General features: G+C 41.1%; 26 protein-coding genes and 2 riboswitches. Of the genes, 4 read left to right on the top strand and 22 right to left on the bottom strand.

Features of this window, described 5'->3' with window-relative positions; genetic code table 11:
• Positions 1-352: 352 nt before the first annotated feature.
• The 14 genes from ptsG to AC3WLU_RS24565 form a co-directional block, all read right to left on the bottom strand.
• Positions 353-2,422, bottom strand: coding sequence for a glucose-specific PTS transporter subunit IIBC (ptsG, locus tag AC3WLU_RS24630; protein WP_063574410.1), 2,070 nt, complete (start codon positions 2,420-2,422; stop codon positions 353-355).
• Between the two features lie 213 nt (positions 2,423-2,635).
• Positions 2,636-3,478 (bottom strand): glucose PTS transporter transcription antiterminator GlcT, encoded by an 843-nt coding sequence (gene glcT / locus AC3WLU_RS24625; RefSeq protein ID WP_034306152.1) that lies wholly within the window; start codon positions 3,476-3,478, stop codon positions 2,636-2,638.
• A gap of 153 nt (positions 3,479-3,631) precedes the next feature.
• Positions 3,632-4,963 carry an NCS2 family permease gene (locus AC3WLU_RS24620; protein ID WP_034306155.1) on the bottom strand — a complete coding sequence of 444 codons (1,332 nt, stop codon included), beginning with the start codon at positions 4,961-4,963 and terminating at the stop codon, positions 3,632-3,634.
• A 104-nt stretch (positions 4,964-5,067) separates the two neighbouring features.
• Positions 5,068-5,169, bottom strand: a riboswitch (purine riboswitch).
• 225 nt (positions 5,170-5,394) lie between these two features.
• Positions 5,395-6,951, bottom strand: coding sequence for a glutamine-hydrolyzing GMP synthase (gene guaA / locus AC3WLU_RS24615; protein ID WP_403189020.1), 1,557 nt, complete (start codon positions 6,949-6,951; stop codon positions 5,395-5,397).
• Between the two features lie 141 nt (positions 6,952-7,092).
• Positions 7,093-7,194, bottom strand: a riboswitch (purine riboswitch).
• Between the two features lie 36 nt (positions 7,195-7,230).
• Positions 7,231-9,432 carry a DUF4129 domain-containing transglutaminase family protein gene (locus tag AC3WLU_RS24610; RefSeq protein WP_492598084.1) on the bottom strand — a complete coding sequence of 734 codons (2,202 nt, stop codon included), beginning with the start codon at positions 9,430-9,432 and terminating at the stop codon, positions 7,231-7,233.
• On the bottom strand, positions 9,429-10,583 hold the full coding sequence (locus AC3WLU_RS24605; RefSeq protein ID WP_492598083.1) for a DUF58 domain-containing protein: 1,155 nt from the start codon (positions 10,581-10,583) through the stop codon (positions 9,429-9,431). The genes AC3WLU_RS24610 and AC3WLU_RS24605 overlap by 4 nt, the downstream gene beginning before the upstream one ends.
• 38 nt (positions 10,584-10,621) lie before the next feature.
• The gene (locus tag AC3WLU_RS24600; RefSeq protein WP_057276062.1) at positions 10,622-11,578 is read right to left on the bottom strand and encodes an AAA family ATPase; all 957 of its coding nucleotides are present in this window, start codon (positions 11,576-11,578) and stop codon (positions 10,622-10,624) included.
• Positions 11,579-12,395: 817 nt separating this feature from the next.
• The gene (gene essA, locus AC3WLU_RS24595; RefSeq protein WP_278089676.1) at positions 12,396-12,878 is read right to left on the bottom strand and encodes a type VII secretion protein EssA; all 483 of its coding nucleotides are present in this window, start codon (positions 12,876-12,878) and stop codon (positions 12,396-12,398) included.
• Positions 12,865-15,792 (bottom strand): type VII secretion protein EsaA, encoded by a 2,928-nt coding sequence (gene esaA / locus AC3WLU_RS24590; protein ID WP_492598082.1) that lies wholly within the window; start codon positions 15,790-15,792, stop codon positions 12,865-12,867. The genes essA and esaA overlap by 14 nt, the downstream gene beginning before the upstream one ends.
• Positions 15,785-20,266: a type VII secretion protein EssC gene (gene essC, locus AC3WLU_RS24585; protein ID WP_492598081.1), complete on the bottom strand. Its 4,482-nt coding sequence runs from the start codon at positions 20,264-20,266 to the stop codon at positions 15,785-15,787. The genes esaA and essC overlap by 8 nt, the downstream gene beginning before the upstream one ends.
• A gap of 30 nt (positions 20,267-20,296) precedes the next feature.
• Positions 20,297-21,640 (bottom strand): type VII secretion protein EssB, encoded by a 1,344-nt coding sequence (essB, locus tag AC3WLU_RS24580; protein ID WP_492598080.1) that lies wholly within the window; start codon positions 21,638-21,640, stop codon positions 20,297-20,299.
• Between the two features lie 70 nt (positions 21,641-21,710).
• Positions 21,711-21,950: an ESX secretion system protein YukD gene (yukD, locus tag AC3WLU_RS24575; protein WP_053537134.1), complete on the bottom strand. Its 240-nt coding sequence runs from the start codon at positions 21,948-21,950 to the stop codon at positions 21,711-21,713.
• A gap of 96 nt (positions 21,951-22,046) precedes the next feature.
• Complete coding sequence (locus tag AC3WLU_RS24570; protein ID WP_034306171.1) at positions 22,047-22,337, bottom strand: WXG100 family type VII secretion target; 291 nt, start codon at positions 22,335-22,337, stop codon at positions 22,047-22,049.
• A 541-nt stretch (positions 22,338-22,878) separates the two neighbouring features.
• Positions 22,879-23,793 (bottom strand): nucleoside hydrolase, encoded by a 915-nt coding sequence (locus AC3WLU_RS24565; protein WP_283930802.1) that lies wholly within the window; start codon positions 23,791-23,793, stop codon positions 22,879-22,881.
• Positions 23,794-24,104: 311 nt separating this feature from the next.
• Here AC3WLU_RS24565 and AC3WLU_RS24560 point away from each other — a divergent pair, with 311 nt between their 5' ends.
• Positions 24,105-24,287: a hypothetical protein gene (locus AC3WLU_RS24560; protein WP_034306173.1), complete on the top strand. Its 183-nt coding sequence runs from the start codon at positions 24,105-24,107 to the stop codon at positions 24,285-24,287.
• 78 nt (positions 24,288-24,365) lie between these two features.
• Here AC3WLU_RS24560 and AC3WLU_RS24555 read toward each other — a convergent pair whose 3' ends face one another.
• The 6 genes from AC3WLU_RS24555 to pbp4b all read right to left on the bottom strand — a co-directional run bounded on the left by AC3WLU_RS24555 (position 24,366) and on the right by pbp4b (position 33,940).
• The gene (locus tag AC3WLU_RS24555) at positions 24,366-26,096 is read right to left on the bottom strand and encodes a glycine betaine ABC transporter substrate-binding protein (RefSeq protein WP_034306175.1); all 1,731 of its coding nucleotides are present in this window, start codon (positions 26,094-26,096) and stop codon (positions 24,366-24,368) included.
• Positions 26,097-26,100: 4 nt separating this feature from the next.
• A complete protein-coding gene (locus AC3WLU_RS24550) occupies positions 26,101-27,306 on the bottom strand; it encodes a quaternary amine ABC transporter ATP-binding protein (protein ID WP_098185611.1) in 1,206 nt (401 codons plus the stop codon).
• A gap of 993 nt (positions 27,307-28,299) precedes the next feature.
• Positions 28,300-29,697 (bottom strand): amino acid permease, encoded by a 1,398-nt coding sequence (locus AC3WLU_RS24545; RefSeq protein ID WP_239861355.1) that lies wholly within the window; start codon positions 29,695-29,697, stop codon positions 28,300-28,302.
• A 325-nt stretch (positions 29,698-30,022) separates the two neighbouring features.
• Complete coding sequence (gene hutH / locus AC3WLU_RS24540) at positions 30,023-31,540, bottom strand: histidine ammonia-lyase (protein WP_492598079.1); 1,518 nt, start codon at positions 31,538-31,540, stop codon at positions 30,023-30,025.
• 114 nt (positions 31,541-31,654) lie between these two features.
• A complete protein-coding gene (hutP, locus tag AC3WLU_RS24535) occupies positions 31,655-32,104 on the bottom strand; it encodes a histidine utilization transcription antiterminator HutP (protein WP_054398152.1) in 450 nt (149 codons plus the stop codon).
• A 462-nt stretch (positions 32,105-32,566) separates the two neighbouring features.
• On the bottom strand, positions 32,567-33,940 hold the full coding sequence (gene pbp4b / locus AC3WLU_RS24530; protein WP_492598085.1) for a penicillin binding protein PBP4B: 1,374 nt from the start codon (positions 33,938-33,940) through the stop codon (positions 32,567-32,569).
• A gap of 682 nt (positions 33,941-34,622) precedes the next feature.
• Here pbp4b and AC3WLU_RS24525 point away from each other — a divergent pair.
• Genes AC3WLU_RS24525 through AC3WLU_RS24515 form a run of 3 tightly spaced genes read left to right on the top strand, consistent with a single transcriptional unit; the run spans position 34,623 to position 38,537 of the window.
• Positions 34,623-36,197 (top strand): spore germination protein, encoded by a 1,575-nt coding sequence (locus AC3WLU_RS24525; RefSeq protein WP_440440061.1) that lies wholly within the window; start codon positions 34,623-34,625, stop codon positions 36,195-36,197.
• 26 nt (positions 36,198-36,223) lie between these two features.
• A complete protein-coding gene (locus tag AC3WLU_RS24520; RefSeq protein WP_413010944.1) occupies positions 36,224-37,327 on the top strand; it encodes a spore germination protein in 1,104 nt (367 codons plus the stop codon).
• A complete protein-coding gene (locus AC3WLU_RS24515; RefSeq protein WP_268564960.1) occupies positions 37,311-38,537 on the top strand; it encodes a Ger(x)C family spore germination protein in 1,227 nt (408 codons plus the stop codon). Before AC3WLU_RS24520 ends, AC3WLU_RS24515 begins: the two co-directional genes overlap by 17 nt.
• A gap of 308 nt (positions 38,538-38,845) precedes the next feature.
• On the opposite strand, the gene AC3WLU_RS24510 is transcribed toward AC3WLU_RS24515, so the two are convergent.
• Together AC3WLU_RS24510 and AC3WLU_RS24505 are read right to left on the bottom strand one after the other, a co-directional pair.
• A complete protein-coding gene (locus tag AC3WLU_RS24510; protein ID WP_492598078.1) occupies positions 38,846-42,031 on the bottom strand; it encodes a biotin/lipoyl-containing protein in 3,186 nt (1,061 codons plus the stop codon).
• Between the two features lie 37 nt (positions 42,032-42,068).
• Positions 42,069-42,839, bottom strand: coding sequence for a coiled-coil domain-containing protein (locus tag AC3WLU_RS24505; RefSeq protein WP_413004508.1), 771 nt, complete (start codon positions 42,837-42,839; stop codon positions 42,069-42,071).
• Positions 42,840-43,452 lie beyond the last annotated feature (613 nt).

Below are 43,452 nucleotides of genomic sequence, written 5' to 3'. Positions count from 1 at the left end.
ATTTGCTTTTTTGATAGTGTGTGCTCACTTAAAATTTAACGTTGGCGCTTTGTTTTGTTCAGTTTTCAAAGAGCAATATTTTCCATCGCTTCGTTTAGCGACTTTATTAGTATAACACCCTCCAAACACAAAGTCAACAACAAGTTATCATTCACTTGTTTGTCTTGTTTGTCTCAAGCGGTGTATTTAATATATTAGCACTTGCATATAGATAAGTCAATTTAATCTTTTAAAATTAACTTCTTTTTTTCACTGAACCACTTTCTTTCTATAGAAGCCGGTCCATGCCAAAGAATCATCAAAAAACAGGAGGGCAGCTGATTATAGCCACCCTCCCGTTATTTATTAATGATTATTTATTGATGGAGATTACGTCCTCTTCTTCCCTATCTACATTTCCGGCCTTTTCAATCTTGACGCTTTCACCTTCGGAAAGGTTAGTAAAGACGATTGGCGTAATGATAGAGCTAGCATTGTTTTTGACATACTCTATATCAACTTTAAGCAATGGCTGCCCGCTTGTCACTTTATCTCCTTGAGCGACAAGTGCTTCGAAACCTTTGCCTTCCAACTTAACTGTATCGATCCCGACATGAATCAAGATTTCACGTCCAGCTTCGGAAACGATACCTATTGCATGTTTAGTCGGGAATAAATTAACGATCGTACCGTCCACAGGAGAAACAACCAACCCTTCCTCAGGTACAATTGCAAATCCATCGCCCATCATTTTTTCAGCAAAAACTGCATCAGGCACTTCCGTGATCGGTTTTAATTCCCCTTTAATAGGAGAAACAAAGCGCTCGGAAACTTCATCCGTCCGTAAAGGTTTCGGGACGACATCCTCGATTTGCTTTTCCACACCTACTTCAGGAGACGTTTCTACTTTACGAGGCCGTTTTCCATCAATGATATCTTTCATTTGCCCCTTGATCGTTTCTGAACGAGGTCCGAAGATAGCCTGGATGTTATTGCCCACTTCCAGAACTCCAGCGGCACCAAGTTTCTTCAGCCTATTTTTATCAACGTTACCGATGTCATTGACCGATACACGAAGACGGGTAATGCAAGCATCCAAGTGAGAAATATTTTCTTTTCCGCCCATGGCATCCAAAATATCCCCAGGAAGACTTCCAGCTGTACTTGCAGATCCTTCCGCTTCCTCATCCTCTTCCACTTCACGACCAGGAGTTTTAAGGTTAAACTTCCTTATCGCAAATCGGAATCCAAAGTAATAGATAACCGCAAGGACTAAACCAACCGGAATAACAATCCATGCATTGGTTTGCGGATTGATTAAACCAAACAGTACGTAATCGATCAAACCACCCGAGAACGTCATCCCGATTTTCACGTCCAGTAAATGCATGGTCATGAATGATAGACCGGCAAACAGACAGTGAATCCCGAATAGTATCGGTGCAACAAATAAGAATGCAAATTCAAGTGGCTCAGTAATCCCAGTCAAGAATGATGTAAGTGCTGCAGAAGCCATCAATCCCCCGACTATTTTCTTTCTTTCCGGTCTTGCTTCATGATAAATGGCCAAAGCTGCAGCTGGTAACCCGAACATCATGAATGGATATTTACCAGTCATGAAGGTACCGGCCGTTAAATTCTGTACGCCATCTTTAATTTGTGCCATGAAGATGGCCTGGTCTCCTCTGACTGGCGTTCCCCCTCCTTGAGGGATATAGCTGCCAAATTCGAACCAGAATGGAGAATAGAAGATATGGTGCAATCCAAAAGGAATCAGCGCACGTTCTACAACCCCAAACACGAAAGCTCCAAGTGTCAGGTTAGCACCCAACATATTTTCGGAAAATGAATTTAACCCCGATTGAATCGTCGGCCAAATCAAAATCATCAGCAACCCAAGAATAACTGCGCTTGCAGCTGTTACAATGGGTACAAAACGTTTACCTGCAAAGAATCCTAAATAAGAAGGCAGTTCAATTTCATAAAACTTATTATACATAACAGCAGCCATGACACCGACGATAATACCGCCGAACACACCTGTTCCCAACGTCGGGATTCCCAGAACATTGGTATACACCGCACTATTGTTCTCAATGTCGGCAGCGTCAATGCCAAGAACAGTTCCCATCGTTACATTCATAATCAAGAAACCGATAATCGCCGCAAGGCCGGCAACACCATCTCCACCAGCTAACCCAATTGCGACCCCCACAGCAAACAACAAGGGAAGATTCCCAAAAATAATATTTCCGGCATTCTCCATTACCGATGCGACCATTTCCACTCCGCCACTCGCAAGAAACGGGGCAATATCCAATAAAGTTTCGTTTTGCAATGCATTACCAAACGCAAGCAAAATTCCGGCCGCTGGTAAAATGGCTACAGGAAGCATCAAAGCTTTACCGATTTTTTGCAAAACGCCAAACAACTTCTTAAACATAGGTTTTCCTCCTCTTTACTGTTTTTCCATGCTAATAAAACGGTTACATTTACGATGGTATTCATCTTCCCACGCATCAGAATTCAAATACAAAAAAGGCATAAGCAAAGATAGGATTGAAATGAAAATTCAGGTATATAATACCCTCTTTCATAACAATCATCCTCCTCACTTATGCCTGATCGAATCAGTAACACGTAAGTTAATGTATGTTTATTTAATTTTCTTTTGTAATCGTTGGATATGCATCGTTAGATAGACAGCTTCCGCATCACAAACCGGTTTGCCTAATTTCTGCTGCATAATTTTTATTAGCTTCCAAGAGATATTGTAACACAAAGGATATTCTTCTTTCAATAGCATTGCTATTTTTTCAGGTTCCTCTACTTTTTCCCCAGCAAGCACCCTGTCTATCATGAATCTTAAATGACGGACCAAACGTGAATAGTCTATGCTATCCTTATTAATTTTCACATTGAGCTGTTCTTCAACAACTTGGATAAGGTGATAGATTAACTGCGAATGCTGATTGACTTCCGATAAGTCTTTATTTGATATTGCGCTATGAATATGAAGCGTAATAAAACCGATTTCCCCTTGGGGCAGGCCTATGCCTGTCTTATCTTGAATTAATTCTACTACATCGACAGCAATATCATGTTCAAAAGGATAAAGGGTTATCGTTTCTTTCAAGAATGGGTTTTTGATAGTCATTCCTTGTGAAACACGCTGAAGGGCGAACAATAAATGATCTGTTAAACCGACATGTATATGTTCATTTAACTTTCCAGTAACCCGGTCATTAATGAGATGAATGGATTCTATAATGGCTGCTTGAAGATTTTGATCGATTTGCGGCAACAGTTTTTTGTAACTTTCCTGTTCCTTAACATTTTTCAGGACAAACGTTTTCTCCGCTAGTTCCGGACTCAACTCTTCGCCTTTCTTTCGGTTGAAGCCTAAGCCCTTTCCAATAGTAACGACTTCTCCATACGACGGATGCGTGGCAATCACCACATTATTGTTCAAAACCTTTTCAACGATAAAACCATTCATTTTTCTCCCTCTTTTTTTCTCAAAGTCATCCCTATGCCCCATACAGGATAAAGTACTTAATACTTAGTACTTTTACTATACACGATATGAGCTTTCTCTTACAACATGAAAGAAGAGCCCCGAAATCAGGACTCTCCTTACTTACTTGCATTATTACTTCAAGAAAATGAAATATAGCAGGAAGACGACTCCAAGCCCCCACATGATCGGATGAACCTCTTTTGCTCTTCCTTTCATCGACATAGTGATTGGATAGAAGATGAATCCGCAAGCGATACCTGTCGCAATTGAATATGTCATAGGCATCATGATGACCGTAAAGAAGGCCGGAACCGCAATTTCGAACTTTTGCCAGTCAATATTTTTAAGTGATGATGCCATTAATACTCCGACTATAACCAATGCCGGCGCAGTCACAGCAGATGTCACCACTGATAGAAGCGGGAAGAAGAAAAGGGATAGGACAAACAGCAACCCTGTCACTACAGCCGCAAATCCGCTTCGGGCACCAGCAGCAACACCCGATGTGGACTCTACATAAGATGTCGTGGTGGATGTACCAAGAATTGCACCTGAAACGATGGATAATGAATCAGCAAGCAACCCTTTACCCACTCTAGGAAGAACATTATCCTTCATCAATCCAGCTTGTTGTGCGACAGCCACCAGCGTACCGGCTGTATCAAAGAATGCTACGAACAAGAAGGTCAGTATCACGATTAACATTTGACCAGTGAAGAGATCACCGGGATTTCCAAAGGCATCGAACGCAACCCCGAATGTAGGCGCTATGCTAGGAACGGCACCGATTATTTTGTCCGGCACCGGAACTTGTCCAAAGATCATTCCTGCAATGGCTGTAATGACCATTCCTATGAACACGCCGCTTTTGACGCCTCTCGTCATCAAAATGACGGTTACGACAATTCCAAACACAGCCAATAAAGTATTTCCTGATGTCAAATCGCCCAGTCCGACAAGAACGCTGTCATCATTCGTGATGATACCAGCATTCTGAAACCCTACAAAAGTAATGAATAAACCGATACCGGCTCCAACTGCGTATTTCAATTCGACTGGAATTGCATTAATGATTTTTTCACGTATTCCCGATAAGGAAAGTAAAACGAAGATAATACCTGAAATCAATACTCCTGTTAAAGCCGTCTGCCAAGGAATTCCAAAGCCAAGCACAACGGTAAAAGCGAAGAAAGCATTCAATCCCATACCCGGCGCGAGCGAGATTGGATATCTGGCTATGAGTCCCATTAATATCGAGCCGATTGCGGCTGACAATGCGGTTGCGGCAAAAACCGCACCGTAGTCCATTCTTAATTCATCCGGATAGTCCTCGATGCTTTGTAAAGTCAGCATTACAGGGTTTACAACCAGGATATATGCCATTGAAAGGAAAGTAGTTAGTCCACCAAGTATTTCACGGCGATAATTAGTTCCCAGCTCGTTAAACCGAAAATAATTTTTCATTATGAGTCTCCCCCATCATAAAATCGTGCCAACAGAAAATGCCCCATTCGTTTATGAACGGGGCTTGACTGCGGTCATGTAAAGAAGTGGCGGTTTATTTAAACACGCCAATCCTTCCACATCGTAGTCAAGCCGTTCACGGCAGCTTGGTAGAAACTTTTGGGCCATATCCCCAATATTATACGACAATTATGTTTTTTTATTATTATAGGTATAGTGTATCAGTCACTAAAATAATCGTCAATATACCAAACGAATATTTTTTATGTAATTTTAGGCAATGTTCGCGTTTCGCTATTTATTCCTTAATTATCATGGCTATATCTTCGCCAACATACGTAAAATGTAAGTAATCTACATAATCAAATACTATTTCAACAAAAAAAATCAGTGAAGGTTAATTCCTTCACTGATTGGATGGTTTCAATCTACTATTCCCACTCGATCGTTGCAGGCGGCTTAGACGTAATGTCATAAACGACGCGGTTTACATGGTTTACTTCATTAACGATTCTCGTTGAGATGATTTCAAGTACATCCCATGGGATTCTTGCCCAATCGGATGTCATTCCGTCAATGGACGTGACCGCACGGATTCCAATTGTATAGTCATACGTACGTGCATCGCCCATTACCCCTACGCTACGAATGTTAGGAAGCACCGTAAAGTACTGCCAAATTTCGCGTTCCAAACCATTTTTTCTAATTTCTTCACGTAAAATATGGTCAGACTCACGGACGATCTCAAGTTTTTCATCTGAAATTTCGCCTAATACACGAATACCTAAACCTGGACCAGGGAATGGTTGACGCCAAACGATTTCGTCCGGAATGCCCATTTCACTTCCAAGTGCACGCACTTCATCCTTGAATAGAGTGTTCAAAGGCTCAATCAATTTAAATTGCATATCTTCCGGCAGACCGCCAACATTGTGATGCGATTTAATTGTTTGTGCAGTGGCCGTACCACTTTCAATAATGTCTGTGTAAAGTGTACCCTGTGCAAGGAAATCAATTCCTTCGAGCTTCGTTGCTTCGTCATCGAATACGTAGATGAACTCGTTACCGATGATTTTCCGTTTTTGTTCCGGATCTGAGACGCCAGCAAGCTTCGATAGGAAACGTTCTTTTGCATCGACCTTGATTACGTTCATATTGAAACCTTCCCTGAATGTTTCCATTACACCTTCGGCTTCCCCTTTACGAAGTAATCCATGATCAACGAAAATACATGTCAGCTGATCGCCAATCGCTTTATGGATCAATACAGCAACAACGGATGAATCCACCCCGCCGCTCAATGCGCATAACACTTTTTTATCTCCGACCGTTTGGCGGATTTTCTCCATCTCGATTTCAATGAAGTTCTCCATTGACCAGTCACCTTTACAGCCACAAACGCCGAATACGAAATTTTTCAGAATGTCATTACCGTATACGGAATGACGGACTTCTGGATGGAATTGCACGGCATACAATTTACGTGACTCGTCACTCATAGCCGAAATTGGGCAAGACGGGTTCGTCCCGTCAATTTGGAAACCTTCAGGCGTTTCCACCACTAAATCACCATGGCTCATCCAGACGATTTGTTCTTTTGGCAGGTCGCTGAATAACTTCGACTCGTTTTGGATGGCAAGTGTCGCTTTTCCGTATTCACGGTTCTTCGCTGGTTCCACCTTACCGCCAAAATGTTTGGTCATAAGCTGCATGCCATAACAAATACCGAAAATCGGAAGACCCATTTCGAATATGCGTTCATCACAACCAAATGCATTTGCATCATAAACACTGTTCGGGCCCCCTGAGAAGATGATTCCCGTCGGGTTCATTTTCTCAATTTCTTCTACAGTAATTGTATGAGGATGAAGCTCACTGTACACACCAAATTCACGGATACGACGAGTGATCAATTGATTATATTGGCTTCCGAAATCAAGTACTACGATCATTTCCTGTTTTTTTTGCAATTCTGTTTTCCCCGGCACAAACGTCACCTCTATCAATGTAATTCACTCATAAAATCGAGTGATAATTCTTATAAAAAATATTATCATAAAAAAAGAAAAACTAAAAACCCACCCTCAAAAATACAGAAAAAGTACAGACGAAGGCAGATTTTCAGCTTTCCTGTTAAAATCCGCCTTCATAGTCAAATCATTTACGGTGATTCGGTAGAAACTTTCGATCCATATTATCGAGGATATATGAAGGATATATTAGTTTAAGTTAGTTTTTGTTATTGTATCAATATAATAAAAACCTGGTCAAGAGCTAGTTTTTCTCATTAAGCTTTCCCAACCCTTTTGAAAGTGTTTCCATTCCCCATCTTCCGCGTCTCCACGATATATCATTAACTCGTATCCAGCCGTCAATTCACTCATCTCATCTGTAGCGTACACTGCATCCACATAGGCGGCGTACTCCCTTAAGGTTTGCCCCTCTGGCCGAACTATACCAGCCCGTTTTAATTGTTTCAATAATATTAAATAAGCTGTCGAGAAATGAGCATCGGTTTTCTTTCTATAACGAAGAATCTGCAGAAGAGGAATCCACTTCCTTCTGAGGAAATAACCGATAGAAGCAAAAATCAATCCACCTGATAATGTGATTGCAGACCATTTTAAGAACTCTACCATGTTCCCAAAACCCGTTTTCACGGAGGATTGAGTTTCCCTATCTGGTGTATCCTGGCGTTCCCTGGCCTCTTTCTTTGTTTGCTCTTCATTAGTCGGGGTTTCTTCAGGTTTCTTGATTGCTTCCTGTTTCAATTCCGAATCGTAAAATTCAACTTCCCCATTGAAACCCTTTGTCGGCTCGAAGGGAATCCAGCCTATCCCTGAAAAATAAACCTCGACCCAGGAATGTGCATTATTATTGGTCACCTTATAAACGGATTCGCCATCAAGGATTGATTTTTCCCCTTCGGTATAGCCCTTTACCCATCTTGCAGGTATATTGGCGGCCCTTAGTAATACGACCATGGCAGTTGAAAAATTATCGCAATACCCTATCTGTGTCTCGAATAAAAATTGATCGACATAATCTTGATTGCTCTCTGGATACGGAATATCGTCCTTGGAATAAATGAATTCAGCTCCGTCAAAATAATCCTCAATGGCTTTTGCTTTATCGTACCAATTCGTTTCATTGCTTGTAAGCCGGGAGGCCAATTCAAATATCCGGTTTGGCAATCCCTCTGGAAGCTGAGTGTTTTTTTTCATTAATAAATCCATGGAATCGTCGGGTTCCGTCACCTTCCTTAACTCAGCTATATCAAAACTTGGCATATCATAAACCAGTTCATACTCTTTCATGGAAAGTCGTTCGCCATTACCCTGTTCGGAAATAAATTTGTCCATCTCCTGATGATATTTGAAATCCTGCCCGTTTTTGCCCTCGATCTTTTTTACATACCCGGACTGCGGATGAAGGATATGTGAATATGATTCCGTCATGGATACTTTTGCGGTCATTTCTTCAGTCCTCACCAATTCAGGAACGTCGTAAATATCTAACGTTGCCATATCCTGCCCATTGGAAAAAGTGTGAAATTCCGTTTCTGGTATGGAAACCCACCCTTTACCGGTATAAATATTCTTGTTCTCGACTTTCCAGTAATGTCCTGCAGGAGCATTATTATAAAAAACGATGGAACTATCCGGCTCTATCGAACCGCCAAGATCCGAATCGTCTTCATCATATCCGACACTTTTACGCTTCGAATCACCGTCTTCTTTCACAGCTTTATCAGAATAGGAAGTAATATAAGGCACCGGGTCCGGCCACTGCGGGGAAAGCTTTGGGGCGGCGAAACCGACAAGGACACTTACCAATATCATGCCGGTCAGCATCAAGATCCACTTATTGATGGAAGCCATCGGAAAATTAATCCTCTCCTGTATCGTTAGCCGCAGCAGGGAAAGCAAGCCGAGCATCAAAAACCCGATGATGATGATTCTTATCATTGCACTATCACCCGCATAAGGAGTGAATGTGTCGAGTACAGATATAAAAATCACCGTTAACATAAAAAAGAAAAAGATGCTTTGCCTCACCATCACCCAGTAATGGATCAAATATGTCACAAGCCAAAGAAGGATAAAAAATAGAAACGTTCGAAATGGATTTGTGATCAACTCCCAATTCCCATCATATATAAAACCAAGATTGCCCTTAAAATCAGCTAGAAACCCTTTCAGCCATGACAATTGGTATAAAGCCTCTTTTGAATGGAGGAACTGTAATGAAATCATTATATATCCACTAATGAGAATAAATCGGATTGACCAATGCATGCGGAAATAATGCAGCAGCAGGGAGTAGAGCAAAAATAAGATAAAAATGATGAGATTACCTGTATCGGTGAGTCTATCGACAGGCCTCAACCATTCAGTAATCAACAACAGACCAAATACATACATGAGGACGTGCATGAACTTTTCCAATTTTTCGGTAGTGACATTCATTTCGCCATCACCTCCGATCTGCCAAACTTTAGTTGGTGATGTTCAAAAAAGCTAACCTTTATCCCCCTCGAAACAGCAGCAGAGCTTGACAGCCTTTCTTCATCAGTAAGATCTGCCTGTTTCTTCACGCATAACATCAATCCCTGATTAGGCCGGAAAGCACTCAATATGTCCACCTTTTCTAAGGTTAAGTCTGAAACGATGAATATCACAGCAGCGTTTGCCGGAAGAATTCCCTTTCTGAAATTTTCGTTCAATGTGTTTACAACACCCGGCTTTTCTTTAGCAAGCCGGTAAAAAATCTTTCGTTTCTGTTTGTTGCCTGCTGTTGCCGGTATGATTAACCTCGAGCCCCTACTCACATACCCAACTTCCATGCCCTTCTTTAACATGGCATGGGCAAGGGAAGCCGCCATTTCAATGGATTCTTCGAATAAATCCGACGGCTTTTCATCAAGCATGATGAATACATCCCGGTTTTTCTGCACCTCGAATTCCTTCGTCATGATTTCACTCGTCCTGGCAGTCGCCTTCCAGTTAATCCAAGACAATTGATCGCCTGGCTGATATTCCCTTACACCGGTGACCACTGAATGTTCCCGTTGTGTTTTCTTTGTTGAGACCACTGCCCCCTGATTGAACACTCGATCAAGATCACTGTAGGCAAGCTCGTGATAACGAGGAAAAACGGTTATTTTCAAAGGTGAACTATATATCGCTTCTTTTTCGACCAGCCCGATAAAGTCCCCAATCCAAAAGCGGATCGATTGAAACGAATGCTCTCCCCGCTGCAAGTTTTCCAAGGTATATGACATGCTGAAGGTACGCTTGAATCCCGGAAAGATAATTATTTTCCTTTGTAGTCCCCTATCTTCCATCTCCTGAGGCAATTCCTCCTCTACCACCATAAATAATAGGGGGAGCCGGTTTTTACGCGTAAACGTCAATGCTATCTCAACGGATTCACCAGCCTGGCATTCCCTTTTATTGACCTTTCTCTCAACGGTAAAATCATGCAGCGGATAAAATAGCAGGATCAAAGCGTACACAGAAAACGGCAAAAATGAATAAAAAATGAACCAACTGACAAAACCGCCTTGAAACATTGCATAGCAAAAGGAAACGGTCATGAGTAATACAAGTCCGATCACACTCATATTTCCCCTTAGAATGTTGATGAATCTTCGCATTAGGTTACAGCCCGCTTCACAGGCACTTTTGTTGTCGCGACAATTTCATGTATCACCATTCCAGCATCGAAGCCCTCATAATTCGCTTCCGGCTTCAAAATAAGCCGATGGGAAAATACGAATGGCACTAAATATTGAACATCGTCAGGCAGGACATAGTCCCTGCCCTGGATTAGCGCGTAAGCCTGGGCTGCCTTCATCAATGCTATCGATCCACGAGGGCTCACCCCTAAGTAGACCCCTTCATGTGAACGTGTTTGATTCGCCAATTCAACAATGTATCGTTTTATTGTGTCATCCACTATCACCGCTTTTACCTCAGCCTGTAATTCTATCAATTCATCCAAGGTGATGACGGATTCCAATTCCTCTAGCGGTGCCGTGTATTGAGCCCTATGAAGAACCTCTATCTCTTCTTCCATACCTGGATAGCCCATTTTCATTTTTAATAGGAATCTATCCAATTGAGCCTCCGGCAGCGGATATGTTCCCTCGTACTCGATTGGATTTTGTGTAGCCATTACGAAAAAGGGCTTCTCCAATCCTCTTGTGACACCATCAATCGTCACACTTGCCTCTTCCATCGCTTCAAGCAATGCAGACTGGGTCTTCGGCGAGGTCCGGTTTATTTCATCGGCTAAAATAATATGGCCCATTATCGGACCTGGCCTAAAGATGAATTCTTGTTCCTTAGGATTGAAGATCGAAACGCCAGTAACATCCGAAGGAAGTAAATCTGGCGTGAATTGAATTCGCTTGAAGCTTGCACCTATTGATTTTGCCAATGCCCTTACCATGACTGTCTTTCCCACACCCGGAACATCCTCCAATAAGACATGTCCTCCGGAAAGGAGTGCTACGATGCTTAGTTCTGCTATATCCCGTTTTCCGATAATCACCTTTTCGATATTCCCTAGAACCATTTCCAGTTTTTGATTGACCTGCTTATAAATCATTCTCTACCTCCCGGGATTCACATTATCACTATTATTTCATGTCTTCTCTATATCTCACATTTTACATTAAGACCCAATTGAACCTTACATTGTAAGTTTACTAGATAACCGGAAAACCATAAACGAATTTGTTCTAAAAATATTATAGTGGCTTACTGAAAAAGGCAGGGTTAACTGTTTACTAAGTGAATATACCAATGATGACGTCCATTTGTTTAATGAAAATGTCCTGTCACGCCATGGACCAAGGATTGGTGAAGCTGTTGAACTCGCAGACTGTTCATCCTGACTTGTTCAAATAACTGATAGGAAGCGTCAATAAATCGGCACATCGCAGTTTGTAGACAAAAGGGTTTCGGAATTAAAAAACTCCGAAACCCTTTTGAAATTCCAATTTTGGCAGTTAAGAGAATTGGGCCGGGAAAAGCGCGTTTAGGAAGACCCCGCAGGCGCAAGCCGAGGGCGGACCGCCCGCGGAAAGCGAGTGCCTGGACCTGAGATCAACGTCCTAATTGTACAAGCCATAAATAAACGGCAGGCAAACTCCAATAAATCGTCCACCTTTTCATAATTTCCCGCTCCTGTCATCAGGGCAATGAAGCCACACCCTTCCGATCTGTATATTCTTAGTAAACTTCTTTTCTATCTTGTTTATGCTAAAATGAATGCAATCCACTCCTAAGGTATAAGAGGTACTGATCATGTATAAAAAATTCTTCATTTTGATCTTCGCAGCCGCCCTACTTTTAGGGCTTATTAAAACCGTTATGGATATGTAGTGAAAACAGCCCGATTCCTGAGGGGAATCGGGCTGTTTTCATTTTCGTTTAACCTCTCCATTCAGCTTCCCCATTTTCGGGATAAGGATAAAAAACAAACAAACGACCAAAAGTGCCAAAACGATGCCGAGCAATATCGTCAGGTCAAAATTAAGCGAAGGCTCTGTTTCTTCTTCGTTTCTCGTTGGAATGCGGACCTCCGAGAATAATCCAAGCTGTTCTGATTTTGAAGCGATGGTATTATTTTGATTCTCCATTACAGGAGACTGAAACAGTGAGTCCTTCACCGAGTCAATGGCATCATATTTCCCTCTTTCAAAAGTGAGGTCCTTTTGTTCTTCAGGCAGTTTCCGCTTCTGTTCCAACAATCCTTCTTCATGGAAATACTCCGTTTGAATATCAATATCGTTTTCTTGATATTCATTGGGCTCCACCATCGGTTCCTCTTCCGCCCCGCCATGAAGTGCATGGCTAAAAAACAGGATGAGCAAGACAGGCATTACGTATTTATTCCACTTCATGGGCCATTGCTCTTCTTTCTGCAAGACGCTTCACTATATATGGAATGACCGTTGCGATAAGCGTCAGTACAATCAAGATGATACTAGCGGGAATGAATGCCGACTGATTACCGAATTGAATGGACATGTATACGTCCGCAACAGGGTGGTCTACATTGAAATTAGGCATGATTAAATCCAATAATGGAATGGTAAAGAAACTGATCAAACCAATCACCAGGATAGCACCGACAAACGGCCCAATCGAGAAGGCAAGTCTGGTAAACGCTGAACAGAAGAATAAAAGCAGGACGGTGAAGACGGTCCATTTAATCTCCTGCATATCTCCCAGTGGATAGATCTTCAAGCCATACATGCTGATGATTAAACCTACGATCAGATTCAATAAGGTAAACAAGGCCGCATGGACCATCATTGGAATGGCTTCATAATGATGCAGGAAGAAACCGATCAATATCCCAGAAATGAGTATGATCACCAACATGACGATCGGTGGGATATTAACCTTTTCCTGATGAAGGACTTCCCCGCTGATTTGTACGGGATTCGCTAAATATTCGTACACATACCCGTTCTCCTGATCATCGACTAGAGTGTTGTTCAAGACGCTATATACGTCCGTCTTGATTTTTTCGGTTGAGTCTACATTTTGGGACCAATTATCATTAAGCTGATCGGCCCTTTCCTGTACGGACCCCACTTTCGCTTGCAGGTCTGCTGTATCCTTCGTGACCGTTTCCTGTCTTTCCGCTACAGAATTGACAAGCTCGGAAATGAAGCCGACAGTTGTTGCCGTATTGTCTTGAAGTGATACAAACATTTCTCCATCAAGGTTAACGGGCGGTTCTGCCTCCATCTCAGGAACTTCCATATCATCCGACAAATTGGCAGACACTTCTTGAGCCTTGCCGGTAATTGCCGCCAATTCAGCTAAAGTGGCTTTCTGCCCCGTTTCGACGTTAGCATCATATTCTTTCATATACCCCATAATGGAATCCGAGAACATCCCGAAGTTCTCATTGACTCCTGCTAAACTGGCTTTAACGAGTTTCGCTTCTTCATCTACATTTCCGGAAACCCCATTTTTCAAGTTTTCCAATTCTTTTATATTGGCTGCAAATATCTTATCTACATTTGCTTCGGTGACTCTTTCAGCCAATTCACCATAAGATGAGAGTGAACCGTAATAGGCAAGGAGGGTAGTTGAATCCCGATTGGTGATTTGATTCTCGAAGGCCTTCACAAGCACCGCTCGCCTTTCACCCCCCACTTTTTCCAGAAGTGACTGTTCGAGAGTCTTGATTTCTGCGATGGCCTCTTCGATTGTCATGCTCTGGATGTCCTGTAATTTTTGAATATCTTCCTGTGACTTTTTCCATTGGTCACCTAAATCCTTATAATTCGTGCCGAGTTCATTATAATCAGCTTGTAATTCCGTAAACTGCGCCAGCAGGTCATTATATGAATCTACCAGTGTATTAAACTCCGTTATCACTTGGTTATAATTCCCCGTTCTGCCGCTTACCGTTCCGCTGAGATTATTGATTTCCGTTTGGAGTTCCGCTGTAAGGATGTTGACTTGTTCAGCAGCTCCTTCACTTCCTTCTGCCGGCACCAAACTTTCAAGTGCCGTGTTGATCCCATTGATTTGATCCAGCAGTACCTGGAGAGACAGTTCATCAATCGGGTCCTTCTTGTCAGGTGCAGCAGCTGATTCACCTTTTCCCGTTTCCGTTTCAATATCCTCTATAGGCGTCGTTCCTTCACCTATATCCTCCCCATTACCAGAGCTGCTTGCAAGATTTCCTCTTTGCATAAGCAAGGTTGACTGAAGGTTATCAAGACCCGCCTCTTCCGATTGTTTCAATTGTTCAATCGAGCTTTGTTGATCTTGGGTGATTTTCGTAATTTGTTCTACTTGTTTGTCTTTCATGCTTGTTGAAAATTGTTCCAATTCATTACTGCTGGAATCAAGTTTCTGCTGCATGATTCCAACATTTTCTCTAATGCCTTGATCATTTAGGCTGAATTTCGTATTCATCCCTTGCTGAATCTCTGGTATAGATTGATTCCCCTCATTCAGCGCCTTGTCGTATGACTGCACACTCTCCATGACAAGCTGCTGATTTTGCGCAGAGGCCTTCTCAAAAAGGATACTTTGAGCTTTTTGATATTCCTCAAAAGAAACAACATCTTTCACAAATGAAGCCATTTGAGTCTTCGTGTTCCCTATTTCATCCATTGTTTCAGTACTTGTTTTGCCAGCATCTTTCGTCTCGGCAAAAACTCCTTCAAGCATGTCCTTATGCTGCTTGATTTCGCCTGCAAGGCTTTCCGAGCTTGGAGTATAGAACTCATACATCGTGTTTTGAAAAGCGATTTCTTTAGCAAGGACATTATCGAACTTCTTACGGATGTCCTCGACCGATTGGGAAACATAGCTCCAATACTGTGTTGAAATATGCTTATTCATTTTGCTCTTTGTTTTCTCTAATTCCTTTTGTACCTTTTCCATGTTTTCTGCATTCAAACTAGGTTGTACCTTGTACTTTATCCCCGCCTTGACAGGCTGTTCATCATCGAACGTATAAATATTCTCTGAAAAATCGGATGGGAAATATATGACTGCATCGTACTTTTCATTTGCAAGTCCACTTTCCGCCGTACTTCTATTTACCACAAACCACTCATATTCAGAATCCTTGTCCAGTGTAGTAACAAGCTCTGAGCCCATGTAAATGGGGTTATTGTTAAATTCTGTCCCATTATCTTCATTTACAATGGCGATTTCACGAGAAGCCGTTTCTGTCTTTTTCATTGGATTTTGGCCAATATAAGAAAAAAACAAGATTGGCAGCGCTAAGATCACCAGTATTTTACCGATTAACAGCATCGGTTTTATTTTTTCAGACACTCTCTTGCACTCTCCTTCTTTCTTCACTTAGCGGAATTTGGATTTTACTCTCCTGGCCATTCAGCACAAAGTATCCGTAACCCGGCTGTATTTCTTCTTCTTTTCTGGAATAGGAGAGGGTGTACAAGCTTTGGTCCGATTTTTTAAGAAGCAAAACAGCCTGTCTGACTTGTTTCAGTTCGGTTGTCAACGAATCATACCCCTTCGTGAAGTCGTTGGCATTTCCAGCGACAATCAGACTAAACCCGAGATGGCTGTATTGTTTCATCAAACTGCTGATCCTATCCTGAATCCTGCCGTCTATCGTTTGCTGGATCCTTGAAATGCTATCTATGACAAATATGACCGGTGGGAATTCCAGTTGCTTCATCGGTTTCAATTCCAATGCCGCAAGATAACTTCGCTCACGTTCTTCAAATATTCCAGTGATATGATCGAGCCATTCGGTTATCCGCTCTTTTGTTTCCACATAGCTCACCTTCTCCTCAAAAGCATAAGAAGATAGGCCGCGATCCACTCCGTCAAATAATCCAATTTCGCCGACCGCCTGTGTAAGCAACGATTCCAGCAGCACTTTAAGGACATTCGTTTTCCCTTTACGTGACTGTCCTACGACAAGCAGGAATGGATTGGCATTCAACTCCACGAATACAGGTGTAACGCTTTCCTCTGAAAGCCCGATTGGAATGGAATCCTTCTTAATGGTTTGTGAGCAGTAACTCTTGAAGCTGCTGGAATCAAGACGTGCCGGTAGCATCCGAATCGCCGGCGGTTTGTCCATTTCCTTATATTTAACCTTATGTTCTGCCACAGCTTGTTTCATTTCTTCCAAAACGGCTATATCATCCGCTCCATCGGCTGGTAAGTAAATCTGGGTGAGGTAGGTTTGGTCCTTTTTCACCAACGCCCTGCCAGGAACAGGTTCATTTTCATAAGGGGTTCTCCCCAAAACTGAATATTTTTCCGAACTGTCCATTAAGTAATGGACGACCTTCGTCTTAAGGCTATTCATTAACGGCTGGCGAATCGCATTGATTCTCGTTGCCGTTAAAATCATGAAGATTCCAAGTGATTGTCCATCACGTGCAAACTGAACGAATTGGGCTTCCTGATCCTGCATCTCATCCTTCACTATGTCAAAATTGTCGACCACGATATAAATAATCGGCAATTTATCTTCCACCAATGCATTATAAAGCTTTATGTTACTAAGCTCCTTTTCTGAAAAAAGCTGCTTACGCCTTTCCATTTCCGCCTTCATGAATAACATGAATTTTTCGATTTTCCTTAACTCATCAAACCTAAAGTATTCCCCAGTATGAGGCAGCTGGCGCATTGGGAGTAAAGCGCTATTCCCGAAGTCGAAAATATAATAATGCAGTTCTTCAGGACTGAATTGATCTGCAAAACTAAAGAGAAGTGTCAAAACGGTGGTTGACTTGCCGTACCCGGAAGAACCAAAAACCCCTATATTCCCATCATCAATCCAGTTATAGACATAATTGGTCTGGCTTTGCAATTCAGGCTCATCCTTCATTCCCAGGTGGAATTGATTCATCGTCAGGCTTCTTTCAGGGTTTCTTGATAAACGATCTGAAAGAGGCGGCAGCCATGGGCTTGCCAACTTCTTAATCTCCATTTCTTCCTGTATCGCCACAATTCGATCCGCCACGGCTTCAATTTCACTAATCTTTTCTTTCCTCATATTAGTGACCTGTTCCGATACATTTGAGATTTGAACAAGACCGAGGTCTGTGACAAGTGCCACTTCATCCTCAGTTCCAACCGTATCCTCTAAATATGGGGCACCGCTCCATGCAGACTGGAACAATTCATAAACCTCGTTATTTCCAACCTGCAAATATCCCCGTCCAGTGACAGTAATATTTGCTGCATCGCTATTTTTAAGAATTTCCTTACTATCACTTGCATCCTGCACTTTCAAGGAAATTTTAAAACGGGCATTGCTCCAAATCTGGTTATCAATTACACCGCCCGGCTTTTGTGTAGCAAGAATTAAATGAACTCCCAAGCTCCGTCCAATTCGCGCCGTACTCACTAATTCGCGGATGAAATCGGGTTCTTCATTTTTAAGTTCCGCAAACTCATCTGATATCAAAAATAGGTGCGGTAACGGTTCATCCGCTTTGCCTTCTTTGTATAGGTTCGTGTAATCGTTGATATGATTCACTTCGTATCGATCAAACATGCGCTGGCGCTTCTTCAATTCACTATTGATGGATGCTAGTGCCCTGGCACTGAAGTTCTTGCTGCCCTCAATATTCGTAATGACTCCCAGCAGATGCGGAATCTGCCTGAATGGCTGTGCCATTCCCCCGCCTTTATAATCTATAAGCAAAAAGGCAACTTCATGCGGATGATAATGAACGGCTAATGATAGGATGTAGGTTTGCAGTAATTCACTTTTCCCCGATCCTGTCGTTCCGGCAACCAATCCATGGGGGCCATGCGCCTTTTCATGCAAGTTCAATTCAACCCTATCCGTTTTCCCTTTCAATCCAATCGGAACTGCCAAGGATTTGGAAGACTGATTGGTCCGCCAGTTTTGGCTGATAGGCAGCTCTTCCACTTCACGAGCTTGCAATAATTCAAGGAATGAAACCGTTTCTGGTATGGAGTTGTTCATGCCTTTTTGATGGTCTAATGAACGGAGCGTACGTGCATAACGCTCATTTCCTTCTTTTGAATGTGCATCAAGTTTAAATGGAGTATGAACGGCCTTCGTTTGCTGGATGAGAATCTCACCCTCAAAATCATTGATGTACTTCACAAGCGTATGGACATTTTCCGTCAAACTTTCTTTTGCATCCGCTGCAAAAATCGTCGAGATACCTAAATCGTCCGTTATACCTTCTAAATATTCCAATATGACATGTTCAGCTATTAAATTACGATCCGTGACAATAAAGACAAAGTGGGGAGTGAATCGCACTTTCCCTTTGTTCTCATCCAAATCTCTTTCCCTCAATAGCTGATAAATCGAGGTCAGGAGCTGGTCACGTGATTGCTCATTATATATAAATCCTTTTGCATAGGCATGCGGCAATTGAAAATGAGGGAGCCATTTCATCCATTCCCATTCCTGATAATCCTTTTCCGGAAAGATGGCGACAAATCGAACATCATGATAACTATGAAAAAAGGCCAGTTGCCCAATCAATTGCTGCAGCTCTCGTTTAACAATCGATTCCTTTCCGACCAGGCCCATCGATCCGCTTGATAAATCGATCGATAACGGAAGATCTTCCAGGTTTTTGTATACATCCACAAGTTCCTGCGACTGCTCAAGTAAATCATCTATATCCCGATTGGACATATCGCTGCTATTTACCGACACTTGATAACTTGAGGGTATGGTCGCCGTTCCGATTTTAAAGTGCAGGGCATCTTCACTTTCCAGAGTTCGTTCCCATATACGATCGCTAATACTATCAGTTAGAAGCTTCATCCTTTCAAAGGAGGGGTAATGATAGAACAGCACATTCTTTTGTTTTTCAGACAGCTCTTGCAGTTCTTCCCTCTTCTGCTCTAGATACCTGGTATATACACGTTGGCGTTTTTCTTCTCTGAATTTTTGCTTCTTTTTGTCTTTAAAGTATTGTACCGTCGAGGTAACTAAAGTCGTCGTGAACATCACAATCGATATGATGATGAAAATGCCCCGCGGCTGAATGACCGTGATGACCCCCATGACGATCAGCATCATTAAAGGCGGCATAAGGATTAACCATAACCCTCTATTATTATCTTCCGCTTCTTGGCTCGGAAAAGAAATCGTCACTTTCTCATCCGGCAATTCGTAGATCATCCTTGGTGTCCGGCGATACTGTGGATAGTTTTTTTTCATTTCAGAGATTGGCTTCTTCATTTTAGCTAATGATGTTTCATGACTTTCGGCGCTATGAATCATCAATAAGTCGCCTTCAATCAACCTCAGCACCATATGCGGCCAGCAAACCAGATCACCATTTTGAATGGGAACAGGCTTCGTTACCCTTTCACCGTTCAGGAATATCCTGCTATTTCCCACTGGCATGAGGTGCCACTGCCCTTTATGCAGCACAAGGGAAAAGTCATTGCCGGAAACGGGTCCTTCTTTACGGATGGTCGCTCCAGCCTTGGCCGATAAAGTGATTTCTTTCAAGTTGCCTATATAATAGAGGCTTTCTTCCAATTCCCCTGACGTATAAAAAATCTCGACCGTTTCTTCTCCTTCTTGACAGGTGAAGCTATGGAATGGCTTTACATCGCCAAGCTTCTTGTCCTCTCTAAACACCTCATATTCATCAAGTCCCTCATTTTTTTTCAGCTTGATAGGACCTTGTTCAAAAGGAATGGAATAAACGGTGATCGTGTCCTGTTTTGATGGCCCAATCGAAATTGGACCGTTATGATTATCCTTGATCGTAAAGGATTGGTAGGTACCACTAGAATAAATCCATAATAAACTCATTAAATCTCACCTCCGCAAAAGGCCCATTGCTCACTCTTTGCTTTTCTCTTTTTCTTCAGTTGATTTTTTGGAGGAATCCTTACTTTCTTCTTTTCCCCCAGAAGCAGGTTCATTTTCCGCTTCTTCTTTTACAGCAGGTTTTGCTTCCTCTGCGCCTTTATCCTCTATATTCGAGTCTGTTGCAGCAGGGTTCTGATCTTGCTGTTCCTCCATTTGCTTATCCAATTCCTTTTTTTCCTTTTCATATTGGGATAGCTCGGTATCGACTTCTTTAATTTGCGTTTCCTTTTCTTCCCCAGATAGGCTATCGTCCAACTTAATCTGTTCTTTCTGGTTTACCAGCCCGTACATAATCAATTCGCGATCCTCCATGATTCTCGCCAAATCGATCGCTTCCTCGCTCATGCCCCTGCCTATATAAATCCAATATAGGAGATACTGACTATCCGTTTGCAAAGAGATTGCATTTTCTACATTTTTCCTAGCTACTCCCTCCAACGGTTCATAAGTGACGTAGGACTTCGCCAGTTCATATTGAACGACATATGGCATCTTTTTCGGATCGTAGTTTTCCAAACGGTCAATGACTTCACTGTATTTTTGTTTTAAGAAGCTTTCACCGCTTTCTACATATGCATCCTGCTTAGGTTGGGAGAAGAATAGTGTGTAAATCGCAAACAATAGCAGTGGCACTAGAACGATCACCGTACCCCAAAGTGTATAACGGCCCGTTTTCCATTTCTTTTCAGGAATATGTACAAATGCTTTTTCTTCCTTCTCTAAAGCTTCTATCCGGTTTTGAATGACCGTGGAAAGTTCATCCCAAGTCCCTGATGACAATATACTTTGTGATTCGTTCGATAGTTTCAGTGTTTTATGGTAAAGCAGATACTCTTCGAATGTATGCTGCCCATCCACAAGCGCCGAAATCGTTGCCTTCGTTTCTTTAAATAACTCATCTTGATTATGCTCATAAGGAGGCAAACTGTCTTTTACCCCATAATGCAGGAAATATGGGGTCAAGCTTGAATCGAAAACGATATTTTCCGGACAAACGACTAGTTGCAGGCGATTCAATTCATGATTCCTTATTTTCTTTTGGATTTGATAAGACGATAACCATTTACTCAATGGATTTTTATCTTTAGCTTTGGAAAAAACAAAAAAAGAGGCTGGTGGATTTACTCTGATCTTCACCTCGTCCTCTGTCACTTCTATATGTTTCTGGAGAGCATCATCCGCTTCATGAATAAGCTGTAATTCCAGTGGGTCCTGCATCGGTAGTTTTGCCCGTTGGAAAACGAACGAATGCCCCTTATCATCCTTCATCATTGCAGCGTCTGTTTTTTTCTCCAGATATGGTTTCTCATCCATTTTATGTAACTCCTTTACCCCTGCTAAAGGGCTTTAGACTTTTTTCCTATAAAGAGTCCACACCTATCCATTAGAGGATCTCAAGGCGGTCCCCCGTCGTAATTCCGCTATCAAGCAGGGTTTCATAACCTGAACATACGAACTCTTTATTCTGGACCCGCACCCAATAGCCTTCTTTAGGCGCACTGGCAATATCTTTTACCTGCCATATTATCTCCACAACCTTCTTGATGGAGCGGTAATTTGACACTTGCAAATCAAATACTTCCCCTGTATACCTGTTTAAATCGATCGTTAGTTGAATATATATGGAATCCACCTCTTTTAAAGCAAAAAAGCACCACGATTCTTCAAAAAGAGTCGCGGCGCTTTTTCCTAGAAATTCATTTTCTCATTTACCTAATGATTATCCGCGAATTTGACTAGCAATCTGATTATCTGTGTCTTCAAGGATTTGAGCTGATTTATTCAATTGTTGAGAAACTTCATTCAACAAGCGAGCCATATCCATGAATGAAGGCTTTAATTCTTCGTACTGACCTACGAAAGCCTCACTGGAAGAACCTTCCCAAATACCAGTTAAATGATCTCTCATTCTATCTAAACGACCAATCATATCCGTTACTTGTTGGCTCTCATTATCATATTGTCTAGCTACATCTTTCAGTTCCGAAGGTGTTACGCGAATTTGTGACATAGAAAAAATCCTCCTTTTATCTTATATAGTACATTTTAATAGAACCATACATTTTCTGCCATATAAATAAGCGCAAAGTCGAAAAATGGTAAATTATAATTATGCAAAAAAACCTAAATATGGCATTACGAAAGTCTATGTACCTGTTTTCCCAAACCTTTAAACCCATTTTTTAATTATTTTTTAATATTTTACTTTTTTGTGGTAAAAAAAGTACCTTATACCCAATATTTCTGAACCATTATCCATTAATATGGTTTTCACCATGATATTAGTGACTTTCGACTTTCTTTTCTACGAAATTAATCAAACGTTTGATTAAAGTCTGAAAAGCAATTTTTATGATTGATTGAATATAAACCATTTACAAAACATAATGAATGGAGGACCTTTTTTACCATGCTACTTTCAACTTTATTTTGACAGGTATCCTTGTCATATAGCGAGAATCGATATATCCAACAGAAACAGGCCAGCTCTTGCCAATGATTTTTTTGAAATATCCTTCATGCTACATTCATGATTCAATTACGTTGCTTAATCATATAACCCGTTCCAAAAAGTGTTTCAAAAACCGCTCACTTTCCACATTCGTACAGACACGGATTCTAGGTCCGCCATCCTTTTGACCGATTGTCCTGCCTGCTTCTTCACCCTCGGTCACCACCTTGACGTTCATCCATTCTGTCCTGACAAAACTTGAATCAATCGCAACCCCGACTGCAAGTGGATCATGAAGGGCGCAACCACCCAAACCTGGATGGGAGTTTTCATATGCTTTCATATAATAATCGGTCATTTCCGCTAAAAATTCGGCGCTTTCCTCACCAGTGGCACGCCAATCATCAAGCTTCGATTTCAGTAGGTATGTTTGCAGCGTCACATCAAGCCCCACTAGGGTGATCGGCAATCCTGAAGTCAATACCTGATGTGCCGCTTCAGGATCTGATATTATGTTCGCTTCAGCATAAGGGGTTACATTTCCTGGTACATTTACGGCACCGCCCATAATTACGACCTCTTTTACAAGCGACATGATCATCGGCGCTTTATTGATCGCCAATGCGATGTTAGTCAGTGGTCCAACTGCAATGATCGTAATTTCATGCGGTCGGCTTTGCACTTGATCGATAATGAAATCTGCTGCATTTCCTTGTGATGCTTTAATGGTTGGTTTAAACCGAAGGGTATTTCCTAACCCGTCTTCCCCATGAACATGCTTGGGATACCGCTTCTTCCTTCCGCGTACCAAAGTTTGGTCAGCACCTTCATATACCGGTATGCGCCTATTTAATTTCTCCAAGACGGCAAGTGTATTACGGGTCGAATTAACAACGGGCACGTTACCAAAGCAAGTGGTGAATCCGAGCACTTCCAATTCAGGGGAATTTAAAGCATATGCCATCGCCATGGCATCATCTATCCCCGTATCTACATCAAATATGATTGGTTTCAATATTTCCACACCTTCCAAAATCACTTTTTGCTTTATCAACTCATTGCTTCTCTTATCTCTTCCTTATGTATAAAGAAACACTGTTATCCAACTGAATTTTAACATTCAATGATAGCCCAGTTCCACAGAAATTTAGGAATACTCATAATTCACAAACAAATGACAAGTACAGTCGGTACTTGTATCTACCAATAAAAAAAGTTGACCGCCCATAAATATCAATGATATAAAAAGTGAAAAGAAGAAGTTGTGCCACGAACTAGTTATGAATACATGCGTTACGAATTTATGATATCCAAGGTGGAAAAAGGATGAAAATGTTTAAGTTGATTGAAGATGTTCCATCTGCGTATAAAAAAGGGACAAAATTCTTTTTAATATCGCATTCTGAATTCATTGGCGTGAAAAGTTATGTATTACTGGCAGAAGATTTAAAAGGAAAGATCGAAGTAACGGAAGAGGAATTGAGGAGTAAATTCGTTACCATACATTGATGTTTAGTATTTAAAAGCTCAGCCCCCCATCAAAAGAAAAAACGAGGGAATTTCATTTCAGAAATTCCCTCGTTTTTCTTATTGTTTTAAGTCTTCAATTGAATCAATATCGACGTAATCCGGTACGACCAGACCAAGTTTTGTTCCTTTTAAGTTTGGTCCAAGGTCAACCATGTCATCTTTATACTTATTATAGTATTCAAGATGTGTTCCCGGAAGCCATGCAGCCACCATGGCGTCCGCACTTCCGTTTGCAACGCCAGCAAACATTGGCCCCACTTCAACCTGGCTTAATGTTACATCATAGCCATTCTGCTCCAGTACCTTGCTAATCACATTTGTACTGGCAATTTCAGTGTCCCAGGCAACATAAACCAGTTTGATCTTTTCACCATTTCCTGATTGTGCTCCTTGGGTCCATTTGGACACTTTGTCCTGATTTTTCTTTATCCATTCTTCTGCTGCTTCTGAAGGAGACATCCCATCAGCAACCTTGACCATTACATCTTCCATATCTTTTGTTTCCCAGTAGAATTGATCAAGAATTTTATAGGCACCTGGCGCATCCTGTTCAAGTCCTTTTCTGGCAATGGAATTGATGTTTTCAGCCTTGCCGAAGGATCCATTCGGATCTTCGAGATATTTCAAGTCATATGTCGAGAACATCCAATGCGGTGACCAGCCAGTAACGACGATTGGTTCTTTTTTATCAATTGCTTTTTTCAATTCTGCAACCATCGCTGCCGATGACCCTTCAACCACGTTCCAATCATCCAGCTTATAATCATCTATAGCCGATTTAGTCAGCTTCATTATTCCTGCTCCAGGTTCAATTCCGATGATTTCAAAATTGGCTTTGGCAGCAAAACTGTTTTCATCCCCATTTTCTGCTTTTTCTTTTGTAAAAGTACCGAATAGCGCAGTACCCACAACTAGTAAGGCCAATATTGTAAAAATGATTTTCCTGCTAACGATATGCTCGTAAGCTGGTTTACGAAGGTTTTGCGTGATACGATCAAGTATGATTGCAATGATTACGATGGATAATCCTGCTTCAAATCCTTGCCCTACATTAATTTGGCTGACTGCCCTGTAGACATCCGCCCCAAGTCCGGGTGCTCCAACCAATGAAGCTGTAACTACCATGGATAATGCCAGCATGATGCTTTGGTTAACTCCTGCCATAATCGTTGGAGTAGCCAACGGTATTTGTACCTTGAATAACTTTTGGCTGGTGGTTGAACCAAAAGCATCCGATGCTTCGATCAAATCATTAGGCACTTCCTGAATCCCAAGATTGGTCATACGGATTGTCGGTGCAATCGCGAAAATGAATGACGCGATGATTCCAGGCACTACCCCTATTCCAAAGAATAAAATCGAAGGAATCAAATAAACGAAGGCAGGCATCGTTTGCATGAAATCCAAGATCGGGGTAACGATATTGCGCACGGTTTTATTTTGGGCACACCATATTCCGATTGGTATCCCAATCAATATGGTGAGGAATCCTGACAAAATAACGATCGCCAGTGTTTGGATGCTTGATTCCCAATAACCAAGATTATCAATCAATAGTAAGCTGATTAATGTAAATAATCCCAATGTCCATTTGCTTGTATAGGTAACCAGAAGGGTCAGGACGATGATTAAAATGATCGAAGGTCCTGCACTCATTACATCGACCAGGATATCCAGTAGTCCCTCGATCACATTCGTAATAAGTGTAAATAATCCAGCAAATACAATGGTAATCCAATCCACTAAAGAATCGACCCATGCCCCTAGTGGGATTTTCGGCATATTCATTGAATTATTCACTCTCCATTTCATTCAAGGAATCTTTATTTCCGGCCAAAGCACCGATGACGGCACCGCGAAGAAGAATTCCTTTAATTCTGTTCTGATCATCGATCACTGAGATTGGCAAGCTTGAAGTCGCCATCACATCCATGAGGTTTCCAAGTAATTCATCCTCTTTTACAGTTGGGATATCAGTTGTCATCACTTCAGAAATCGATTGATCATTGCTCATTGCCTGACGTGCCTGTTCAGCAGTCACGGCCCCCAATAACTTCTGCTTCCTATCCACAACGAAAATGCTGGAATACCCTTGTTTGCGCATGATTTCCAAGGCAACCCTCGGGCCTCTGTCCACCGCAATCTTCTCTGGGCGTATCATCACATGAGACGCTGTCAATACTTTTGACAGATCAACATCTTCCACAAACTTCTCGACGAATTCATTGGCTGGATTCATCATGATTTGTTCAGGGGTACCCAATTGAATGACGCTTCCATCTTTCATAAGGGCAATTCTATCCCCGATTCTTAATGCTTCATCAAGATCATGGGTAATGAAAATGATCGTTTTTTTGTACTGATCTTGGATTTGGATCAGTTCATCCTGCATATCCTTACGAATCAATGGATCAAGGGCACTGAAGGCTTCATCCATCAGCAGGATATCCGTATCACTGGCGAGTGCCCGGGCTAACCCAACCCTCTGCTGCATACCGCCGCTAAGCTGTGATGGCAGCTGATTTTCGTAGCCTTTCAATCCAACGGCCTCAAGAGCCTTCATCGCATTTTCATGACGTTTCGCTGGATCTACTTTTTGAATTTCGAGCCCAAATTCAGCGTTTTCCAATATCGTTTTATGCGGGAATAAAGCAAAGTTCTGAAATACCATGCTTATTTTCTTTTGTCTGACTTCCCTTAACCGGGCAGCGTTCATCTTCACGATATCTTCGTCATCAATTAAGATTTCACCCAAAGTGGGATCGATCAAACGATTGAACATGCGGATCAAAGTTGATTTCCCGCTTCCGGATAGGCCCATGATGACAAAAATCTCGCCAGGATAAATCTCGAAATTAACATTATTCACTCCGACCGTTTGTCCCGTTTCTTTCAAGATTTCCTTTTTCGATTTGCCTTGCTTCAATAAGTCTGTTGCTGCTTTTGGAGATTTGCCAAAAATTTTCGAGACATTTCTGACTTCTACATACGGCTTCATCAAGTCACCTCATTCTAATAGTTGCCCATATGATATTCAGTTTTGCTGAATTCCCCCGTTTTATGCGAGTGATGATTATTAATGCACAAGTATCTTGAAATAACCGAAATTCTACCCCTTCAAAAAAGCGGAAGTGACACTTATTTAGTGGCACAGGGTGTACGTGTATAGAAAAATAATCTATATTTATTATTTCCAAGAAGCCATTCTTTACTTGGATTATATTTTGTGTGATAAATTGAGCATTTCAAGTAGAAAAAAAGAGGTGCAATCACAACTGAGGAAACTAGCAGGCACAACATATACCAACTGTAATATAAACGATTTCCACTTAGAGTTTTGTCCTGATGATGGACTTACGACTACCCTCTAAAGTACTTCATTTCCTTTACCAGGTGGAATGATACTTGCAGTGCAGTATAACACCAAAACGCATAGAAATATGATTATGGGATTCCCAATGGTCTATTTTAAAGCTTTGCAGGGAAAAGAGGTGCAATACAACTGAGGAAACTAACAGGCACACAGCATATACCAACTGAAATATTATGGTTTTTTATTTTAGGGGTTTTGTTCAGTCCCAACACTTGGAATGAACCTGTATCCCTAAAGTACCTCATTACCTTAACAAAGAATGAATATAAGTTCAAATGATGCGGGACGGAATTCTTGCCTAAAAAGCCCATTTACGCCATCGATTCTAAAGGTTACGGAGGACACCAAAAACCTTGATATACCAACACTTCGGCTTCCTATAATCATAAACTCCCAACATCGGCCACAATTTTTTTTCAGTTTTTTTAATTCCAAAAGTCATCCAAAAAGTGGGAAAGGTGATTTTCCGCTTAAAAATCACATGGTAAGATTGGGATTTCACACATTTTTTTAATGGTTATGTTTTATGCAGCCATATAAGGAAATGTGTCACATATACAGAAAAAAACCTTGAAACAACAATTCCATTTCAAGGCTGATGCATTTTATCAATACATACTAATTGGCATTCCTATGTTCATCAAAATCGATTTTGCATTCCTCTAGCGGAACTACTTTTGTTTTCTTAATGAACTTATAACCAAGCCACATTATCAAAAAGAATGGGATGCCAAGATAGGCAGCGATCACACTTGCCCAGTTAATGTCATCGCCAATGAAGGCCTGATAGTTTTGCGCCAATAATACGAAGAAACAAAGTGCAAAGGAAAATATCGGGCCGAAAGGAAACAACTTGGATTTATAGGGAAGATCATCCAGTGAATACCCTTGAGCAATATAAGCTTTTCTAAAGCGGTAATGGCTTGCCGCTATACCGAGCCAAAATATAAATCCAGTGACTCCAACCGCATTCATAAGCCAAATATAAATGACTCCATCACCGAAAATGGAAGCAAAAAAGGCCAACATCCCTACAAGTGAAGTGACAACCAATCCCCAAATGGGAACGCCGCGTTTGTTAAGTTTGCCAAAAATACGCGGTGCCAGCCCTTCTTTTGCCATGGAGTATAACATTCGGCTTGTCACGTAAAGACTCGAATTACCTGCGGATAATACGGCTGTCAAAATGATGGCATTCATCACGGAAGCAGCGAATGCCAGTCCCACTTTTTCAAACACCATCGTAAATGGGCTAACCATGATCGTGTGTCCCTGCAGACTGCCATTCGTATAAGGAACGATCAATCCGATAACCAATATGGCCAGGATATAAAAGAGGAAGATTCTCCAAAAAATGCTGCGAACTGCACGTGGTACATTTTTTGCCGGGTCTTCACTTTCACCGGCTGCAACGCCGACTATTTCTGTTCCTTGAAAAGAAAATCCAGCAGCAATGAAAATACCCAATGTTGCCAAAAAACCACCGGCAAACGGAGCGTCACCAACTGTGAAGTTTTTAAAACCAATCGCCTCTCCGTTCATGATCCCGAATATCATCAATATTCCGACAACTATGAAAATGATGATGGTCGCCACTTTGATGAGGGAGAACCAATACTCCCCTTCGCCATACCCTTTAACGGATACGTAATTCAATAAGAATATCAAAACTAAAAACAATGAACTCCATAAAAAAGACGAGCTGTCAGGAAACCAAAACTTCATAACCATCGTTGCGGCAGATAGTTCCGCAGCAAGAGTCATTGCCCAAGTGAACCAATAGTTCCAACCAAGCGCAAACCCTAATGCCGGGTCGATGAAACGCGAAGCATAGGTACTGAAGGCTCCGCTGACCGGCATAAATGATGCCAGTTCTCCAAGGCTTGTCATAATAAAATAAACCATTATGCCAATTACGGTGTAAGCGACCAAAGCACCGCCAGGCCCCGCAGAGTGAATGGCTGGCCCGCTTCCGAGAAACAACCCTGTTCCAATTGCACCGCCCAGCGAAATCATCGTAAGGTGGCGTGCTTTTAGCTTCCTTTGTAAAGTATTTGACGGCTGGTTTTTTTCATTTATGACAGGTGGTTGCAATTGCCGATTTTCCAAATTAGATTCCCCTCCAAAAATGCATGTTTAATCTAGCACGAATAGGTAAAGTCGATCATTCCATCAATAGTCATTTCCTGCATTTATTACTATTTCAAGGTCATTTTCTCTAATGCTTAGACCTTTTTTGGATTTCTGGGATCTTTGTAGCATTTACATAAGGGTGTTAGGCTTAATACCCAAGTCAAAGGGCTATAAGCCTAACGTTCATTCGGATATTCCGAGCTTCATATTATGTTGTAGGTAAACTCCTATGAATAAATGAATTCCAGTCAATTTGCAGTAACCAGCTTGCCGTTGCTTCAATATCCTTTGAAAAGATACGATCTTGTGTAATGCTTGGAATGAGCTTTCTTGCTTCTGTATAAAACTCTTTTGTAAACGGAGCCATCTTCTCTATTCCACGGTATTCAACCGCTTGTAAGGCACAAATGAGCTCAATCGCCAATACGCGGCGAACGTTTTGGATGATTTGATGTGCGTGCCGGGAGCCAATCGTTCCCATACTTACATGATCTTCCTGGTTCGCTGAAGATGGAATGGAATCAACACTTGCAGGATGTGCGAGTGTTTTATTCTCAGAGACTAGGGAAGCTGCACAATATTGCATGATCATCGCTCCAGACTGCAAGCCAGGTGAAGGGCTCAAGAATGGCGGTAAATCATTGAGCTGAGGATTGACGAGTCGCTCAATCCGGCGCTCTGAAATATTTGCAAGCTCAGCAACAGCGATTTTCATGAAGTCCATCGCAAATGCAATCGGCTGTCCATGGAAGTTCCCTCCTGAAATAACCTTTTCCCCATCGTCAAAAATAAGCGGATTATCAGTCGCTGCATTCATTTCAATTTCCAATTTTTCTTTTACATAATCAAGAGTTTGCCATGATGCCCCATGCACTTGCGGGATGCAGCGAAGAGAATAAGCATCCTGAACCCGCAGTTCTCCTTGCTTGGTGATGAGCTGGCTGCCGCTGATCATGCGGCTAATCCGTTCAGCGACCTCTGTTTGCTGGCGATAACCCCGTGCTAGATGAACATCCGGATCAAAGGCATCTTCAATGCCGCGTAATCCCTCTAAAGTCAGTGAAGCAATCGCTTCAGTTTGATGGGCCAGCTGTTCGGCTTCAATATAATTTACGAGGCCCATCCCCGTCATTGCCTGTGTTCCGTTAATTAATGCAAGACCTTCTTTTGCTTTAAGTGTCACTGGAAGAATGCCTTCTTTCGATAAAGCTGCGATGGCCTCCATTCGCTCTCCTTTATAAATCACTTCCCCTTCTCCCATCAATACTAGCGCCAAATGCGAAAGCGGCGCCAAGTCCCCGCTTGCCCCAAGAGAACCTTGCTGAGGGATGACCGGGTGGATATGAGCATTCAAAAGATCGATCAAACGTTCAATGACGATAGGACGGACGCCGGAGAACCCTTTTAATAGCGCGTTGGCACGGAGAAGGACCATAGCTCTCGAAACCACCTCTGGAAATGGTTCCCCGACTCCGCACGCATGGGAATGAATCAAATTCCACTGTAGCTGCTCAGCGTCCTCTGCATCAATCAAAACATCGCTGAACTTTCCAAAACCTGTTGTGATGCCATAGACGACTTTCTTTTGTTTCACGATATTTTCAACCGCTTCGCGGCTTTTTTCCACTTTTTTTACACTCTCGGCTGAAGCAGAGACAAATGCTTCTCCATACAATACTTTTTTCGCTTCTTCAATCGTTAAAGTTTGGCCCGTTAACATAATCATTTCCTGCACCCCTATTCTTTTTTTAAACAAACAAAAGGAGGCCATATTGACAGACTTATCCAGTCTATCAATACAGCCCCCTATTTCACTAAATAACTATAGGCTTTTAATTATTTAAATGTGGTTAATTCCCAAACCGACGGCTTCATGTTCAAATCCCCGAACCGGTGCTCCAATCGTTCCATACACGGCGACAGCAATCCATTCACCTTCGGCCCCGTTTTTAAACGGCCTGCCCCGAACGATTGCAAACCGAAGGCCCGCAGTCCTCAAAAGACCGCCAAGCTCGACTTGGCCGCGTGTCACTCCTTGGAGTGCTTCGATGATCGCATGATACAGCGCATGCATTTCACGATACATATCGGGATTGACCAATCCAAGTCTTTTCGCAGATGTCTCAATGGCCGCAACTATTTTCTGCAGCTCCATTGAACCGACTTTACCTTTTCCATAAAGCCAATCCATCCGCTTAAGTTCATTCGTCAATATGACTTCTTCCTCTTCGTCCGCAAATGCGTACATGATTGCATGGCGCCCAATTCTTCTGTCGAATTCCTTTGTCATGCAGGTACCTCTTTTACAATTTTCTAAATACACTAATAACTAAATATTATTGTAAGCGGATACAGGCTGTTCGGTCAATATATTTTTTAAAATAGTTCTTTTAGGGGGATAATTCATCACTCCCGAAAGCAGTCGAACAACCATGGCAATAACGCCCATACAAAGGTACAATTCGTCCCCCAGATCGTCCCGGATAACCAGATTAATGCCTTCATGAAATTGTTCGGTTCCAAGAATTAGTGACAATTAAACATGCCGATCGCATCATCGTTGTATAAAATGGGGAATTCATCGAACAAGGTGCCCATGATAATTTGCTCCATCAAGACGGAGCATATAAAAACCTGATCCTTGCCCAAACTGTATGGAATAAAGCTTCCAGACATTCTGATAGAACAAGAAAAAAGGCCTCCCGACATTAATGGGAGGTCTTAAACTTTATGGAGATATCCGTATATCCGTTTATTCATTCGTTTCCAATGCTTCATAAATCGCAGTTACAACACTTCCATAGCTTCCTGTTTTGAAGAGGTCGCCAAAAAACTGATTGGAATTGGCTACAGGATTGACGAGCGGAGAGTGCTTTTTATTAGTTAGTAAAACGATCCCTAAATCTATTTCCGGATCAATGATCGTGACCGTCCCGGTCCATCCAGTATGACCATAGGCACTGTCGCTTGCAAGAGGACTGAACATCCACTCCATGCTAGCATCGCCATTTCGTCTCCAACCAAGACCATATGTAGGATTCATCTCGGAAGGTGCGACGAATTCATCGATTGTTTCTTGATCAAACAACGTATGTTTACCGTATCCCCCGCCATTCAGCATCACCTGCAGAAGGACGGCCATATCTTTCGTATTGGAGAAAAGGCCGGCATGCCCTGAAACGCCCCCCATTGAATAAAAGGCTTTTTCATCATGCACTTCCCCTTGAAGTGTGTATGTACGAATGTTAGGGAAATCTATCACGCCATCCCGGGTGTTGCCAAGCAATTCGGTTGCGGCAAAATCCTTTGGCTTAAAGCCCTTTCGCAGAGGATTGAACTTAGTATTTTTCAACCCAAGCGGCTTGTACAATTCATTTTCAACATAGACATCAAGCTGCTGACCCGTTACTTCTTCAACAATGGCACCAAGCAGCATATAATCCACATCACTGTAGACATTCTGTGTTCCAGGTACATATGTGAGCGGTGTCTTGGAAATGAACTCGATGGTTTTATCCCGCTCCTGGGAATAAAGTTCTTTCGAAACCTTTGGATTATGGTATTGCGGATCGGGTCTAAACCCTGCAGTATGATGTAGAACATCAATAACTCTCAGATTGTCCTTCCCTTTGATCACATCATCCTCCGTGTCTTTGAATTCAGGAATGTATTGCTGCACTCTTGCCTGGATATTCAGCTTGCCTTCGCTGACTAATTTCTGAATGGCAAAATTGGTTGCATACATCTTCGTGTTTGAAGCAAGGTCAAATAACGTGTCATTTCCCATTTTTTGAAACTTCTTAAGAGGTGTATGTTCATTAAACTTCTGTTTGTACCCGTAGCTTTCATTTTTAACGATCTTTCCGTCCTTTATGACAATCAAGGCAGCACCGGGGAAACCGGCTGTCACTTCCATTTCAATGAGCTGATCCACTCTTTCCAGCTTTTCAGACGAAAAGCCCGCTTCTTCCGGTTTATTTACTTTCTTTAATATTGGATACTGACTGGCAGTCTCCTTACTCACAGCGGCTTTATGATTTGAGCTTTCATTAGCAAAAGACACGGAAGGTGCTAATAAGGAAAGTGCCAGAATTGAACTAAGTGTGCAGCTTGTCCATATATTCATCATTTTCCACTCCTTTGAAATCACTTTAAAAAATAAAGAACAACTTAACCGAAAGCTAATATTCTCATTCATTGCGTCCTTTTTACACCAGGCTTTACAATTTGATAATATGTTCCGGGTTGTGATTTGGATCTCTTATTTCAAGTTGGTTAATGCAGGAATTTCCCAAAATCGGGTGATATTTACAAATAATTCTCAATTTTCAGTATATGTTATTTCGAACATCATTTCAATTTGATCTTGATATTTTTAAAATTATATTTCAAATCTTGAGCTTAAGTCATCCCCCGTTCTAAGAAGTAAAGCCTATGTTCATTAAAGCTCACTACTATAATTAATGAGTCATTCGGATAAGTCCCAGACATCGATTTGGCCTCTTCCTTCTCCTCAATTATATTCAAAATCAATTTTTTCACATAGTACATACGAAGTATAAAGTATGTAAATACGGCTAATTGCTTTTAACTTCATTGCATAAGAAACGTGGAAGATATTAATACTATTTGAGAATTAAAGGAATTTTAGCGGCTACTTGAAACAAGTATAGGGTGATGAAAATGTGGAAAACTTTTGTTTCCTACCTCCCAGAATGGCAGGTTTTTATACAAGCTTTTATTGTGTTTGTTATTCCGTATTTAATCTCCAAATTGTTTAATCGGCTTCGCAACTCAAAGGATGAGTGATGAAAATGAAAGAATGGATATCAAAGATCGGTAAAAAAGGAAAAGGTACCGATAAAGACAAACAAGAAGCAAATACCTCCCAAGATTCAACTGATCAGTTTACAGATAATTTTAATTTAAATCTAGAAATGGTTAAGCAAGAAATTGGACATAATTGGGATGTTCATTTTCGAGAATTTAATATCGGCCGTACCGGTATTCGGTCAATTATCATTTATGCGGATGGATTATCAGATAAAGACATCATTGATAAACATATCATGACATCATTGATGGTTGACTTTTCAGCAGAATATAAACAAGACCTTCCTTACATCAAAGGAAGCATTTCAAAAGAATTCATAAAAAATGAAGTGTTATCTATCAGTGAGGTAGAAGAAGTTGGTTCCATTAAAGATTTAGCATCAAAAGTATTAACAGGTTCTACCGCGCTTTTAATTGATGGATTAGTGGATGCCCTAATCCTTGGTACAACAAAAATAAAAACAAGGACTGTTGAAGAGCCGGTGTCAGAGGCATTAGTCAGAGGTCCACGGATCGGTTTCACTGAATCTTTAGTTGATAATACGTCTTTTTTAAGAAGTAGTGGTGAAATTGAAAATTTATCGTTAGTAAAATTCCAAGTAGGTAAGCAGTCAAGAAAAGACTTAGTTGTCGCTTACATTAAAGATATTGTTGATCCCGAATTAGTTCAAGAGGTAGAAAATCGAATTAAGAAAATTGATATTGATAATGTGCCGGAATCAGGTTATGTAGAGCAACTCATCGAGGATAATTACCTTAGTCCTTTTCCTCAGGTACAGAATACAGAGCGTCCTGATCGCGTGATTGCTGCTTTGATGGAAGGCCGGGTGGCCATCTTATTGGATGGGACGCCATTCGCTTTGATCGTTCCAGTTACATTAAGCATGATGTTACAATCACCAGAAGATTATTATGAAAGATGGATTCCTGGCACATTCATACGTTTACTCCGTTATCTCACAGTTGTTTTGGCTCTTTTTACACCGTCTTTATATATAGCTTTCATCTCATTTCATTCAGGGTTGATTCCGACCAAACTGGCCGTCTCCATTATAGGAACCAGGTCCGGGGTTCCGTTTCCGGCACTTATCGAAGCATTATTCATGGAAATATCCATCGAAATTCTGAGGGAAGCAGGACTGCGATTGCCTAAGCCAATTGGTCCGGCAATGGGTATCGTCGGCGGTTTAATCATTGGGGAAGCTGCTGTACAGGCAGGGATCGTTAGCCCTGTTTTGGTGATTGTAGTAGCGTTAACTGCTATATCATCATTTTCCATTCCGCACTATAGTATTGGGATTACATTACGGATTCTGCGTTTTCCAGCTATGATTTGTGCTGCCACATTTGGATTATACGGGGTCATTCTCTTTTTTCTTTTAATGACCAGCCATTTAGTGAAATTAAAAAGCTTTGGTGTACCTTATATGAGTCCAGCCGTTCCTTATCGTTTAAGTGAATGGAAAGACCTGATGGTTCGCATGCCGCTTATGATGATGAAGCGCCGTCCAAAGATGATGCATACAAAAAATCCCATACGTAAAGGATAACCTATCGGTGAAAGGGTGATTAAAGAATGATTCTCAATCCGAAAGACCAAATCACGACTCCTCAAACAGCTGTCATTATCATCAACTTTATACTCGGTACAGGATTACTCACCCTACCCCGTTCAGCTACGGAGAAGGTGCATACACCAGATGTATGGATAAGCGTTATAATAGGCGGGATCATCGCGATAATCGCAGGGGTGATCATGGTCAAATTAAGCCAACAGTTTCCCGATAAGACCTTTTATCAATACATCAATGAAATTGCAGGAAAATGGGTGGGGAGTTTACTCAGTTTAGTTATAATCTGTTATTTCCTTACGACATCCGGATTTCAGATCCGTTCAATGGCTGAAGTTATAAGGTATTTACTTCTGGAGGGTACTCCTACATGGGCAATTATTATGATTTTCATGTGGGTAGGTCTTTATCTCATCATCGGTGGCATTAACCCGATAGCCCGTCTTTTTGAAATTATATTACCTTTGACAGTTATCCTTTTTTTGGTAGTTAGCTTTATGAGCATCAAAATATTTGAGATTGATAATCTGCGTCCGGTATTAGGAGAAGGAATCACTCCTGTACTAAAAGGAGTAAAAACAACGGCTCTCGCTTTTTCAGGTCCTGAAATCATATTACTGCTTCTTCCGTTTATGAATCAGCCCAAAAAAGCAGTAAAAGCCATGCTTGTTGGAGTTTCCATTCCATTGATTTTTTACGTGATAACGGTCGTCATGGTTATCGGAGCATTGTCTATTGATGGAGTGGTCTTGAGAACATGGCCAACTCTTGATCTGATACGAAGTTTTGAAATCTCCGGTTTGATCTTTGAACGGTTTGAATCTTTTTTGCTCGTGGTATGGATCATGCAAATATTTGCCACATTTACCATAACCTACTTCGCGGCCGCTTTAGGGCTAGCTCAACTTTCGAAAAAGAGCATTCACCCATTCATGTTTGGCTTACTTCCGGTTCTATACATCATTGCCATGGTTCCGAAAAATATGAATGACCTATTTAAAGTAGGGGATTTCGTCGGCAATGTCGCAATGTTTTTATTTGGTTTACTTCCGCTTCTCCTGCTTATCATCTCAAGAATAAAGGGAGGAAAATATGAAACAACCACATAACAATATACGTCCCCTCTTCATTTCCCTCTCCGTTCTTTTGTTCTTAACCCTTACAGGATGCTGGAGCAGTCATGAAATTGAAGAGCAAAGTTTAGGTGTAGGTATGGCATTCGATAAAGCCAAGAAGACCTCCATCGAAAAAGAGATAAATGAACAAGGGGGGGGATATTTGAAAAAAGACCTGATTACTGCAACCTATCAGCTTATCACTCCACAAGTAGCAAGTTCAACAACGAAACAAGCCGGCCCACAAAAAAAATCTTATATTAATGTTTCTCAAACGGGAGATTCCATTCTTCAAATGACTCGTGAATTATCATTGAGAAGTGAACAACCCTTAACCGCTCACCATATGAAAGTGATTGTTATCAGTGAAAAGCTTGCAAAATTGTATGGTTTGGAACAAATACTTGATCTTAACTTTCGTGATAATGATTTTAGACCAAGCTGTCTTTTGCTCATCAGTAAAGGAAAAGCGAGCAACACACTGGAAACAAAGACAGCAGGGGAAATTCCAGCGTTTCGTTTGGTTGGTATTGGAGAGAATGCCTATCGAACAGCGAGGATTTTGCCTCCTATGTCGCTTATTAAGGTAGAAAGTAAGATTAAATCAGGATCTAGTTTTCTGTTGCAAAATGTACTATCAGTGAATGGGGAAGTCAAATTTGCCGGGGCTGCCGTAATCAATGGAAAGACACACAAAATGACTGGTACTTTGAATGAGGAGGAACTGGAGGGCGTCACATGGATAACAGGTAAGGGAAAAGGCGGTGTATTGAAAAGCTTTGATGAAGAGACTGGTCAGCTGATTGTGTATGAGGTAGAGTCCATAAAAAGCAGCATTATACCTAAAGTTAAAGGAAACAACATCTCTTTTGATGTAAAAATTGAATCAGTGGGAAGGCTGTCTGAGAATTGGGTGATTTCAGGAAATACTTTCAAAAATGAATTTCTCAAAAAGGCAGAAAAATCCTCAGAAAAAGAAGTGGAACGCTTGGTGAGAAATGTAGTAGAAAAAATGCAAAAAGAATACCAAGTGGACGTTGCCGGCTTTGGAAATCGATTGAGAATTGAGCACCCCAAAGTATGGAAGAAAGTCAAAAAGGATTGGGGCCAAACATTTAGCGAAACTCCAATCAACTACGATGTAAAATTAACAATTAATGATTATGGCACATCAGGAGGACTAAAAGGTAAAGCCTCAGAATAACACCTAGAGTATCTAGCATTAAACGTTGAAACTTCTTCCATTGCAAGCACCACTGGAAGCTATTAAACGGTGTCCATGGAAATACAATATATGATGAAAAGGCCTCCCACAGTAAACTGTGGGAGGCTCTAAACTTAAAAGTGATCTTCTATTTATATAACACTCAGATAAAACATAGCATCTCTAATCTTGATATATTCCATGGAATCAATCAAACCCACAAATGCCCATACAATTGAATTATCTGTTGTGTGTTCACGAAAATATTTTTTGTTTAAGATATCTTCCTGAATTCACCAACAAAAAGATTAACTTAAATCCACTTTAGTAATTTCACTTAAATAATTCCCACTTATAATCGAGCCTTCATCTGCAACAACATATTCAATGACAGTCGGGCTTATGGTCCGAATATAAACAAAAGCTGAATCATCTACATGCTTTATTCGAAGCTTTTTCCTCTGTGCCTGCTTAATATCAAGCTGGTTGGTACTAGCTTCCGGCAGGCTTGTGTAATAAATCTCAAAATCTTCTTCTGATGCATCAATGAAAAGATGCCATTTGTTATACTCTTCTTCTTGATCAATCATTGTTTTTAATTTCCCTTTTCTCCCGATGCCAAGAAAATACTTGAACTTTGATTCCCCATTCACCATATCGCGGTCAATAACTTTTATACTTCCGCCTTTTCTGCTTTGTACAAGCCCAAAGGCAACGCCTGTTTTTCCTGTAGGGGCTGTTATTATATCCCGGTTAACCACTCTGTTTCTCTCTTCTTGCTTTAAATAAGCGCCTTCTGTCCCCAGTGGCGGTAGAATCTCAAAAAGGGCACCAGACACTTCCCCCCAGTTTTGAGTGTTCTGCACTTCCCTTTCAATCCATTTATTAAATAGATTCATGACGACCGGGGATTTACTTGAATTACCCGCAAGCAGTATATTCACTTTATTAATTTTGCTGTGTTCTGACCGGGCAAAAGCGCGCCGTAGAGACTCAAAGAAATTTTTAATGCCTTTGTCGATTCTTTCCTCAATCAACTGTTCCATTTCATCTTGATCGATCAATAGTTCCACATTGAGTTTTGCACGGCCGGCTTTGTCAAATAAATCTGCCCGGATCATGCCTTTTCCAAACTGTTCTTCATACCGTTCATGTCTTTCCCAAAGCGGCCTTAATTTTTCCACCAATTGTTTCGTATTTAAATAGGATTCTTGTGACTCATTAATCAATGTTTCACTTCCGGGAAATTTCACACATTCCGCTGGGAGGGTAAAAGGAATGTTTAACTCACGCATTGTTCTTTGGTTGTTTTTAAACACTTGGAACGCCAAAAGCTCCAGCATGTTCTCACCGCCTAAATACCGGTCCCCGCCCGCTGCAAAATGTTCAATGACATAATCATATCTGCTTTCTTTCAAGCCCGCTTCACGCCAAATCCCAAAATCAAAATCTGTCGTTCCTCCACCAAAATCAAACACACCGTAGTACGTTTTTTCATCCTCTTCCGGTTCAAATCCGTATTCCTGTAACGCACAAACGGCATAGGCAGCGGGTTCACTCGCCCCAGCGGTGACACGAAACTTTTTCATTAATTCTTCATCCTGCTGAATCGGCATAGGAAGCGTCTTTTTTAACCCGCGTTCAAAACACGTTAGAATTTTTTCCCTTACCTCTTTTTCATACGTCACCGGGAAAGATAGGGTGTAATCGAGGTAAATCCCATTGTTCTGGTTATTGATGTACAAACCGAGGTAGTAGGCGTATAACTCGATTGGGTTGATTTCCTGATCGGTTAAGTCCAAAAAGGAACGCAGTACAACGGCATATCCCCTCTTGTCTTTTAATCGGAGTTCGTTATTCTTTTCTCCAGCCCACTGCTTTAGATTATTCAATATGGAATAATAATGGTCACTCTTTCCATTCATCAAGTTGTTAAGAGCATTGTGGGAAACCGTCACATCCTGCCACCTTGTATCTGGTCTTCCTTCTTTTTCTTGATAAAGCTCCAGGAAATGTTCTAAATCAATAAATTCAATCACGGTTGGATTTTCATAATGCCAGTCTTGTACTTCCGTGTTTAGGTAGCCAACCCCAATACGCATGGGAAGAGTAACATCACTTTCTTCTTGATGAACGACAACTGTACTTTTCGTTCCAAAATCAATGCCGACTATGCCGTCCTCCCTAATATCCATTTTAGGGTTTCTGGCCATTATTTCTTCGTTCAGTTTTATCGTTAAAGGTCTTTCATCAGAGGTGACAGGCCATAAATCCCAATGTCCCCGGTTTGGATCTGTTAACATCTTTTCATCATATGTATCAATATCAGCCCTTACTTTTTCAGAGTTTAAAAGCTTCTCATAAAACGTGTTGGAATCGATAGCGATCGATGGCAATTCTTTAAGAAAACTTTCATGATCTAATTCCTTTAATTGATACAATTCCAGCAAATAATCATACTCCTTCTGGCGTTCTGCGCTTAATCCGCTTGGAACTAACCGGTTTTCCAGCCAAAGATGGAGAGCCTTTCGGTCATTGATTTCAAAAGCATTTTCCCCATTTAAACGGAGGACGGGAATGAAAAATCCTTTTCCCAGCAAATTGTTTTTTTGATTTACTACATCGTAGCTTTGAATATCGTACCCGTTAGATTTAAACGCTATCGATTTAGAAGAGTTAGCCGTTTGATTGGCAAATATCCTTGAAATGGAAGGATTTTTACTCGCGGAATAATCGTCTAAAGTTAGTATTCTCTTATATACAGGGTGATCGGTTGTATTGAAACTTTTCGCAGCCTCTTCCCGTGTCATGACATCACCTTTAAAACCGGAAACGTCCAGATGCTTTTTGTAGTCAAAATCCTCGTCCATTAATTCATAGTATTTTCTATAAGGAAATACCGCTGCGATGTTGTGATCATATATAATATTCCCATTATTCATGTAAACCCATCTGGAACGGAGCATTTTTTTAATGTCTTGAAAGAAGCTCGCCTCATCCTTGAAGAAGGTTTCTTCTGCACTCTGATATAAATGGCTGATTAACGATCTCACTTCTTTATAAGTCATTGAAATGGCAGAGACCGGAACGGTTTGGGAATCCGTTGAGAATAGAACCTGTTCTTCGTTCTTATTCATTAAGTATATGGAACTGTCTATGTTATTTTTTTCGGCTAAGCTTGTTACGTTCTCAATCGGCTCTTTATCTTCCATCGTTTCTTGTTTTTCAACTTCTTTTAATAATTCTTCAGAAATTGCATCACCAGAATCCAAATAACATATCAGGTCACCAATCTTGACTATAGTATCCTCCGCTACGTTCAATTCTTTAAGGGTACCTTCTTTTTCTGAAAAGAGGTCAAATTCGATGCCCTCACAGCTGAATTTGGCTAAGCTTTCGCCCACCGTAATATAATCGCCTGGCTGTTTATACCATTGCACAAGAAGGATTTTTTCAATGCCTTCTTCAATCTCTGGGATAATAATCGATGTCATTGTATTTCTCCTTTACTATCATTCTCTGTTTCGCCTGCTAGATTCTCACAACGGATTTTTTAATGGTTTTACCATTAATGCTTATATATCCTGGCAGCAGGACTTCCATGATGTTCCCGGATATTTTGCTATTTAAGGCCCTTATGTACAAGTCCTCCCTGAAGACCTCATTCATTTTCACTTCCTGTATTTTATATAAAGGGGTATCGTATGTTTTACTGTACTCTTGAAAGAAATACAGAAAAAGGGCGAGCAAAGTCTCTCTTTCCTGCTCCCGTCCTTCCATAATCTCGTTTTTGATAAAATCCCACAAAGATGAAATGTTTTCATATTGCACGCCACAGACTATAAATTCCTGCACGGAACCGCCCTTGAAGATTCCTTTCAAGGAACTTTTAGTGGTTTCGGATAATTGTTGAACAGCTTCGTAAAGTTCTTCTGCTTCCCGATAGTCCGCTCTTCTCTTTTGCAATTCATTATAATAGGATTCCATTTTCTCATTCAGATGGTGGATCATTATTTGGTACTCACTAATTTCTGCTTTTTTCGAGGCAAGCTCTTGTTGAAGCTTTGCTATTTCATTTTCTTTTTCTTTCAGCAGCTCCTTATGCTCCCCCAATTGACTATACGAGCCCGCTTCTGCTATTGCTTGTATCTTTTCAATGACTCTTTCGTCTTGTAGGGAAACCATTAATGCCTCAATAAAACCATCATCCCATTCCTTATTCATCTTTACACTCCTTTCAAAAGTGTTAACCAACCATACTCGCTCTGTATATGTATGAAAATGTTTTCCTTTTTTTGCCATAGAAAAACCCCCTCCCAGATAGACTGTTAGGAGAATACAACCATAACTTATATTCCAAGATATCAGTAGTGAGATTACTTATTTCTTATCAAAAATACGTATATAACGTATTAAAGATGTATGAATAATATGATGCTTACTTTCACTTTTCACTATTAAATACTCACAGTGTTCCATCCTTTTTAAGACTTCTTGTAAAACATCCTCTTTTTTACTACTCAATCCTTTTTTTATTTTCTCCCACTTAACATCAGCGTCAAGAGTATAACAAACATAGAATTCCTTTAACAGGTTAATCTTCCCCTTAAATGCTTAGTTTCTTTAACTGTTTTTATTATTTATATCTAATCCGAATTCATATTTTTCCTCAATCCGATATACTACCTTATGAGTACCACTTAATAATATTCGGTATGATCATGTTGTTTAAGTGGGTTGAAATGACTAGGGTTAAACCCCCGGATTACTTGATAAGAAAAGGCCTCCCCTCAGTAAACTGTGGGAGGCCTCAGACTGTAGACAAACTCGATGAAAATCGAGTTGAACTGCCCCGTAAATGTTAGACACCAAACTAACATTTACGGGGTGTTTTTTATGGCTAATTTTTCTGCCG

Source organism: Peribacillus sp. FW305-BF15 (assembly GCF_058783805.1).
This window is presented reverse-complemented; position numbering and strand designations above follow the sequence as displayed.

What these genes read in the sequence shown, in the direction of transcription:
- AC3WLU_RS24520 (WP_413010944.1), top strand. Translation starts at nt 36,224, where the DNA reads ATGATTCTCAATCCGAAAGACCAAATCACGACTCCTCAAACAGCTGTC.
- essC (WP_492598081.1), bottom strand. Translation starts at nt 20,266, where the DNA reads ATGAGTTTATTATGGATTTATTCTAGTGGTACCTACCAATCCTTTACG.
- AC3WLU_RS24560 (WP_034306173.1), top strand. Translation starts at nt 24,105, where the DNA reads ATGAAAATGTTTAAGTTGATTGAAGATGTTCCATCTGCGTATAAAAAA.
- AC3WLU_RS24510 (WP_492598078.1), bottom strand. Translation starts at nt 42,031, where the DNA reads ATGACATCGATTATTATCCCAGAGATTGAAGAAGGCATTGAAAAAATC.
- essB (WP_492598080.1), bottom strand. Translation starts at nt 21,640, where the DNA reads ATGGATGAGAAACCATATCTGGAGAAAAAAACAGACGCTGCAATGATG.
- AC3WLU_RS24545 (WP_239861355.1), bottom strand. Translation starts at nt 29,697, where the DNA reads ATGATTTCGCTGGGCGGTGCAATTGGAACAGGGTTGTTTCTCGGAAGC.
- AC3WLU_RS24620 (WP_034306155.1), bottom strand. Translation starts at nt 4,963, where the DNA reads ATGAAAAATTATTTTCGGTTTAACGAGCTGGGAACTAATTATCGCCGT.
- AC3WLU_RS24555 (WP_034306175.1), bottom strand. Translation starts at nt 26,096, where the DNA reads ATGAATATGCCGAAAATCCCACTAGGGGCATGGGTCGATTCTTTAGTG.
- glcT (WP_034306152.1), bottom strand. Translation starts at nt 3,478, where the DNA reads ATGAATGGTTTTATCGTTGAAAAGGTTTTGAACAATAATGTGGTGATT.
- AC3WLU_RS24610 (WP_492598084.1), bottom strand. Translation starts at nt 9,432, where the DNA reads ATGAATGTCACTACCGAAAAATTGGAAAAGTTCATGCACGTCCTCATG.
- AC3WLU_RS24505 (WP_413004508.1), bottom strand. Translation starts at nt 42,839, where the DNA reads ATGGCAAAAAAAGGAAAACATTTTCATACATATACAGAGCGAGTATGG.
- essA (WP_278089676.1), bottom strand. Translation starts at nt 12,878, where the DNA reads ATGAAGTGGAATAAATACGTAATGCCTGTCTTGCTCATCCTGTTTTTT.
- ptsG (WP_063574410.1), bottom strand. Translation starts at nt 2,422, where the DNA reads ATGTTTAAGAAGTTGTTTGGCGTTTTGCAAAAAATCGGTAAAGCTTTG.
- AC3WLU_RS24550 (WP_098185611.1), bottom strand. Translation starts at nt 27,306, where the DNA reads ATGAAGCCGTATGTAGAAGTCAGAAATGTCTCGAAAATTTTTGGCAAA.
- hutP (WP_054398152.1), bottom strand. Translation starts at nt 32,104, where the DNA reads ATGACAAAGGAATTCGACAGAAGAATTGGGCGCCATGCAATCATGTAC.
- pbp4b (WP_492598085.1), bottom strand. Translation starts at nt 33,940, where the DNA reads ATGAATATATGGACAAGCTGCACACTTAGTTCAATTCTGGCACTTTCC.
- AC3WLU_RS24600 (WP_057276062.1), bottom strand. Translation starts at nt 11,578, where the DNA reads ATGATTTATAAGCAGGTCAATCAAAAACTGGAAATGGTTCTAGGGAAT.
- AC3WLU_RS24570 (WP_034306171.1), bottom strand. Translation starts at nt 22,337, where the DNA reads ATGTCACAAATTCGCGTAACACCTTCGGAACTGAAAGATGTAGCTAGA.
- AC3WLU_RS24525 (WP_440440061.1), top strand. Translation starts at nt 34,623, where the DNA reads ATGAAAATGAAAGAATGGATATCAAAGATCGGTAAAAAAGGAAAAGGT.
- AC3WLU_RS24515 (WP_268564960.1), top strand. Translation starts at nt 37,311, where the DNA reads ATGAAACAACCACATAACAATATACGTCCCCTCTTCATTTCCCTCTCC.
- hutH (WP_492598079.1), bottom strand. Translation starts at nt 31,540, where the DNA reads ATGATTATGTTAACGGGCCAAACTTTAACGATTGAAGAAGCGAAAAAA.